Source organism: Rossellomorea orangium (genome assembly GCF_019334305.1).
GTDB lineage: Bacteria > Bacillota > Bacilli > Bacillales > Bacillaceae_B > Rossellomorea.
Map to the genome: position 1 here is coordinate 564360 of NZ_JAHWGH010000014.1, position 57671 is coordinate 622030.

Here is a 57671-nt window from a genome sequence, read left to right on the forward strand (position 1 = left end):
ATATATGTCCGCCAATAAATCCGCCTACGATTCCACTGATGACAATCAGGACCAGGATGATCCCGGTTTGGGTGGCGCCGATCTTCTGGGCGAAATAGATGGCCATGAACGGAATGACGGCCATGGAGACAAGTCCACCAAGGAACTGCATGGCAAGCCTCAACTTCAGGTTCGGATGAATGTCACGTATTCTCATTGGGATCCCCACCCTTCCGTCACAGGACCGAATAACCGCAGTGCCTGTATTTTCATATTGTTCCAGATCAGATTCGTATGGTCATCAACGAAGGTCAATCGTAACCCATTTATAAGGGATATGTAGGATTGGGCAATCAACACCGGCGACCCTTCATAGAAGTCCCCCTCCTTCTGTCCTCTTTCAATGACAGGATAAATGCGTTCTGCAAAGACATCGACAAAGGCACTCAACTCTGCAAACAGTACAGGATATCGGTCCGGCCTCGCCAGTACCTGCTGGGAGAGGCGCAGGAAATCCTTATTTCTTGCAAACACATCCAGCTGGCAGTCGATCATGCTCTTGACCATCTCCTTCGGGCTCCCGCTGTACCGTTCCTCGATCTCACTAAAGTACGGCTTGATTTCCTCCAGGGGCTCTAGGATCGCTGCTTCAAAGAGCACTTCCTTTGTGGCAAAATACGTAAACACGGATCCGAAGCTGACACCTGCTTCCTTGGCAATGGCCGAGATGGTCGTTTCGGCAAATCCGTTTTCGCTGTATGTTTTAACAGCCGCTCCTAAGATTGCCGCTCTCTTTTTCATCATTTTTTCCTCTCGTGACATGATGCTCCCCTCCTTTTCCAAAAATGATTGATTAATCAATCTTTATTTTACTGTTAGATATTTCCAAGGTCAACGATTATTTTTCGACAAAAAAGGCTGCCTCCTGATTTGTGCATAAACCAGAAAGCAACCCTTTTTCATTCATCAAACGCCCCGTTCATCCGGACCAGAAGTTCACCGAACACTTTCTTCTCCTCATCGGACCAGCCTTCGAGCAGTCCCTCATACCACTCGAGCCTCATGCGGCTGTCGACGGCAAGCTTTTCCTTCCCAAGCTCCGTCAGATCGAATAAGCTTACCCGCCCGTCACTTGGATCGGAGAACCTCTGAATGAGCTCCTTCGATTCAAGGGCGGCCGCTTGTCTTGACAACGTCGAAATATCGAGTTTGAACGCTTCTGCCAGCTCCTTCAATCGTGATGGCCCATATTCATCGAGCTGCCTCATCAACAGATAGGCAGACCGCTCTAATATCCCGATTTTCCGCTCGGACTGATCGCGGAAGACCGCCTTTCTGATGAGACTGGTCAATTCATACTCGATCCGTTTAATCTCCTTGGACATAGAGATCCCTCCTTTTCATTGACAACGTTCTAAGTACTTGTATAATACAAGTATATAGTTGTATCATACAAGTACTGTCGGAAAATGTAAAGCGTTTTCATTGAAAGGTGGGGAAAATAGGTCCTCTTCTTACGAAAGACCTGTACTATGAAATTCATTCGAATACTCATTCAAATCGGCATTCTATATGCCTTTTCTTTTATAGGCAGTGTCATTGAGAAGCTCTTTCATCTCCCAATACCCGGAAGCATCATTGGACTGATTCTGCTTTTAACTCTCTTATCGCTAAAAATCGTCCCTGTGATCATCGTGGAGGATGGAGCAAGCTTTCTCCTTGCCATCCTACCGTTATTATTCATCCCGGCCATGACGGGGGTTATGAACTACCCGTCTCTTCTATCCGGGAGCGGGGCCGTGCTCTTTCTCATTGTAGTAATAAGCACCGTTGTGACTATGGTTGTATCCGGTTTTGCCAGTCAGCACTTAGAGAAACGATCTGAAAGAAGGGAACATTCATGCAACAAACACTTGTCGCAATCATGATTATCGCCCTCACCGCACTCCTTTATTTTGCCATGGTGAAGGTCTATCAGCGATTCTCCTATCCGTTGCTGATCCCTGTCCTGACCACAACGATCGTGATTGTCGGACTTTTGGTCAGCATGCATATTCCATATCATGATTATATGATAGGCGGTCAGTGGATCCATTCCCTGCTCGGCCCGGCAGTCGTCGCCCTTGCTTACCCTTTGTATAAGCAGCGGACGATCCTGATGAAGTATCGCTTCCCGATCATCGGCGGCGTATTCGCAGGTCTCTTGACGGGAATGGTAAGCGGACTCCTGTTTGCCCGTGTACTTGGGATAGACCATGACCTAATCCTGTCCATTGTACCAAAGTCCATCACCACGCCCGTCGCCATTCAGATTGCAGCGGGTCTGGGAGGCATCCCTTCCATGACCGTGATCTTCGTCATGATTGCCGGCTTCTCCGGCGTCATTCTGGGGCCGCTGGTCTTGAAGATTGGCCGCATTCACAGCTCACTCGGGCGTGGCATTGCCCTCGGCAGCGCATCACACGCCCTTGGCACCTCGAAAGCGATGGAGTACGGGGAACTGACGGTCTCAATGAGTTCAGTGTCCATGACGTTGAGCGCCCTTCTGGGTTCGGTGGTAGGTCCGGTTGTGGTGTGGGTATTTCATGTTTGAGGATGATGTCGACCCGCAAAGATTTTCCGACAGGCTCGATCAATTATCCGAAATGAGGATTAATAATTGAATATCAAATATGTAGGGAAATAACGATCCGATCACACAAAAAGACCCATTCACACCGGGTCTTTTTGTCTTTTTAGCGTTTACGGTATAACCGTAACGAACAGAATGATACCAAGTAACTAACATCGAAAGGAACAACGATATGTCCAAAAACAAAATTGGCTATTCCCTTTTAATCATCATGATCTTAGTATTCATTCTGTCGTATTTCGCCATCAACCCGATCGGGGGAAAAAACCGGGATAATGACGTCCATTCCCTGATTTCCAATATGACCCTCGATGAAAAAATTGGACAGATGCTCGTAGCAGGAGTCAATGGCACCCAAATGGATGAGCCGACGAAGAATCTGATCCAGAAGCACAAAGTCGGGGGCTTCATCTTCTTCTCGGATCATTTGACGAGCCCGGAGCAAACGGTCCGATTTTTGAACCAGCTGAAAGAAGCAAACACCGATAACCCTCTTCCCCTGCTCTTGAGCGTCGACCAGGAAGGAGGAAATGTGACAAGATTGCCCGGAAGGATTTCCAACTTCCCTACCAATCAAAAGATTGGAAACGCGAACGATCCCGACGTCTCCTATGAAGTCGGTACCCTTCTCGGTCAAGAGCTGAAAGAGTTTGGATTCAACCTGGACTTCGCGCCTGTACTCGACGTAAACAGTAACCCGAACAATCCGATCATCGGCGACCGGTCTTTCAGTGCTGATCCGGATATCGTCAGCGAATTAGGGATCCAGACAATGAAAGGAATTCAGTCTCAGGGAGTTATTTCAACAGTTAAGCACTTTCCTGGTCACGGGGACACTTCCGTCGATTCCCATCTTGCACTCCCGGTTGTCAACAAGAGTCTCCAAGAACTAGAGGACATGGAGTTAATTCCATTCAAGCGTGCCATTGATGATGGTGCAGACCTCATCATGGTGGCTCATATCCTGCTCCCAAGACTAGATGACACCTATCCGTCGTCATTATCGGAGACCATCGTGACAGATCTTCTACGCAACAAACTGAAGTACAAAGGCGTTGTCATCACCGATGATATGACTATGAAAGCCGTAGCGGACAACTATGGTATGGGTGAATCGGCGGTACAAGCCGTCAAAGCCGGCAGCGACCTTGTCCTCATCGCCCATGATGCTCAAAAGGCAGTGACGGCCATGGAAGCTCTGAAATCCGCCGTCCAAAATGGTGATATTTCAGAGGAGCGAATTAATGAAAGTGTAAAAAGAGTTATTCAATTAAAACAATCATACAACCTGGAAGATACCCATACAGGCGAGGTCGAACTGAGGGATATAAACCACTCTATCGACGCAGTCAACTCAAGAATCCAAAGATAAATCAAAAAGGCCGACCCATCACATCGATAATCGATGTGATGGTCAGCCCCCTATCTACTTCAAACAAGAAAAGGATTCACCGATCACTTTCTAAAGGCTTATTACATCTAATAATTTTTTACACACTCTTTATTTCTACTCACTCTCACAACTACTACTTCTCTATCCAACGTTTCATTATTATTACTATCTTTTAGCTCTACATAAAAATAATATAATCCTCGACGATTAAACGTGGCGACAATATTTGCACAAGAGTTTAACGTTACAGGCTCAAATACATGAATACCGACACTATTAAATTCAATCGGAAACCCATTACCGAATGAAAATTCAATATCATCCCTTTGATCCTTGTCCCCTAAAGTCACTTGAACATATGTTGGCACTTCGACTTCTTCCGTTGACAAAGCACAAACCTGAAGAGGCTGCTGCTGCCCAACAGTCGTGAAAGACGGTGCTCCTACTAACTTTACAGCATAAGGCATACTATTCACCTCCTTTGCTAGAGGATGCTTTAGTATATGACCGTAGTGACTTCATTGCTTAGATGCATAACCATTATGATAAAAAAAGATAGAGGTACCCACTATCATTCTGGGTTCCTCTATCTTTTTTAATTGGCAGAAGTAGTCTAACTTCCTACCAATTCAGGTCTCTTCCTTACTAATCACAACATCGCTCTTTCAAAAATGATCTCATAATCCGTCGGTTTTCCGTGGCCGTTGTACTTAAGGGGCAACCGCCATCCGTCAGCGGCATACTCCTCGATGATCTCCCTGTGCTTCGGCTCGGTGAAAAATCCTCCCAGACTGGTTTGGACGTATGCGTATTCGTACATGACAGCACCTCCGTGGGTTTTTCTTACTTTACGGATTTATGGTACTGAAGGTTTCAACTTCTTCATTGGAACAGACAAGCTCCAACACCTTTTCTACTGCCCTTACAACCACCAGTGGCTCATCTCTTTGAATATAATGGGTACTATTCTTCGCAAGCACAAATTCTCCCTTGGAAGAAATCAGGGCCAACTCCCTCTGCATGTCATTCCACAATTGCTGAGATGCCTTCGAATAGTGATCTTTATTACCTGCTGAAAGCACCGTGACCGGCATGCTTAAAGTCTTCTTATATTCTTTTAGCTGCCCCAGGCTTTCCATAAATTCTTCGTAATTGCCTTCACGGACAAATTGCTTGCGATAGGCTTCTTGGAAATCTTTCGGCATCGCAGGAAGGAAGTGTTCCCTATAATCCACCGGTGTCGAGTCCACCAGCACCAAGCCCGCGACCTCTTCAGGATATTCATGGGCATATACACTCACATTCACTCCCCCGAAAGAGTGCCCGACAAATAAATAAGGTGGCTTGATGTCCAGGCATCTCAGCAGTTCCTTCAGCTCTTTTACCATCTCGCGGCTCGTTCTCCGATTCGGACTCTTCTCGCTCTTCCCAAGTCCTGCACGGTCGTATACTAGTACTTCTGTTATTTCTGATAAATCCTCGACAACTGAATCCCATGCTTTTGAATAATCCCCGTAGCCGGCATCCATAACCACCGTGGGTTTACTGTTTTTCTCTCCTATTAATTTAGAGAATAGTTTAAAGCCGCTAACCTGCACATACCATTCTTTAGTCATTACCTTAAGCCCTCTCTTTACTCTTCAAACTTTTTATATTCTGAAAGTATACATCTGGAGATGACCAATCTTTATAAAGAAGAGGGATTTCAGTGCTCTCTTCGTGTTGAATGGACAGAAGGTGCGCTAGATAATGAATCATTGCATCAATGTCCTCCCTTGTCCCAATGGGGCCGTGTCCCGGAATGACCGTTTCAATATCCAGCTCCTTTATTGCTTGTAAAATATCTATCCAACTAATTGGGTCGGTTTCATCAAAGAATGTCGGATGACACTGAACAAATACCAAATCCCCCGTGAAAATCACTTTCTCTTCCGGAAGGTAAAGCATGCTATCGCAGAAGGAGTGCCCCCCTCCCAACGTAAAAAGTTTCGCCCTTCGATCTGTTCCCTGTAATATCTTCTTTTCCTTAAATGTTTCATTGGGCAGAGTCAACTCCAGAGCCGGCAACGACTGTTTCATTTCATATAAAAAGCTCAATTGATCTAGAAGGGTTGATTCCCCGGATTCATTAAGCTGTTTTTCAAGAGATGCTATATATTGAGTCAGTCCTTCGATGTCCGCTTTCTGTTTCTCAATTCTGGGAGGATGAATTTCTTTCATTTTCTCTAAGGTCTTCTCGCTTGAGAGGATGGAAATATCTTTAAAGGTTTGATTGCCCCGGATGTGGTCTCCGTGATAATGGCTATTTACGACGCACATGACACTCTGATTCGTGATTCTTTCAGCAGCTTCCCTCAAATCTTTCGATGCTTGTTGCGTGTTAAACGTATCAAACACGATTACTCCATCACCTAAATCTACAAATCCTGCATTGGCAACTGCCCCGCCTCCAGGTTTTGATATGGCAGCATAGATACCTTCTTTGACTTTATTAAGTGTAAAGTGATTATTATGAAGCACAGTTTTCATCCTCTTCCCCCTTATGAAAAGATGTTACTACTCGTTTTTTCTATCCATTACTTCAGTTTGCACCCGCTCAATCTCCCCGATCTTCCATTCTATGATTTCACGAATCCCCTTTTCTGACAGATATCCTTCAAAATACTTCTCCACTTCCCATGCAAGCATCATCGTCAAATGGTCTATATATAGATAGCCCAGATCACTCGAAAAATCGTCATCATCCAGAATGATTCCACACTCCCTCATGCATTGCAGATAGAATTCAGGGACGGACGTAATCAACTCATCTTCGTATACATCCTGCATCAGGATCGTCACGTCTCTTAAAGGAGAGCCGATCGCTGCCCATTCCCAGTCAATGAACCAGATCTCGTCATCCTTATAGAACACATTTTCCAGATGAGGGTCTCCGTGAGTGATGACGGGGGGACATTTTGTTTGATAATGAGGGATATCCAATCGCTCATAGGCTTCCAAAATGGTTCTCTCCCATTCTGGTCTGGTCCACGATTTTCTTGAGCATAGTTTACCTAATTGATCTAAGCACCAATCCCGCCATTCCGAACTTAATTGATGAACAGGAAGCTTGGTTTGTACGGGATCCATGCAATGAAGAGAAGTTAATCTCGTTAAAACATCACCTATCGATCTCCTTTTTTCATCTGAAGACTGTGTATGAAATCCTGTTTTTATGGGAGACCCCAAATCCCACATCAACATCGCTTGTGGTGGATCATCCCATATACGGACGACTCTACTGAATGGATTCACTATGTCAGCTATTTTTCTATGAATCTCTACTTCCTGATTTCGTTCATCCGCAAATTCTTTGTAGATGTATTGGACTCTTTTCTTTTCACTTAAAGCATCGATTCTAGAAATATTCCCCGCGTGAGCACCACCGATTGTTTCCTTGCTCAGAAGCTCTACGTCCATATCCCTCAACCTGCGGACCATATGATTCACCTGCCCACCTCCTTTCCACACCCTTATAATGTCATTATTTCAAATTAATGGTACGAAAACAAATAAAGACGGCCCCCACTCGAGCCGCCTACTGTCCTTCACTGTTCTGTTTATCTAACTTACTATTAATCTCATGCAAAAGGTATAACCCTCTCACCAGACAACCCGTGATGATCCCAAAACCGATAACAAGGCCGAATACGTGTAATGGGGTCAATAAGAATCCGATGATGGAGGCTGTGATAATTAGAAATATTAAAAACAAACCTTTCCCTCCAACTACTTCATTGCTTCCTTCATTTTTTCATAATAAGCTTTCCAGTCTTTTTCTCCATTCTCAATAAGCATGTGCTTAACCGGCAAGTCCTCAAGAATCCCTATCTCCAGATCCCTTCGCATCTCAAGAAACTCCACTAGCCCTTGGTAACCCTCGAGCCCATTCGCTTTTCCGTAACCTTGCTTCACATGATAATCCGTGAAGAACTGACGCCACTCCTGACTGCGATCCTCATATACATGATGGAACGATCGATCTACGTCCTCCTGGTAAAGATAGATCAGCAGGGGATTTAGAGGTGCGATCAACTCGCTGATTTTCTTTAATTGGTCTGCAAGTCTCTTTGGCTCTGCATTATGCATAGCGATGTACTTAGTAAATTGATTTTGCACGAAACAACACTCAAATATGTACACTTCCTCTTCGAATTCCGTCTGCTCCACGAATTCCTTCCAATAGTGATACGAAACGTCTTCAAACGTGTCGAGATCCATTTCGTAGACATCATAAGAAGCCAATTCATCGACAAGCGCAGAATCCACATTTGTAAGCTGACGATATGGAATAAAATAGTGGTTGCCTTTCTTTTCAGCAACCTCCCCGATTGTCCTCCGATGTTCAGAGAATGCCTCCAGTATGTCGTTGAACTGATTTTCATCTAAACAAGCGGTCGATTCATAATCAGCAGGATGACGACTGTCTCCTTCTTGAAAGAGCTTAGCCGTGATGCCTTCACTCTCTAAATATTCTTTAATGAAATGAGCCGTGGTCGACTTACCTGATCCCGGTATCCCCTCGACGATAATTAGATTCGTTTTCAATAATGTCACCCCTTTTCCTTCATTTCCTGAAGCATTTCCATAATGCGTTCATTTGTCTTATTTATTTTCCTCAATTGAACTTCAATGGAGAAAACGGTGATGACCTGGGCCATTCCAATCAAAATCATGTTGCAAATCTCCTTAATACTTGATTATTTATATAAATGATACCCATTCTTTTATAAGTCCTATTAACATAACAAGGGCTACTGCCAGATAAGCATACCCCGGCTTCCGGTCCCCCTCATTTTCTATCCTCTTTTCTATCCCGAATAGCAGAAACATCAAGGCTAAGCATGTTAAAATGCTACTACTTGAAAAGTCCAGATTCCCAATAAAAAAGTGATAGACTCCAGCACCACATGCTAAAAAAGCAATGAGAACATTCACCCTTTTCAATACGTACAATCTAACCCCTCCCGTCACTCCCTTATTTTACCACTAACAGATCATTTCTTGGCACGGCTCATGAAATTTCATCCATAAAAAATACCCTGCGAACCTCCACAGGGCATTTCAATTGATTCACTTAGCTATACGCAACTTCTTTATCCCTCAAACCCAACGCCTTCGCAGTCGACGTATGGATTTCCTTGAAGAGCTCAGGATTTTCTCCCAAAGCCACTCCATAGGAAGGAATCATTTCCTTGATCTTCGGCTCCCACTCTTTCATGTGCTGAGGGAAGCATTTATCCAATACTTCAAGCATGACGTGAACGGCAGTGGAGGCACCCGGAGATGCGCCTAATAGGGCAGCGACGGATCCATCAGCGGCACTTACCACTTCTGTACCGAACTGAAGGGTTCCTTTACCTGCATCTGTGTCTTTGATGACCTGAACACGCTGACCGGCTACGACGATATCCCAGTCCTCGCTCTTCGCGTTCGGAATGAATTCGCGTAATTCTTCCATGCGTTTTTCATTGGACAGAAGAACCTGCTGAATCAGATACTTGGTTAATCCCATTTCCTTCACACCCGCTGCAAGCATCGTGAAAAGATTATTCGGTTTCACGGATGTGATCAGATCCATATTCGAACCGGTTTTCAGGAACTTCGGTGAGAAGCCGGCAAATGGTCCGAACAGAAGGGATTTTTTGTTATCAATGTAACGGGTGTCAAGATGCGGAACCGACATCGGAGGAGCTCCGACCTTTGCTTTTCCGTACACTTTCCCGTGATGCTTTTCGATGACTTCAGGATTGTTGCATACCATGAAGAGTCCGGAAACCGGGAATCCACCGATTTGCTTGGACTCAGGGATGCCGGTCTTCTGAAGCAATGGAAGGCTTCCGCCACCGCCTCCGATGAAGACGAACTTCGCCGTATGATATTCCATCTTAATGCCGTCGATATCATGGACCTTCACTTCCCATGAACCGTCAGATTTGCGTTTGATATCTTCCACACTGTGATTGTAGTTAATTTCCACGCCTTGATCACTCAGGTGGTCGAACAACTTGCGGGTCAATGCCCCGAAGTTGACGTCGGTCCCTGAATCGATCTTCGTCGCTGCGATCGGTTCATCCGATTCACGGCCATCCATGATCAGAGGAATCCATTCCTTCAATTTCTCCGGATTATCGGAGAATTCCATGCCTTCGAAGAGAGGGCTCGCTGACAGCGCTTCCAAACGTTTTTTCAGAAATTCCACATTTTCTTCACCTTGAACCATGCTCATATGCGGGATCGGCATGATGAAGTCCTGTGGTTTACCAATGAGATTGCGGTTGACGAGATAAGACCAGAATTGTCTTGACAGTTGGAACTGTTCATTGACCTTGATTGCTTTCGAAATGTCTATAGATCCATCAGGCTTTTCGGACGTATAGTTGAGCTCGCATAGTGCAGAATGTCCGGTTCCGGCATTATTCCATTCGTTTGAGCTTTCTTCCCCTGGCTTCGCGAGCTTTTCAAACACTGTGATTTCCCATTCCGGCGCCAACTCTTTCAGGATCACCCCTAAAGTCGCACTCATGACACCAGCACCAATTAAGATAACATCTGTTTTCTTCTGTAAGCTGCTCATTATAACCTTCCTCATCCACTATATTTGCAGGCGCTTCCAATCCAGCACCTTCATGTGTCAAAAAAAATCATACCATCTTCTATTATAATGATTCATAGGGTAAAATATCTAGTATTATCTGATTATTATAAACTATTTTACGAAAAAACAAAAGCGCAAATAGTGTCAAGAACACTTGGTGATAAAGGTTTATCAGAACCTTTTCCCCTCTGAACCCAAGCGCCCCAATGGTAAATCCGACTAAATCAGTAGAGATCCATTATTAGTTTTCCAGAAAAATATTTTTCGTGAATAGGTCCGACGTTAATTTCGATAATTCTGTCTATTCATTATTCGTCCATGAGCTAAATAGGGTGAAAATCTTCCACTACAAATTTCTCGGCTACTAGACTAACAAAACATCCCTTTTTTAAAGGAAGCCCGCTCTATCCATCAGAGCGGGCTTCTATTAATCTACTTCTCTCTCTTCGCTCGGAACGGCCACCAGACCCCGTTGCCGAATGATACCGTCATAGCCGGGATCAGTAACGGCAGGACGATCAGCCCGTACAGGAGCAGCCCTGTGATGACAATCGTCGCAATCTGTACAAGACTCAGAACCCCCGATGGCACCATGGCCCCGAATGTTCCTGCAAGGATGATGGCCGCGGTGATGATGACCGTCCCCATCTTCGCCATGGAAGCTTTGATGGCGTCTGTCACCGTCATGCCTTCTGCGGATTGTTCACGGAAACGGTCCATGAGGAAGATTGAGTAGTCTACCCCAAGAGCCACCAGCATGACGAATCCGAAGAACGGAACGGCCCAGCTGATGCCGTCATATCCTAGTCCCTCCACGAAGATCCACTCGGCCACGGCTACAGATGTGAAGTACGTCAGTAGCAGAGATCCGATCATATAGATCGGCATGATGAAGGAACGGAAAAGAATCGCCAGGACTACAAACAGACTGATAAGCATGATTGTCACGGTCTGGGTGAAGTCACTCGTTGAGATATCACTCAGGTCGCGGTTGATGCTTGACACCCCACCGATGGCAACTTCGGTATCTTCAAGTGGTGTATCCTTGATGACGCGTTCTGTCGTTTCATTGATGCGATCAACCGTATCAATGGCTTCTGGTGAGTAAGGATTATCTTTCAGGATGACTTCAATCTTCATACCTTTTTGATCCCCGAAAGAATACCGGTCGATCACCTGGGCAAAGTCTTTATTATCCAGGGTACCCGGTGGGAGATACAAGCCCGTATCCCGGATCGTCTGACTGTCACTCATCCCCTGAAGCTGATCACCGGCCTGTTTCAATCCGCCTGTGATCTGATTCAGACCGTCCAGTGGATTCGGCGCACCTGGTTGCGGAGCTTGACCTTGCCCGGCCATGGCAGCCTGCTGGCTCAATCCTTTTACTGCCTGATCAAGACCATCTGCTGCTCCATTCACACCTTCTGCAATCTTTCCAAGCTGGTAGTCCGCATTGAACTCTTCAATTGCATCTCCGGCAGGCCGCGTAATGGAACGTACACTCTTGACCCCGTCGACTTTCGCAAGCTCACGGCTCAGCTTTTCCACATAAGGGATCGTGTCCTCTGTCACTAGCTTCTCTTCACTTGAAAGCAGGACCTGCACAGGAAGGGAATCCCCCTGCCCGAAACCTTCTTCAATCGCGTGAAGACCTTTGACTGAATCATAGCTGTCCCCGATTTCATCCACCGTGTTGAAGGAAAGTGCATCGTCATACGTGAACAACAATGGAACGGTGATCATCGCCACTACTGCCATGGACAGCAGGGGACGGTTGACGGAAAGCTTGCCCATCCATGCCCAAAGCTTACTGTCATTGTGGGAAACGGATTTCTTTGATGGCCAGAATAGCTTTTCCTTTAATGTGGCCATGAAGAACGGCATGACCGTGCTCAACACAAGAAGCAGCACCGCAATCCCGACTGCCACGGCCACGGCTGATTTAAAGATCGGGAAATCGGCAAAGCCGATGGCGAAGAATCCGATGAACACGGCGAGCCCGCTTATGTAAAGCGTACGTCCCGCGGTTTTATACGTGCGGAGGATCGCCTCATTGATGGGCTGACCCGCTCCGAGTTCCTCCTTGAAACGGCTCAACAGCAGGATGCAATAATCCGTCCCGATCCCGAACAGGATGGCGACAAGAAAGATTTGCGTGTAGTTCGATACAGGGAAACCGAACCAATCGATGAAAAACGCGACGATTGATTGACTTAGCAGATACGTGATCCCTACCGCTACAAGGGGGATAAGGGGTGTCACGATGGAACGGAACACGGCAAACAAGAGGGCAAATATCAGTACTACGGTAATGATTTCTGTCCGTTTCAATCCTTCCTGTGCGCTCAGGTTTACATCGTTATTGATGATGGCTTCCCCCGTCAAGTAAACAGATGACTGTCCTTTAAGAATGTCTGATTTGATGGAGTCAGCCAGATCTACGACTTCTTCTTGTGATCCATCGACTGTGATGGGAACGAGGACAGTCTTTTGATCTTTTGAGACGAGCTGGTTTTCCATTTCCTCGCTTTCAAACGGATCGAGGACGGAACTGACGGGATCTCCGAGCTTTTTCAATTCCTCTACATTCGACGCGATGTCCTTCTTCGCCGATTCCGTCAACGTTTCATCCAGTGAGTACACCACGGAGATCGTTTCATCCCCGGCACCGGCATTATTCAGCATTTCCATGGCTTTCTTTGATGCGGCATCATCCGGAAGCTGGAATGTACCCGCTTCCTCTGCCTGCTTTGTAAGGTTCGGTGAGATGATTAATAATAAGGCCGTTATGACGAGCAAGCCAATCGTAATCGGCCACTTGAATTTGATCATGGATTTCATCCTTTTTCACCCTCCAATTTTAAAATGGTTTTGATTTTCCGGAACATGGTCAGGAATTGATCCAGCTCTTCATCCTTCACCTGATCGGCGAATAAGGCTTCTATATAGGCATAGACCGCTTGATCCGACTCCTTAACGACCCTGTGGCCTTCATCGGTCAGACAAACGAGCTTGGAGCGCTGATCCCCTTCAGCCTTTACGATTTCAATCAGACCCTTCTCCTCGAGCTTCTTTAGCCGGTTGGAAACCGCACTCTTATGAACACATTGAAGCTCTGCAATCACCCCGGCAGGAATCGGTCCGTTCTTACTGACAAGCTTCAGCATCTGGATCTGCTCCGGTGAATACTCCTGCCACACCTCTGCCTTCACATTCTTGAGCACCCGCTCTGTCCCGAATACCATGACATCCTCGAACAGCTCGACTGCTTCGATTAACCGCTTATCCAACTAGTTGACCCCCTAAACTAAATATCGTTATTTTATAGTTTAGGGGGTCAACTATACGGAGTCAAGTAATAAGATGAAAATGAATAAATAAAAAAAAACTTGGGCTGCTGTTTACTTCACCGCAGCCCAAGGTCTTTTAATCCCGGTACCCTTTCCCGATCACTTTCTGTTGGTCCTTTGAAACGTACACATCAATATCCCCTAGTGAATGGTTGCTTCCCGTATAGAAAACAATGATATACACTTCTTCCCCATCATACTGATGATCTGTTAAGACCCCCATTTTCTTATTCACAGTCCCCTCTTTCAGGGTGGCGTTTTTCCAGTCCCCTTTTATTTCATTCTGTTCTGACCGTGAAAGGGAGTCATAAGCTGTTTTGATTACGGGATTTGCGTCTTGATCCTTCCCCAGACCACAACCACTTATGATTATGCTTAGGATCGCTATAGCCATTAAGACCTTCCCCATCGGCATCCCCCACGCTTTTTCCTCATTATCTCTAATGATAGATAAGATAACAATATTTTTCAGAATTTATTGACAAATGTATCTCCAGAAATCATATAATGGTATTACCATAATTAAAATTGGTCTTACCAATCAGGAGGTGCTTTCATGAAAGACCGTTCTTCGGATATAGTCGCCAGAGACATTTCCCGCTCCATTTTGGCGGGCATCCTGAAGATTCAGGAACCTCTTCAATCTGAGAGGGAATTGGCTGCTCAATACAAAGTCGGCCGCCCCACCATCCGCGAAGCCCTGCAGCGACTGGAACGGGACGGTTGGATCACCGGCCGCAAGGGGATGCCTGCTGTCGTGAATGATTACTGGAAGCAGGGGAACTTGATGACGATCGTCACCATCCTGCAGCACGAGGAGGAGATTCCGGATGAATTCATCGTCCATATGCTACAGCTTCGGGTCTCGATAACACCGGCTTATTTCAAGGATGCCTTAGAGAACAGCAGGCTGAAAGTTGTTTCCCTCTTCGCCCCGTTCGAGGATATCCCGGACGAAGCCAATGCCTATGCGGAATTCGACTGGCAGATCCAGCACGGGGTCGCCATGCTGTCGCCGAATCCTATTTACCTCTTGATCCTGAACAGCTTTAAGGATATTTATATCAGGATGGCAGAGAAATACTTCTCGGAATCCGAACACAGGACCGCTTCACGTGACTATTACAACAGACTTCTGGAATGGATATTGGCCGGAGACATTCAACAAGCCGGGCAAACCATCCGGGACATGATGGAAACAAGCATTACGCTTTGGAAACAAAAAATGAATGGAGGAACGGAGAAATGAAGGAGAATCGATTGTATCGGGATTTCTTTTTACATTTTGATATTTTAGTGATGGCGTGCATTTTTTTAGTGGTGCTGGGATTTTTGGTCACGATGGAGCTTTCGTTATTCAGTCTCTTATTTTTCACTGTGGGGATCGTCACCTACATGTTCAGCGAATACCTCACCCACCGCTTCCTCTTTCATATCAAGGCACCGAAGAACCCTTTATTACTGAATTTAATCAAGCGCCTGCATTACGATCATCATAAGAAGCCGAACGACCTAAAGCTCCTATTTCTACCGATCTGGTACAGCGCACCCAACCTCTTTGTCCTATGCCTGTTGTTTTACTTCATAACCGGATCCATGTCATTTACTCTTGCATTCACCACCGGGATACTCTTCATGTTCTTTGTATACGAATGGAAGCACTACGTCGCTCACCGGCCGATGAAACCGAAGACGCGCTTTGGCCGCTGGCTTAAAAAGACGCATGTCCTTCATCATTATAAGAATGAGAACTATTGGTACGGGGTGTCGACCCCATTTGTCGATGTGCTGTTCGGCACCTACAAAGAAGGAAGCGACGTAGAAATGAGTGAGACCGCGAAGGATTTGGAGAAGAGGGCATGAAAAAAGTCCGATCGGATTTGAACCGATCGGACTTTTTTCTTCTATTCCCACTTAAACACATAACTCGCAAGGGCAAATCCGACAACAAGCCACGCCCCCAATATCAGTGTCTCTGTCCCAAGCTCCAAAAACGGGGTCCCGAGATTCATCGTCTCACGCAGTGCAGAACTCAAGTGAGCAATCGGCAGCACCTTCACAATCGGCTGAATGATGTCCGGCATATCGTTGATCGGGAAGAACACCCCGCCGAGAAACAGCATTGGGAACGTCACGAAACCTGCAATCGGTCCCGCACTTTCCGGGTTCTTCGCCATCCCGGCAATGATGAAGCCGAGTGACATGAACGCCAGGGTCCCAAGGATGATAAAGAAAATCATCGCAAGCCACGAACCCGCTACGTTGATGTCAAAAATAAGATCGGCAATCAGTACGACAAGGAGCGCCTGCGTTCCGTTCAGCATCAGGCGCGCCGTGATCTGGGCCGCGATGAAGGTGGATGCCTTCAGTCTCGTCCCCTGCATGCGGCGGAGGATCCCGCGTTCCCGCCACGCGGATATCTGACCCGCCACCCCGTTCATATTGTTGCTCATGATCATCATGGCGACGATCCCGGGAACAAGGAAATCGACATAGCGAATGTTCAGCGCTTCGATCCCGACTTTTTCCACCGTCACGACAGGCTTGTAATCGACAAGGTCCTTACTGTATTGATCGATAACCCCATTCACGACCGTAAGTCCAAGCTCAGCTGTCGCCAGGTTTTTTTCGTTATAGTAGACCGGGATTGAGAACGCCTCATCTCTTTCCTTCACGTTTTCCCCGTATCCTTTCGGGATTTCAATCAGAAGTTGGATATCGCCATTTTTCACGGCTTTTCTTCCGGCTTTAACGCTGTCAAATGAAGATGTTTTGAACCCTTCATTTTCATTAAATAAGTTCTTTAAATCCTTTGAGGCATCCGTTTGATCGCTATCGATCATTCCGACAGTCAGTGAAACGGAATCCCCCCCTCCAGCGAATGAACCCAGTGCAACCATCAGGATCACCGGGAAAAGCAGGGTAAAGAACAATACCTGTTTGTTTCGTGCAAAAATTCGTAACTGTGCCAGTGTCAGCTGCCAATACGCTCTCATGATTCCCGCAGCCTCCTTCCTGTCATATGGATGAAGACATCTTCAAGTGTTGCCTGACGCGTCTGAAGGTCCTCGATTTTCAAGTCATGCTCTGTTGAAAGTGAAATCAATGAAGTCAAGGCACGCTGAAGTTCGTCAGTATAGAGCTGGACGAAGGTATCCTTGATGGCCACTTCCTCCACCCCATCCATCTTCATGAACCACTCCTGTTCAGGAGGATTGTCCAGATGGAACTCGATCGTACTCGTTGACTGCAACGTTTTCACAAGATTCGTCGGCGTATCGAGGGCGATCAGCTCCCCCTGATCCATGATGCCGATCCGGTCGCAAAGCACGTGGGCTTCATCCATATAATGAGTCGACAGGATGACCGTCTTTCCCCGCTCCTTCAGTCTGAGAACAATATCCCACAGCGTCCTCCGCGCCTGGGGGTCCAGTCCCGTCGTGGGTTCATCGAGAAATACGATATTCGGATCATGGATCAGTGCCAGGGCAATCGCCAATCGCTGCTTCTGCCCGCCGGACAACCCTTTGATCCGGTCCTTCCTTTTTTCCGTCAGCAGCATATCTTCTATCAGTTGATTGATGTCCACATTTTTCGGATAAAAACTTGCATACAAATGAAGGATCTCCTCCACCTTGAGGAGTTCAAACAACGAGGTAGACTGAAGCTGAACCCCGATTACTTCCTTCACTTGATTCACTTCTTTACGCACGTCAAAGCCTGCCAAGCTTGCCGTCCCCGCGTCAGGCTTCCTGAGTCCCACGAGCATCTCGATCGTCGTCGTCTTCCCGGCCCCATTGGGTCCAAGCAATCCGAAGATCTCCCCCTTCTCCACCTGAAAACGGACGCCCTTCACCGCCGTAAAGGAACCGTATCTTTTCACTAAATCTTTTACATCTACCATGACTTCATTTGGCATAACGAGCCTCCTATAAAAAAACGTAACCGCCCACGAATGAGCGGTCCAAATTCCTGTTGTTTATACGCGATGATGATCTGCACGCCAATTCTGTACAGCTTTCTTAATGTCATTCGGTGATAAGTTTTCCGTAAGCGTCCGTTCGACCAACGCCGGGAACTCTTCATTTGGTGCAAACCGGAGAGCGATGATCTGCTTCAGTGATAGATTGCTATCCAGCTCATTACCCGTTAAACGGTAATAGCGGAAATTCTCTTCTGCACGGATGACGCGGTCCTGAACCTGAAGGGCATATGTACGGAGCCTCACCCCGACCAGGATGATGGTGATCACCGCCACGAGCACTAAAAAGCTAAGCAGCGTTTCATCCCCCACATTCTTCACGAAAAACGTGATCGTCAAAATGAGTGTAATCAGTGCTGACAAGGCAATCCCTACATGGAATACCGGATCCACCTTGCTGTGATTTTCATAGTTTTGTTGTTTCATATGTACCTCCTGAGGGTTATAGATTCATTATATACCAGATGGGTGATGGATTGTGTAAAGGGTTCACTTAGACATCATATTCGGAGGTTGGGCGGGGTATGCTGAGTGGATTTTCGTTGTGGAGCATTGTTAGCCTCTTTAGATTGGTATTATATGTAAAAATACGCAAATAATGAAAAAATGACGCAATTACCTTCATCTGACGCCTTTCTCTTCCCCAAACCATCCGTAGATCCAGCTCCCTCAACTCTCTTTTCCTAGCAAATACACGATAATGGACTTCAATCATGACATATATCATTCCAAAATGGCAAAATACTAGTCTTTCCGAACATTCAAAGCCTCCGCATACTTAAAGCACCTACCCTGCTGATTAAAGGGGACACTTTTCCAAACCCTTACGAAGCTTACATGCTCAATAATCCATCACAGCACTGCCACCATCTATATATATACGTACTACCCACACCCCTCATCAAAATAAAAAAGCACCCGCATCCGGATGCCCGTCAATCTTTCATCGAAGCCCTGCTCTTGTTAATATTGTACTCAGAAACCTGAACGATCCCTATGGCATCCTCTTCCCCGTCACATCCCTGCAACGAGATGAACCCGCTTTTTTCTTCAATTCCTTCACATACCGCCTGACTCTTTTCTTCCCCTGTTCCGGTCTTTAACACATAGTTGACTTTATTTCCATCGAACGATAGTTCATTGATACTGACCTGGTTGTTGAAGAAGTTCGATACCGTTACATCGGATTCTTTCTTTTCCTGCACCCCGTCTACAAAACGCAGCAGTTGATCGAGGTTCGATACCTCACCCTCTTCATCCACCAGCGTGTCTCCGTTGTCGGTCGCTTCTTCCATGGTGTATGTATCTACCTGTTCGCTATTGGAACAACCGGTAAAGAGTAAAAAACCGGCTATTAGCATAAAACTCATTTTCCTCACTATTTCCCCATCCCCCTTCGTATTTATATACTTTTAAGTATACAGGAATTGGAAAATTTAAGTAAATACTTTTTACCCCGTTCTCCTATTTCTATATTAAAAAACACCCGATACCGGGTGCTTTCCTCACATTACCTATACACATCTTCCCTTGAATGAAAACCATCTGCAATGATTGTACTATCCAGGTTGTCCCGATCCACTGCAATGGGCTCCAGAAGGACGGAAGGCACCTCGATTTTACCGTTGTTGATTTTTTTATCGGTATCGATGTATTCGTCTTTGGCGAGAGCAATGGCAAGGGATGCCGCTTCACGGGCAAGGGTGTCAATCGGTTTGTAGACGGTCATGGTTTGGGTGCCCTGAACGATCCGTTGAGCAGCAGCCAGCTCTGCGTCCTGTCCTGCGATGGGGATTTTCCCTTTCAGCCCCTCTTCTTCCATTGCTTTCAATGCCATTCCTGCGGTTGCGTCGTTAGCCGCAATGACGGCGTCGATGTCATTATGATTGGCTTTCAGGGCTTCTTTCATATTCGAATAGGCATTTGCCGGAAGCCAGTTATCCGTCCACTGATCATATGCGACCGTGATGTCACCTAGGTCAATAGGGGAATTCAGGACGCTAAAGACGCCTTTCTTCATCAGATGGGCATTGTAGTCTGTATCGGCCCCGCCGATGTAGACGTATTTCCCCTCCGGAACCAGTTCTTTGATGGCCCTCGCCTGAAGTTCTCCGACTCGTTCGTTATCGAAAGAAACGTACAAGTCGATGTCGGCATTCTTGACGAGTCTGTCATATGAAACCACTTTGATGCCTGCGCGATGGGCTTTCTGCACGATGGCTGCTGCGGCTTCCGCGTTATACGGAACGATCACCAGCACATCGATCCCCTGACTGATCAAGGTCTCTGCCTGAAGCACCTGAAGGGCATCATTTCCCCTTGCCTCCATGATCTCCACTTCCGCTCCCAGGTCCTCAACAGCCTTTTTAAACAGGTCACGGTCCCTCACCCATCGTTCCTCCTCAAGTGTATCCATTGAGAATCCGATCTTCACGACATCGGGAAGGGATTCCTCCTCTTCTTTATGCACCTGAACAACGGGATCCTTCTCTTCGCAGGCAGCTAACATCAGCACGGTGATCAATAACCAGCTTATGCTTAACCTTTTCTTCCAATGGACCATGGCGTCTCTTCCCCTTTATGCATGTTGTCCAAGCAACGTCTTTCGGTACTCTTTCGGAGAGTAACGGGTCACTTTCTTAAACACCTTGCTGAAATAATTCGGATCATGGTACCCGACTTCGAATGTGATTTCCTTTATGCTCTTCTCCATATCACCCATCAGCACTTTCGCCTTCTCCATCCGGCACTCTGTCAGAAAATCGATGTAGTTCATCCCCTGTTTTTCCTTGAACATCTTACTGATGTAAATGGGACTCAAGTTCACTTTTTGTGCGAGGGTATCCAATGAAATGTCTTCATGGGAATGGTCTTGAATGAATTGTTTGATCTGCTGGAACGTATCGCTCTCCATTTGGTTAAACCGTTTTACATAGGAGTCCTTCATCCCGTCTATGAGTCGCTCAGTTTCTTCCCTCAGCTGGCGGTAATCCATGGGCTGAATCGGGAAAAGGGGCGTGTCCGTTTCGACGCCGCATTCACTCAAGGTCCTCGAGATCATCCACAATACCTCAAGGGTCCGCTGCTGGGTGTACACGAGTGGTGTCCGTTCTTTCTCCAACAGAGCAAAAGCAGTATGGAACTGCGTAAGCACCTGATCCCACTTTCCAAGCCTGATATTCTCCATTAAATGCTTCTGATCCATCATGGCCTGCTTCCGCTTCTCCGGTTCCAATGGGATGTCTTCAAAAAACCGGTATTTCTGGCGCAGCCCTGTATCGACGGATGAGAGCATGGCCTCCTGATAAGAGTGACGGACCTGGTCCAGGGAATCGTACGCTTTCCCGATTCCGATGAACCATTCGCTTCCCTTTGCAAGGGAGAGCAGTTCCCTCGCCAGGGTGGTTGCCTGGGATCTATAGGTGAACCCGGGCTTCCTGAATACGATCATGGGAAGCTGCCTTCCGTACAAAGCCCCGGTCCATCCACACTTCAGGACCCTCTTCCTGATGGCGGAATACTGGTTTTCCACTCCCTCAGGAAGGATGAGGACCATCACGAACATTTCCTGCGATGAAGGCACATCAAGCATTTCCATGAGCATATCGACATGAACATCATGTACATGATCAAATAATAACTGGGTAACCACATCGATTTCGACCAGCATCTGTGCCTTTTGCCATTTTTCCTTCTCCTGCCGGCTTTCCACAATCTGCTCACGTTCTTGTTCAATCTCCTCAAGCACTTTCCCGATGGTGTGGACAATCTCAGACGCTTTGCTCGGCTTTAACACATAGTCCTTGGCACCGAGTTTGATGGCAGCCTTCATGTACGTGAATGTATCATAGGCCGTCACCATGATGAATTTGATTTCCGGCCGTTCTGCTTTGATGGCTTCCATGGCTTCGAGTCCATTCATCCCCGGCATTTTGATATCCATCAAGATCAGATCAGGGGAATACTCTTTCGCCAACTCTACTGCCATATTTCCATTCTTGGCCTGCCGGATGCCTATGTGAGGGAAATGCCTCTCTAAGATCGCCTGCATTCCTTCCCTTTCCAACTGTTCATCATCGACTATAAGTAGCTTGATCATAGGTACCTGCTCCTTCCCTTGTAATTCTCAGCATAATAGTGGTCCCCTCACCCTCGATACTTTCGATCCTGAGGACATCCTCAAATCCATAATATAATTGAAGGCGTTTCACAACGTTACTAAATCCAATCCCTGTTGAGTGACCTTCGGGAAGCACTTCTTCATGGAGCACCTGTTGGATCTTTTTCTGTGACATCCCCACGCCATCATCCTCGATCTCAATCAGGATAAAATCATTCTCTTCACGAACACGGAACCAGATCGTACCCCCATCCTCTTTCGGTTCCACCGCATGGATCACGGCATTTTCCACGATCGGCTGCAGGGTCAATGAAGGGATTCTCGCGTCCAGACAGCTTTCATCGACCTCCATATACAGCTGCAGGCGGTCTGTGAAACGGGCTTTTTGAATGTGCATATATTGCTCAAGGACCTGTATTTCGTCCCTTAAGGTAACCGACCGGTTTTGCCGCTTCAGATTATAGCGGAGGATCCCCGCCACGCTGACGAGTAAGTCGCTCGTTTCCTCGGACCCTTCCAGATAAGCTTTCTTTGAAAGAGTATTTAACGTATTAAATAAGAAATGCGGGTTAATTTGACTCTGAAGGCTTCTGAATTGGCTTTCCTGCAGGAGGAGCTTGCTTTCCTGGAGTTCCCGTTCCAATGTCGCTTTCTGTTTGATTTCTGAAATAAGATTATTGATATTGATCCGCATCCGGTCGAACGTCTTGGCCAAAAAGGCGATCTCACCGCTTCCCTCCACCTTCACCTGCCGGCTGAAATTACCCTTGGACAATTCATTGGCGGCTCTGGTCAGCTGGAAGACCGGTCGTGTGATCCCGAGTGAGAACCAGTATGATGCAATCAGGAGAAGGCACGTTATGAGCAGGAGCCCCCAGATTCCAAGCTTGATGACTTCTGCGGACTGTTCCATGATGCCCCTGTACATCACGTTATACGTCGTCAATTCTTTATCGATCAGGGTGAGGGTCATCTCAGAGATATAGCCTGATATCCGGTTTGCCTCTGCAAACTCCTGTGCAGAAGCTTCCGCATCCCTTTCTTTCTGGAACAGGATGAATCGGTCTGTTGTTTCGACCAGGCTGTCAATCAAGTTAAGGTAGTTGGTCAGTGTAAAGTCGTTATCCCGGTTTCTGAGGGAATAGACCCCGGTCTTGGCTCTTTGGACCCCCTCCTTGCTTTCTTCCAATTGCTGCAGGGTTTCGGCATTGGCGTCGACCATATAGTTGTTCAAGTCAGTGACGACCTGCTGACTTGCCCTTGATACTTCATTCATATCCAGATAGCGCTTGAGGATCTCATTGTATTGCTCATGCGTGCGATAGTTATAATATGTAAGCGCAAGCCAGATGGCGGACATGATGACCATGACCACCGTCGTGAGTGTCAGGATCTTTTTCTGGATGTTTGTCATTGGTCCTTCTCCACTTTCAAGATCTTGATTCCCGTCAGATACCCGTCCTCATCAAGGGGGACGGTTTCTCCGTTCAGCCATTCTTCCATGAGGCGTACGCTCCATTGGCCCATTTTCTCCGGTTCCTGCTCGACTACCCCATCGATCAGCCCCTGTGATAACAACGTCATTGATTCCGGTCCATCATCAAAAGAATAGATGAAATAAGACTCCTCTTGAGAGCGCTTACTTATTTCATCGATCATGGCCCCGAGATTACTTGCATTGACAGAGATGAACGCATCGATATCAGGATAGCGATTCATGACATCCCGTGTGGCTGTTATGATTTGATCCCTGGCCCTTCCCGTTTCCCCTTCCACAACCTTAATGCCCGGGTATCCCTTCATCACATCCCCGATGCCCTCTACCCGTTCTTTCTGATAATATTCCTGATCACGGTCCACCATGAGGACAATCCTTCCTGAATCCCCCATCTTGCGGACAAGCTCTTCTGCAACAAGCTTTCCAGCTTCATACTGATCAGATCCAACATATGTCCGCCTGAGACTATCCTCCATCGGCACATCATTGGCGACGGTAATCACCGGAATTCCATTGAAGGAAGCCTTCACCTTCGTGAGCTCCTTGAATTCTGGTGTATCCGTCCCCTGGATCAGGATGCCATCGACCTTCGATTGAATGGCGATTTCGATGTTTTTCAAGAACTCTTCCTGATTCTTCCCGAAGCTTCCCCATACTTCAAGGTTCACACCTTCTTCTTCCGCCTGGCGTTTTGCACCTTTCGCTACCTTGTCCCAAAACGGGGTCTGAGTGTCCTGAGTGATGAGCACAAGCCTGTGCCGGTCCTCACCTGACATCCCGATTCCCTGCGGGAGATGCGCCTCGGCTTCGAACACTTTTTTCGCTGATAAAAACGTTAAATGACATAACAAAAGTACGACTACTAACAGTCCGAGAAACCGAATTTTCCGCACCTGACACATCCCCCCTCAACAGTTAGAACTATTACTTTTATCATAGCACAGGAATCTTTGGGAAGGTTCGAGTACTTTTTGGATATTCACCTGTACATCCGTACTTTTTTAAAAAAATAACGAGGCCGGACCCCATAGGAATCCAGCCGTTTCATTATCGTTTCTTACGGGTCATCACATCAAAGATGACGGCACCGGCAAGCACTCCGCCGCGAATCATATATTGATAGGAAATCCCGACACCGAGAAGGTTCATTCCACTTGTCAATGAAGCCATGACGATGGCCCCGATGATGGCACCCGTTACTTTCCCGACACCCCCGGCAGATGACACTCCCCCTACGTAGGCGGCTGCGATGGCATCCAGCTCGAATAACGTCCCGGCAGTGGTCGTGGCCGATTGAAGACGTGAAGTGAACAGAATCCCGGAAAGCGCAGCAAGCATTCCCATCGAACCGAAGACGATATACGTGATTTTCTTAACATTGATCCCGCTCAGATGAGCCGCTTCCGGGTTGCTTCCCACCGCATAGATATGGCGGCCGAGAACCGTCCTGGATGTCAGGAAGTGATACACGATGACGACGATCAGGATGATGATGACCGTCCATGAAAAGCCGTGGTATCCTGCAAGGATCCAAGTCACATATCCGATGATGGCCGAAACGAAGACGAGCTTCACGGCAAAAATCGGTGCAGAGATGACTTCGAAATCATATTTGATCTTGTTTCGTCTCGTTGAAAATTCACTGTAAATATAAAGGGCGATCCCGACTAGCCCCACGAGCAGGGATAGAAGATGAAGTCCGTTCACTTCCATAAGGGAAGGGATGAACCCGTTTCCGATAGCATTGAAATGATCATCCTGGATGATGATGGTCCCCGTCTTCTCCGTCACCTGCAAAAGCGCTCCGCGGAAAATCAGCATCCCGGCTAAGGTCGCCACGAAAGATGGGATCCCGATCTGGGCCACAAGCAAACCGTTGAACAAGCCGACAATGGCTCCTATGACGAGGATGATCGGTATCGTAAGCCATGTTGAAAGGCCTGCCTGAGTAAGCAGAATCGCTGCAATGGCACCGAGGAATCCCGCCGCATATCCAACGGACAGATCAATATGCCGGATGACGATGACCAGGGTCATCCCGACAGCAAGCACGGCGATATAGCCTGCTGAGTCCAATAGATTACTAATGTTCCTGGACGTAATGAATAAGCCGTCCGTCATGAATGTAAATGTCAGTATGATAGCAAATAGTGCAATATACATGCCGTAGTCGCGGATGTTGTCGCGAATCAGCATTCTTGCTTCTTGAAAGATATTCATATGTCTTTACCCCCTTATTGCGTTGCAAGCTCCATGATTTTTTCCTGATTGGCGTCTTCCACCTGTAGTTCCCCTTTGATTTCACCCTGGGCCATGACGTACACACGGTCACTCATCCCAAGTACCTCCCCGAGCTCGGAGGAGATCATGATGATGCTCAGTCCTTGTTCGATCAGCTCGTTCATCACTGTATAGATTTCAAACTTCGCCCCGACATCGATTCCACGTGTCGGCTCGTCAAGGATGAGAAGCTTTGGTCCGACAAAGAGCCATTTTCCGATGGATACCTTCTGCTGATTTCCCCCGCTCAGATTCCCGACGAGCTGTTCAAGGGAAGATGCCTTGATATGAAGGGACGAATGATAGCGTTCAGCCACTTTGATCTCTTCATTGTCATTGATGATCCCTTTCGTAGAGATCCCCCCTAAGTTGGCAGCGGAAATATTGCTTTTAATATCTTGCAGTAGGAATAGCCCGTCATCTTTCCTGTCCTCTGTGACATACGCGATTCCCGCTTTGATGGCATCCTTCGTATGCTTCAGCGCGGTAAGGCTGTTATCCCAAACAAGATTGCCTTCAAGCTTATAGGATTTCGCATTGCCGAAAATACTCAATGCAAGCTCTGTTCTGCCTGAACCCATAAGCCCGGCAATTCCGACAATTTCTCCTCTCTTCACGTGAAGATTTACGTCTTTGACCACCTCTCTGCCAAGCTGAGGATCATAAGCAGACCAGTTTTGAAGCTCTAATATGCTTTCGCCGTGGGATTTATTTAGTCGCTTCGGATAGATATCTTCAATGGCCCGGCCCACCATGTTTTTGATAATGATTCCTTCTGACACTTCCCCTTTTGATGCATCCAGGGTGCAAATCGTCTTTCCATCCCGGAGTACGGTCGCCTTGTCGGCGATGTGGATGACTTCCTTCAGCTTGTGTGAAATCATGATACATGTGATGCCTTGTTTTTTCAGGTCCTTCAATAGCTCAAGCAGGTTCTCACTATCATCTTCATTCAGTGCCGCTGTCGGTTCATCCAAAATCAATAGTTTCACGTCTTTACTCAGCGCTTTTGCAATCTCGACGAGCTGTCGTTTTCCTACGCTGAGGTCCCTCACAAGGGTATCCGGATTTACATTCAGCTTCACTTTCTTCAGGAGCTTTTGTGCTTCCACGATGGTTCGGTTCCAATCGATGAAGCCGCCAAGCTTCACTTCATTGCCTGCGAAAATGTTTTCATAGACGGTCAGATCCGGAAAGAGAGCCAGCTCCTGATAGATGATGGCAATCCCTGTATTGACACTGTCACTGATTTTGTTAAATTGCTGAACGGCTCCATCGAACACGATGTCCCCCGTGTACGTCCCATAGGGATACACCCCGCTCAGCACCTTCATTAACGTGGACTTCCCAGCCCCGTTTTCACCTATCAAACAATGAATCTCTCCTTCTTCCACTTTGAAATTCACATCACTCAGTGCTTTCACACCCGTAAATTCCTTGGAGATATCATTCATTTCCAACAAATACTTATTCATTACAGTTAACCCCCTTTAACAAAAGCAATGACAATACGGAATGGCGGCGGACATCCCGGCCACCATTCCGTTTACTGTTATTCTTTCAACCCTGTGAATTCTTTCGCTTCATAATATCCTGAGTCGATCAGTTCTTCTTTCACATTTTCTTGATCTACTACGATGACTTCCGTTTGCTTTGCTTCTACATCTTTCTTACCGTTGTCATAAGAACCTGTTGTTTCAGGCGTCTTTCCATCCAGGACGTCAACGGCAATTCCCATTGCATCGGTTACGAGCGTACGCACATCCTTGAAGACCGTCATGGACTGCTTGCCATCGATCACATATTGAACAGACGCTTTCTCCGCATCCTGACCTGTCACGACGAAGCTTGTTACAGCCTTGTCTGAAGAGAATACATCGGCGATGGAACGGGCTGTACCATCATTCGGTGCAAGAACGGCCACATCACCCTTCATATCCGCCCCTGCAGCCGTCAGATGTGTTTGTGCTTTGTTCTTCGCTTCGTTTGGATCCCAGTTCGTTGTCACCTGACCAAGGATTTTACTCATTTCATCACGGCTTAACTCCGCTGTGTCTTTAAGTGATTCCGCTTCGCTTGAATTGGCGATTTTGAATGTACCATCGGCAATTTTCGGTTGAAGCACTTTCCAGGCTCCTTCAAAGAACAAGAACGCATTGTTATCAGAAGCTGCACCGGCATACAGATAAAGTGGCACATCTTTGCCCTCGGCGTGATCGATCAGATATTGTCCCTGTGCTTCCCCAACGGCGACGCTGTCGAATGTTACGTAATAATCAACCGCATCTGTATTCGTAATCAGACGATCATATGAAATGACCGTAATTCCTTCTTTTTTCGCTGACTCCACAGCAGCTGCTGCCGCATCCCCATCCTGTGGTGTAATGATCAGCACATCGATCCCTTTATTGATCAATGTTTCTACATTTTCCTTTTCCTTGGCAGAAGAACCTTGGCTGAACAGGATTTCCGTCGTATACTCGGAATCCTTCAACGCATCTTTAAAGCGCTTTTCATCCTGAACCCATCTCGGCTCGTCCTTTGTCGGTAATACGATCCCGACACTGACGCCTTTCTTACCACCTGTACTACTGCTACATGCTGCAAGCATACCCATAAATAGAATGAGAACCATGAACATTAACGTCTTCTTCACTTCTTACTCCCCCTTTGTTTTCAAGCTCAAGGTTAATTATATTGAGAATTCAGAATGTTTGTAATCGCTTTCACTAGCACTCTTTTGGTATTGTCTGGACTTTTTTGGTGTATATCATAAAAAGAGGGACGATCCGATTTCGAATCGGATCGTCCCTTTTATCACTTCAGTTCATTGATTTGTTTTGTTAATTCGATAAACTTCTTGTCGAGTTCTGCATACCCCGCATCTCCTGGCAGCATAAAACTCAGATGCCCCAACACTTCCTGCCTTTCCGTCTCGAGCTTCATGCGCCGTTCTTCCTTGTCATCCCGTTCAACTGGCGGTTCATCCAGCTGTTTCATGATGGCCCCGTTCTTTATCACAAGCTTGATTCCCGTCGTTTTCTCAAGAAAATATCGGTCATGGGAGACGACGATCAGGGTACCATTGTACTCAGACAGGGTTTCCTCCAGCTGCTCCCGGGAAGCGAGATCCAGGTGGTTCGTCGGTTCATCGAGGATCAAGACGTCTTTTTCCTCGAGAATGTATTTCATTAACTTGATCTTCACCCGTTCACCCATGCTCATGTTTCGAATCGGGGAATGCCAATGAGATGTCTGAAATCCAAGATGCTTCATCAGCGTCTGGACTTTACCTCGTTCAGTAAAGGTTTCTTTATGGAAGAGCTCTCCCGGCGTCTCGTCAAGAGGGAGGTCGAATACTTCCTGTGTCAGGTAGCCGATATTTGCGGACGGCGACATCCATATGCCACCGTCTGTCGATTCCATTCCCATGAAGATCTTCAGCAGTGTCGTTTTCCCGCTCCCGTTCGGTCCTGTGATCGCAACCTTTTCTCCGTGCTGGATCGTAAAATTGGCGTTTTCGAATAAGGTCCGTCCCTCAAATGATTTCTTCAGTCCCTTTACTTCTATTAATCGCTTCCCCGTTCTGTGAGTCGATTGGATGGAGAAACGGACGCTATGCTCTTTTTCGACTTCTTCTATTTTTGTTTTTTCCAGTTCTCTTTCCAGACGCTTTTGCTTGGATTTGACCTGGCTGTCCGTACGTTTTGCTTTGACGCGGTAGTATTCTTTATAGCCTTCCTGTTTCGTCGACTGTGCATGGGCTTTTTCGGACCAGGAAGTGAGCTCCTTCATCTGATTCTCGATCCGCTCCACCATTTTCTGCTGTTTCTCATACTCACGCTGTTGAGTCAACCTTTTCTGCTTCCGTACCTCCATGTAGCTCGAATAATTTCCTTTATGCTCCATGAGCGTCTTTCCTTCGATGGACCAGATCTTTGTCACGGCTTCATCCAAGAAATAACGGTCATGTGACACAAGAATGATGGTTCCTTTACACTCTTTTATTTGCTTCGTCAAAAACGCCAGGCTGGGCTGATCCAGATGATTGGTCGGTTCATCCAGTAATAGCAGATCAGACTTTTGCGAGAACCCTTTTGCGAGCCTCGCCTTCAGCTTTTCTCCACCGCTCAGCTGCTGAAATTCATGGTTTGGAACGTGCCATTTATCCAGTAAGGCGGAATGTGTTGGGGTCATTCCTTCAGTGGAATGGGTTTCGGTTTCCTGCTCCACCATGGTGATCGTCACATCGGGGTGAAGCCATTGGATCTGTCCCTCCGTTGGTGTCCGTTCACCAGCGATTAATTGCAGCAAGGTCGACTTTCCGGCACCGTTATTCCCGATGACCCCGATGACGTCTCCCTCCTGCACGCTGCCATTCACCTTTTCAAATATATTTTGATCCATTAATTCATACCGTATATTCAATAATTTCAACATTTCTCTCATAGTATCTTCCCCTCTCTTCAAAAAAGGGAGAACAAAAAAATCCTCCCAATGGTTCTGGAAGGATTAGCCGTACCGGTCACGTACACAAAGAAAGCTATTCATCGTTCAATAGCAAAAAACGCATATAAAAATGGGCAGACTAATCCTATTTAGGTTGATTTGAAATATGGAATTTCAAACGTCTCGAAAATAAGATTAGTGCTTCATCGTCCACCCATCACTCCTGTCATATTTAGTAAATTCACTATACCATGAAAGTCATATAAGTGGAAAGCCCTTTTTGATTCGTATGAGATGGAAAATAAGTGGTAAGATAAGCTAAGGACTACTTTTTAGCTTGCATTTTTGATGGGAGCGATATACTTGGAATCAATTTGGTTAGAATATGGATGGACTTTATTAATCTTGATCGGCCTCGAGGGCTTATTGTCAGCAGATAACGCCCTCGTTCTCGCAGTTATTGCGAAGCATTTACCAGATGATGAAAAGAAACGAGCGATAAAATACGGGATTTTCTTGGCATTCGCCTTCCGATTTGTGGCCCTATTTGCCATTTCGTTCATCGCAAATGTCTGGCAGATCCAGGCGATCGGAGCAGCTTACCTGCTTTATCTGGGTCTAAAACATGTCATCAAAGCGAAGTTTGGGAAGGATAATGAAAAGAATCAGGAAGAAACGGAAGAAGACGCGGCCGGCAAAGGGTTCTGGCCGACGGTTGGGAAGATTGCCCTGGCAGACCTTGCGTTTGCCATCGATTCGATCCTCGCAGCAGTCGCCCTTGCCCTCGGCCTCCCTGACTCTCCACTGGGGGACTTCGGAGGCATGGATGGCGGACAATTCATCGTGGTGGTCCTTGGCGGTATTGCAGGATTGATCCTGATCAAATACGCGGCAACCTGGTTTGTTCAACTATTGGAAAAACGGCCGGCACTGGAAACAACAGCTTATGCCATTGTTGCCTGGGTCGGAGTGAAGCTTGCCGTCATTACCCTTGCACATGAGGATATCGGGGTGCTAGATCATGATTTTCCGCATAGTACCGTATGGACCCTGATTTTCTACGGAGTACTGGTGGGGATTGCCTTGTTGGGCTGGTTTGCTCCCGGTAATAAGGGTTCTGAGCAAAATGTGGAATAAAAAAGCAATGAAAGAGAAAATGGCGTGGTCATATGACCATGCCATTTTTTTGAAGATCTATTTCTTTTTTCTTCTTATAATAATGACTGTTGTTAATACAATAATGAGTAAAAACATTCCATTGGCCATTTTTACCTCCACCTCTCTTCATGTCATTACTTCCACATGACTATAAGGAATAACATCTGATTCACTTACATTTCTTTCGTGATACGTCGAAACATCAATGGAGCGAACAGGGATAAAAGCAGTGTCCCCAACGATATCCACCACCCGGTCGATTTGAAGATATCCTCTGGAATGATAAATGTGTATCCCAAATACGATAAAAACAAAACACCTTGAAGTAATTTCAGGGCTTTCGAATCGGCTTCATTTTTCTCTGCTACCAATCGTTCATCCGTCTCGGACACCATCACATTAGGATCCTTTTTTATTTTCAATAGTTTTAGGAAAGAAGCCAGTGCTGTGCTAGAAGAAATAAGGGATAGGGCTAAGAGGGATTTGGTGGCGAATGGAATATGGGATATTTCAAAAATGAACCACGTAACTAGAAGGGCCATGCTGACAAGCAGCGATACGAGAATGGTCAATTTTATTTCTTTTACAATTTTTTCAGCAATCATTCTTCATTCCTCCCAGAATAAATCATTTAACGTCTTATTCAGTGCTTTGCTAATGTCAATACATAGCTTGAGACTAGGGTTGTATTTACCTGCTTCGATTAAATTAATGGTTTGCCTGGTGACTCCGACAATCCTTGCCAATTGTTCTTGAGATACATCAGATTCAACGCGGGCTATCTTCATCCGTTTGTTTTTCAAGGAAATTCATCTCCTTCCATATATATACTATTAAATAGATTACAAAATGTCAATTATAAATGACATTTTGTAATCTGTTTTGTGCGGATTTTGTTAAGTTACCACCAATTAATTCAATAAAAAAAAGAAAATGACGTGTCAGATGGCACGCCATTTTCTTTCTAAGGATATTCTTAATCGAAATCTTATACTCCAGGGAACCAGCCTGGTGCATTCATAATCGCATTCCATAACGGATCTGGAACGACCAATTCTTCCTGCTTTCCTTTATCAAGCTTCGTCACGATCTCATCTTCTCTTCCTTCTTTGATCTTCTTCAGCCAATCAGGATCGATGATGAGTTCGCGGCCGAGAGCGAGCAGTGGTACACCTGAACCAAATGCTTTCACGGCATCACCGGCAGAATAGATGGACCCTACCCCGATCAGAGGTGTACGGTCACCGATGGTTTCGAGTAGATAGTCGATTCTCGCTTTCTCTAAATCCTCCACGCCTTTTCTTGGCTTCGAAAAGAATTCGAACAGAGATACGTGAAGATAATCAAGGTCCTTGTCTGCCAGGGCATCCACGAGAGTAAGGGTATCTCCCATCGTGAATCCATTCTCTTCAGGCTCCTCCGGTGAGAAACGGTATCCAACGAGGAAAGATGGATCGGCATGCTCCGCGACTACGCTCTTCACCTTATCCACGATGGCAAGTGGGAACGTCATACGGTTCTCAAGACTGCCACCAAAGCGGTCTTCTCTCTGATTGGTCATCGGGGAGAAGAACTGATGAATCAGATACCCATTCGCCCCATGGATTTCGACTCCGTCATAGCCTGCTTCAATCGCGCGGCGGGTCGTCTCACCGAACGCTTCGATGATTTTCTCGATCTCTGCTTCTGTTAAGGCACGGGCTTTCTTCTCGCCGTTTTCACCCATTACGTCACTGGCGCTCACAACGTCTCCGTCAGGAACAAGATCAGGCGGGCATTGTACACCCCCGTGGAAAATCTGGAGGACTGCTTTTGCACCCTGGTCTTTGATTCCCTTGGCCAAACGTTCAAGGCTTGGGATCATTTCGTCCGTATCTCCGCCGAATTCACCAGGGAATCCCTTTCCATCTGGCGTAACATATGTGCAGGCCGTGATGACCATGCTGACATCTTTTGAACGTCTTTCATAGTAGGCAACCTCTGCATCCGTAACATTGCCTTTCTCATCCGATGAGAAATTCGTCATCGGTGCCATGATGATGCGGTTTTTTAATTCAACGCCGTTTTCGAATGTATAGGGAGTTAATAACTCTTTGTATTTGCTGTTCATGATCTTTGCCTCCTTGTGGTTGTTCAAGGGACATCTTAATAGATGATATGGTATTTGAACAGACATCTGCTTGGAGGATGTGCCCGCGGGATTCAAAAAGGGCATCCCCAGAAGAATGAGGGATGCCCTTGTTTGCTTTAACATTGAGCTTTAAGCAAGTAGTTGAAAAAAATTTTTTACTGCTTCTTATTTCAGCACCAGCTTCGCCACAACCTCAACATGTGCGGTTTGCGGAAACATATCTACCGGCTGCAAGTACTCGACACGATACTGCTTCTTCAAATAATCGATATCCTTCGCGAGTGTCGATGGATTACACGATACATACACGAACGTCTTCGGCTTCACTTCTTTCAACGTATCGAGAAGCTTGTTGTCGCAGCCTGTCCTCGGAGGATCCACCACGACGACATCGGGACGCCAGCCTTCATTTTTCCATTTCGGCATGAGGGTTTCAGCACCGCCTACGAAGTATTCAGCATGCTCGACTCCGAATTTCTCTGCATTCTTCTTCGCGTCATCGATCCCTTCTTTGATGACGTCCATGCCGCGGATTTCTTTCGCTCCGTCAGCAAGCCACAGACCGATGGTACCGACACCGCAGTAGGCATCAACGACTTTTTCTTCACCAGTGAGGGGCGCTGCTTTTTTCGCTTCGTTATACAGCTTGCTCGTCTGGATCGGATTCAGCTGGAAGAAAGCGCGGGCTGATAGCTCGTACGTGAATTCTTCCAGACGCTCCTCAATGCTTTCCTTGCCCGAAAGGTGGATCGTTTCGTCCCCGAATACGAGAGCCGTTTTTTTCGGATTAATGTTTTGAGCAATGGAAACGACTTCCGGAAGTCGTTTCTGAATTTCATTGATCAGCAATTCCTTGCGGGGGATTTTTTTCTCAGATGTGACGAGTACAACCTGTACTTCCCCTGTTTCAAACCCGACACGTGTGACGATCGTTTTAAGGAGCGGCTTTTTCTTTTTATCATCGTAGACCGGGATATTGAAATCGTTGATGATCCGCTTGATCTCTGTTGTCACTTTGTTTGTGAGCGGGTGTTGAACGATACATTCGTCGATGTCGATGAGCTTATTGGAATTCATGCTGTACAAGCCTGCGATGGCTTTACCATTTTGAGTACCCACCTGGAATTGGCTTTTGTTCCGGTAATGCCACGGGTTGTCCATGCCGATCGTTTGGCGGATGTCCATGTCTTCAAGCTTGAGCTTCGTGTGGCGCTCAAGGGATTGAAGAAGGATGTCGCGCTTTGCGTCAAGCTGTCCTTCATAGGATAGGTGCTGGAGCTGGCAGCCTCCACACTGTTCGTACACAGGACATGGGGCTTTCACGCGCTCTGGTGACTTCTTCCGGATCTTTTTGATGCGGGCTTCGGTGAATTTCGGGTGAACCTTGGTCACTTCGACGACCACTTCTTCCCCTGTGAGGGCTCCCGGTACGAAGACAATCTTCCGCTTGAAGAAACCGACTCCTTCCCCGTTGATGCCGATTTTCTTTATGGTCAGAGGAAACTGCTGTTTGAGCTCAATTTTGACTTCATTGTGTTGTGGCTTTTTTGCGTATTGCTTTTTCATTGGTTCACGTCCGTTCTATTCGATACTTCTCCATAAATACAGTGATGCATAGCTTAAATAAGGATGCCAGGACGTGCTGAATTCGTCCAGCTCATCCATGGTCGGTTTCTGTTCCATTTGAAACAGTTTCTTGATGGCGTTTTGGATGCCGATATCCGCTTTCGGGAAAAGGTTTGGCCTGCCGAGTCCAAATAGCAGGAAGCTTTGGGCCGTCCATGGTCCGATTCCTCGAATTTTCGTGAGCTCTTTGATGACCTCTTCGTCCGTTTGCGTGGAGAGCTTGGCTAAATCGAGTTCTCCACTCGACACCTTTTGTCCGACTCCGATCACATACTCCGCTTTCCGCTGACTGAACTGCAGTTCCCGCAATTCCTCCACTGTGAGTGCTGATACTTTTTCCGGAGATGGGTAGAACCATACTCCGTTCTTTTCCCAGCCATATGTCGTGACAAAACGATGGGTCAGGGTGAAGGCGAATTTCAGGTTCAGCTGCTGATGGATGATGCTTTTGATGATGGTGGCGAAGGGATCGAACTCAAGGATGATCGGCGTGCCGATATGCTCTTCAAAAATTGGCTTCAAGTCTGTTTGCATGAAATGCTCATGCATCTCATGAAGTCCAGTCTGCCATTGGAAAATATCAGAAATGCGGTTTTGCTTCTCATCCAGATTCTCTTCGTTTTCAAAGGTGATGCTGAATTCAGGCTCATCTGTCGAACCTGTCGCCTGCACGTGGATGACTTCACCATTCCCGCTTGGACAATAATAAGGAACCTTCACACTGCGGGCATCCTGATCCACAGCATTCAACGGATCCAGTGCCAACCGCTCCAAAACCCGGTCAAAATCATACGGACCCTCAATCGTAACATTCCTAACTGCCATACTCCTCAACCTCCCGCACAAAACTTGTATGTGTATTATAGCACATAGCAGCTTGAACAGAAGAGGGACGGACCTTTAAATGATCCATCCCTCAATCGAAAAGAATATATTTTAGGGACGGACCTCAATTCCTAGGACCAAGTCCTAGGAATGCAGGTCCGTCCCTCTTATTTCATCATTGGATGCTCATCGAGGCTTTTGAATGTGTAGCCCCGTTTTTTGAGGTCCTGTATCGCTTTTTCGAGTGCGTCTGCATTGTCTTTGGAGACGGAGTGCAGGAGGATGATGGCACCTGGATGGGCCTGGGCCATAATGTTGTCATAAGAGTATTTCCATCCTCTTTGCTGGTCGGTCTTCCAGTCGATGAAGGCCAGTGACCAAAATACGTGGGTGTAGCCTTCCTCCTTCGCAATTTGAAGCGTGCGTTCAGAGAAGACGCCCCTTGGCGGACGCAGATACTTCATTTCCTTCTGCCCGGTCAATTCTTTCGTTTTCACTTTCACTTTTTCAAGCTCTTCCCTGATCTTTTGATCTGAGCTTGCCGTGAAGTCCGGGTGATGCCAGGAGTGGTTTCCGACGATATGTCCCTCTTTCACCATCCGCTTGACGAGATCCTCGGCGCTTAGTAGATAATGACCGGTCACGAAGAACGTGGCTGGTACTTTTTCCTGCTTTAATACATTGAGGATCTTTTCTGTGTAGCCATTTTCATACCCGTTATCAAATGTAACGTAGAGTACTTTTTTATCTGGTGAACCTTTATAGAAGGCATCGTACTTCTCAAGAAGCTGATCATAGGCAGCTCCCGCTTCCGGCTGCTCTTCATTTTGACTCTTTTTGAATCCCCAGCCGATTGGATTATTGGATACTGCATAAGCCTCGGCCGGTATGAGCAATACTAAGATTGCCGCTATTATCAACACTTTTAGTGATTTTCGCATGGTTGAACCCTTCTTTCACTTCCGTTTCCCTTAGTTTTTGAGAAGTGGAAGGATTCATGTGTACTAATAGTATCCATAAATGGGTTCATGCGCTGATTATGCTTGTAATCGGGACAGAGGAATATTATGCATTTTTGTTGCAGCACTTCTAACAATCGTTGCAGCCACTTCCCCAAACCAAAGGTCCGTCCCTCTATTCAAAAAACGTCTGATATTTCGTCGCCATTTCGGTCAGTTTGCCTTCATGTTCGTCAATGAAGGTGGCGACGGCTTTTTTGTCCCAGATGTTTTCCCCTTTTGGGAAGTCGTTGAATTGTTTGGATAGGCCGGCGACCATTTTGTCCCTGGAAACCGATACCATGGATTCATCGACGGTGAAGTGATATTCTTTCGCATTGGGAACGAGTAGTGTCAGATAAATGGCGTTGTAGTAGAAATTTTTCCGGTTGACGTTGGTGCCGTCGAACCAGTACTCATTCACATCGCTTTCTGATAGCTTACTTTCTTTCTCATAGCCGTATGTCACCTTCACCATTTCACCGGAAAGATCGATTTCCTTGATTGTTTCGCCTCCGGGCAGCTCTTGCAGGATTGCCTGAACTTTAGAGTTATCTCCCACATAGGTTCCGCTATTTTCTTTTAAAGTATCCAGATTTACATCTTCAATGGAGGTGATATCCGCATCTTTTTCAGGATTCGCGGCACACCCGGTCAACAGAATCATCAAGGTAAGAATCAACATGCCGAATAGTTTATTAAATATCATACTAATCCTCCAGCTCTTCTATTTGTATGTTATACGTATGAACGTTCTTTCAAGTTTCATTTCTTCACTTATATTAACATAATTACCCATAAGAAAAACCACCCCGCAGCCTGTACGAGGTGGTACTTTCAACTTAGTTAAAAACTTTCTCCTTAAACTGAGCCAGTTTTTCCAACGAAGATTTATCAACTTCTTCATGAAGGCTGTTACCATGTGAATCCATCGTCACAACCGCTGTGAAACCTTCCACAGTCAGATGCCACATTGCTTCAGGAATACCGAATTGCATCAGATCCACTCCGTCTACTCCTTTGATACAATCAGCATAATACTGAGCCGCTCCACCGATGGCATTTAAGTACACTCCGCCATGATCTTTCAAGGCAGCAAGGGTTTTCGGTCCCATTCCGCCTTTTCCGATGACGGCACGGATACCGAAACGCTTCATGATATCCCCTTGATAAGGCTCCTCACGAATCGATGTTGTCGGGCCAGCCGCTTTCACGTGCCAATTGCCCTCATCGTCCTTCAGCATGACCGGTCCGCAATGGTAGATGATTTGTCCGTCCAGATCAACCGGTGCATCGTTTTCGCTAAGATGTTTGTGGATTGCGTCACGCCCTGTGTACATGCGGCCGTTGATGTGAACGACGTCCCCCACTTTCAGTTCACGGATTTTTTCTTCCGTAATCGGCGCTTCAAGGACCACCACATTCGGCTGTTCATCTGAAGATGCCGCCGCCGTTTCAAGCTCCGCTTCCGACCCTTGAGTAAGGTCGATTTTTTCGCCTTCCTGATAGAACCACTCTTCAACTCCACCTGTTGCCGCATCAAGCTTCACACCTAAACGGCGGAATGCCCAGCAGTTATACGCAACGGAAACGAAGAAGCTTGCAGGGATACGATTCATGACTCCCACTTTACAACCAAGAAGCGTCGTTTCCCCGCCGAATCCCATCGTGCCGATTCCAAGCTCGTTGGCATTGTCCATCACATACTCTTCCAGTTTACGAAGATCTTCATTCGGATTCACATCATCCACGGAACGGAATAATTGTTCTTTGGCAAGATCATAACCGGAAGAACGATCCCCACCGATTCCGACACCGATGAATCCTGCGCTGCAGCCTTGACCCTGAGCCTGATACACCGAATGCATCACGCATTTACGGATTCCATCGAGGTCACGTCCGGCGCGGCCAAGTCCTTCAAGCTCACATGGAAGGCTGTACTGGATGTTTTTATTTTCACAACCGCCTCCTTTTAAAATCAGGCGAGCGTCGATATAATCCTTTTCCCACTGCTCGAACTTGATGACAGGCGTCCCAAGGCCAAGATTGTCCCCTGAGTTAGCACCCGTCAAAGAATCTACAGAGTTTGGACGAAGCTTTCCATCCTTCGTTGCCTGTACCATGGCCGCGTAGATCGCTTCTTTGATCTCAAGCTGATTCACGCCGACCGGTGTTTTTATTTTAAATGTAGGAAGACCTGTATCCTGACAGATCGGGGATACATTGTCATCCGCCATCTTTACGTTGTTTGAAATGGTGTCCAGACTCATCGCTGCACGGGTTCCTGCGTTTTCACGGGCTTTCGCCGATCGGATCGCACGTCGTACATCCTTTGGCAGGTTCGTGGATGTTTCCACAATTAAGTCATACATACTTTGCTGAAAAGTCTCTTTATTCATCGTTCTCCCCCTCTAAAGATCTCAATAACAGTCGTAATTTTCATACATCATTATACTCCTATAAGAATGAGATTGAAAGGGATTTCACAATGGAATTTCCTTCTCGAAATAACATGAAACCTCGTCTTCTTCCATATAAGTAAACCCGTTATTTTGATAAAAACGGATCGCGTCCGCCCACCGCTTGTTCGTTTCAAGGATGAGCCTGCGTGCGCCGAGGGAGTATGCTTTTTCTTCTAGATGTTGAAGCATGATGCGGCCGAGTCCGCATTTCCTGTAGGGAGAAAGCACGGACATCCGGACGATTTGATAGGTGTGTTCGGACTCTCTTCTGATCGCGCCGGTACAAATAATTTCGTCCTTCTCTCTTCCTACAAAAAAATGATGCTCATTGCCGTCATACTCAAGTGAAATATCATGAATATCGGGATTCAGGCTATGATCGATGAATCCGAACCGTTCGAGGAATCCGGATAGTATCACATTTTTCGCCTGCTCGCTTTGGTGTTTTTCGATGGGTGTGATGATCATGGGGTGTCGCTCCTTTAATAGATAGTGTTGTATTAAAGTTAGACATATTGGGGGAGAAATCCTGCTTGTGCATTCTTGTCTTAGGGGGTGCATAGGATGGAAGATGGGAGTATCGACCTTTGTGAGGACTTTATCACCACCAAGGTCCGTCCCTCAAAAAAATAAGAGCCCCACGAAGGACTCTTACTCACTCTTCTTAAATTGCTCGCATTTTACTTCTATATCATCGATCATGGCGATCAGGCGATCGATATCGTCAATGTCCGCTTGTTCAGGGTCGATCGAGTCCAGAACGTCGACGAACAGGTTCAGGCGCTGTTTTAAATAACTTACTTGTGAGTCTTTATCATTGATAGCTTTACCCAAGAGTTCTCTCTCCTTTCAATACGTTTACTATGGTAACCAATAACTTTCCGATTGACAAGGGCTGACCCTTTCTCAATAATGGATAGATGACCTAATCATAAAGGAGCTTTTACGAATGAAAACTGATACTCTCTCCAAGAAAATGTCCATCGACCATGATCCTTGGGAGGCTTATTTAGATGTGGATGAGCACGGTGATATCACGCTTTCCAATATCGAATTCACCACCACGACGCTCTGTAACATGAGATGTGAGCACTGTGCCGTCGGTTACACCCTTTCACCGAAGGACCCGAGCGCACTGCCCATCGAACAGATTCTCGGAAAACTTGATGATATCAAGACTCTACGTTCCCTTAGTATTACCGGTGGGGAGCCGATGATGTCCAAGAAATCCGTAGAAAATTATGTGTTACCTCTACTCAAGTATGCACATTCCAGAGGCGTACATACCCAAATTAACTCGAATCTGACACTGGATCTTGATCGCTATTTAATGATAGCACCGTACCTCGATGTCCTGCACATCTCACATAACTGGGGAACGATCGATGAATTCATCGATGTCGGATTTGCCAATATGGAGCGGAAACCAACCAGGGAGCAGCGCCGGAAATTGTTTGACCGCATGATTGAAAACAGCCGTGCACTATCTGAACATGGAGTACTCGTTTCGGCGGAAACCATGTTAAATAAAAACACTCTGCCTTACCTAGAAAAAATCCACCGGCAGGTAGTCGATGAGATGAAATGTGGTCGTCACGAAATTCATCCGATGTATCCATCCGACTTTGCTTCGAGCCTTGAGACTCTTTCATTAGAAGAAACTCGGGACGCCATCCGGGATATTCTTGCGTTCCGTGATGAGAATGTGTGGATGCTGTTCGGAACTCTGCCTTTCTACCCTTGCAGTTCTTCACAAGAAGATTTGGACCTTCTGAAGGAACTTTACTCGGCAAAAAAGGTGAGCGTCCGAAATGACCCGGACGGCCGTTCCCGTCTGAACGTGAACATCTTTACAGGAGACGTCATCGTCACGGACTTCGGTGACACCCCTCCTCTCGGAAATATCACGAACGATACACTTCCGGACATTTTTGAAAAGTGGAAAGAGCAGCCACTCGCGAAAGAACTGAACTGCCATTGTCCAATGGCCCGCTGCCTTGGACCGAACGTGCTTGTTAAGTCGATGTATTATCAGGATGTGGACTTTTCGAAGCGTGAAGCGAAGATTTCCCGTTCATAATGAAGATCGAAGCCCAAATCTGTTGTGGATTTGGGTTTTTCCTTTGGTACCACACTAAAGGTAAACTCGTACCACTAATAACCAAACACGTGCCACATTGGAATATCTCAATTCCTCCACTTAAGGTCCGTCCCTCAAAACCAACCCCAAAACCCTTATATAACAACGTTTCCCCACCAAAAAGCAAGGTCCGTCCCTCAACTTCTTCTTCTCAAAAAAAAACACTACGGATCTTCATCCGAAGTGTTTTTTATCCAATGGGTTCGCGGTCGTTGTTGGTGGTGATTTTATCAAGTGCCGGATCCATGACGTTGTATTTTTGTTTTTTGATTTCTGCATAGATCTTAGCTCTTCTTGCACCGAACCATACGCGTAATGTGATGAAAGCAATTAATAGACCTCCAAAAATAAGTAAATAATCCATTGTACCTCTCCTCCAATTCAGAATATTCTAATTATTATAACATATTAAAGTGAATAATAAAAGAGTGAAATAAGGATTTACCCGATTTCACTCTTCTTTAAACATTTATCTTGGTGTTTCGCTTGCCATGAAGCCGAAATGGACGTGATCCTGAACCGGAATCCACGCTCCAACTCCTTGTGACGTAACGTTTTTTACGACGATGGAGCGTTTGGTTCCTTTCATGACGAGGTACACTTCCCCATATGTCACTTTTCCTTTTTCGTTGATGGCAGGTGCGTATGCATATAAGTAACCAAGTCGTTTAGGTGAGATATTGTACACCTGGTCCTTCTTCGTCCCTGCCCCTACGATGGTTTGAAAGGCAAGGGGCAACTTGGATTTATCCATGGCTTTGATGAGCATCATTTTTTCCACATCATCAGCATGGGGTACTTTCGCTGTCAATCCACCCTTCACGACTTTCTGTGCTTCTTGGACGTAGTGTATCTGGTAATTGTTTTTTCCTCCGCGGTTATCGAAGTAATTGGTATTGACCTTCTGGTATTCCCAGTTCGGGGAGGTTTCCGTTGATGCATAGTTCAGGGGCCATTCCCCGAGATAAATAGTGGCACGAAGTCCAATTGTCGGTGCTTTATTGACCGTGGACTCATTCAGCATGCGGATCAGGTTCGGATTTTCGATTCTCACATTGGAGGTTTCGATCAGTTCCTGACTCCATTCGCTTGGTTGAAGATACGGCTGATCCTGAGTGGAGTTCGGGTACGTATTTTCCTTGGCGATATTTAAAACTGAATTAGGGATTTTTACGCTGGTATCTTCCTTTGCCTTGGGAGCTTTCTCCGCTTCTTTTGGTTTTTCATTTGACTTTTTAGGACTGCTTTCAGCATGTATGCCTGTTGTTGCAACAAAAAATGCGAGAATGACCATAAGAACAGTGCGCATTATTTTCATTAATTTGACTCCTTTCAATCTTAGCTTAAGGGTTTGCCGTTAGTTTTTCCTAGAAGCCTCGCCTTATCCAAAAAACTTTATTTGAAAGAATATTTACAAAATTCTAATTTTATTTTATACTAATTTATGAAGAGAAAACGTTAGGCTTCTCCTACAAAGCATACTGACGTTTTCAATCATTCCTACATTCCCTAAAAAAAGCAGTGAAATCCTTTGACGGATTTCACTGCTTTTTTAGTCGTCACATGAACAATGAAGATCGATGCAATATGGCTTGGAAACGATCTTCTTTCCTTCCCATAAGATGAATGCTCTGACGGTGATACTTTCATTCATTCCGTGCTTAGGGTTTATGTCTGTTGAATATCCCCCATCTTCTTTTGTCATAGTTGGATTTGGCTTGATGATACGCTTCAACTGTTCTTCCAACACTTCAAAGAATACCTCTACATTTTCAAGGGGAGACTCATCGCATATTACTTTCCCCGTTATACATGCTCCATCGCAGTCCACCATATCAGGAGCACATAGGGTCAATTCCGGTTTCCTGCATATTTCGCATCCGGCCCATGCAAAAGCTCTATCTGTAATCATCCTGCCTTCCACTGAAGCACTCGCGAAAAGTGGGATGTCTTGAAAAGTGGTATTTGGAGGGACTGAAGCTTCACTGGAAAACCTACCGTTGCCATCTGTTGTGACAATCCTATCCGAAAATTGAAGAATGGGGCTGTTTAAGATGACTTCTACATCGGCAAGGGGTATACCGTCACACAACACTTCCCCCTTCACTTTTCCGCAGCAATCAATACTGTCTATTTTATCGAGTTTGATCTTCGGGTGCTGACATGTGCAACGAATTCTGACCTTTTTCGTTTCAGCTGCCATTTCCATCCCTTTGATTTCAGCCGTTGCCTGAACCTCGGCTTCTTTCGATACATGTGAATCAGGGATCAGCCTTGCTTCATACTCTCCATTATCATTTGTTTTCAAGCTATTAGGGGTTATAGTACCCACATCTGGTGTAATCTTCAGCTTGATATCAACACCGGCAACCGGCTTTCCTTCACAAGTGAATTTCCCCGTAATAGGCGCACCACAGCATTCGATGCAGTCCGGTACGCAGAGGGTCAGCTTCGGTTTTTCACAAGTGAGACAACCGGCACGAACGAACACCATTTCAGAAACCGCTATTCCATCTACCGTGGCTGTTGCTGTAAATGGCACCTCCCTAAATGGTGTATTCGGTGGAACGAAAGCAATGGTTGAGAATTCGCCGGTTTCATCTGTGACCACGACCGCAGGCTTGAACGTTATCACTGGGCTTGAAAGAGTGACTTGCTGATTCGCCAGTGGAAATCCTTCACATGAGAGATAACCTGCAATGATTCCTTTACAGTTAAGTTTTTTTATTTTCTGGATATGAATCTTCGGATGTTTACAGCGACAATCAATGGTGACCTCTCCAGACGCTACAACCTGCTCCCCTTCAACCGTTGCTTTTGCTTTGATTAAAATGGTTTCCTGGAATCCGAGTCGTGGCCTGATCATGGTGACATATCTTCCATCTTCATCGGTGAATGCCGGATTAGGATCCACCTCCACTCCATCAGGTGTCGAGGAGATGACGGTAAATAATATTCTGGCACGCTGAATGGGTTTGCCATCGCATGTCAGCCTTCCGAACAGTTTCGCTCCTTCACAGGTGACAGTATCACACGGAACTTCAAGCGTTAACTTTGGCTTTCGGCACTTTTTACAACCTGCTATTACGGTATCACTGTCACTGATGGTTTTGCCATCAATTTCTGCTGTTGCTGTATAGGACGCCGTTTGAAACGGTGTTCCTTTTTTCACAGTGACAACAGAAGAAAATCTTCCGTCTTCATCCGTTATTGGTTCCGGAGTCTGGAACATCAGAACGGATGAACCCGTCAATGTGACCGGAATATTGGCCTGAGGAACACCATCACAGGTGACTTTGCCTGATACGGTTGCCTGGCAGTCGATTTTTTTCAGCTTCTTTAGCTTGATTGATGGATTCTTACATTTCACACAGCGTACTACCACCTCCCTCGTTTCCGAGCACACCTTTTTCCCTCCAATTTTTGTCACAGCCGTAATGCGAATGGTTTCATTTACATCAGGAAACGGGACCAGAGTCGCCGTGTATCTTCCATCACTCTGTGTAATGGCAGGATTGGGAGTGATGACGACCCGGTTGGATTCGGATTCGATGATGAAGGTGATGGCTGCATTTCCGATTGCAAGCCCATCGCACAATAGCCTTCCCTTGATCTTTGTTCCCTTACAGCCGACAGGACAAGGAATGGGATCTAGCGAGAGGTCAGGATCTTTACATTTGATACAGTCCACTCTTACAGAAATGGAATCACTGATAGTCTTTCCGATGACGACAGCCGTTGCCGTAACGATGACATTCGGTGTAATCGGCGTCCCTGGTGCCACGGTCACCTTCGTCGAAAAACGCCCCGTGCTGTCGGTGACCGGTGTCGGATCATCAAAGTCCAGAAGATCCATACGCGAAGATGTCAAAGTGACCGTCACACCTTGAAGGGGCTGAAAATCACACAATACTCTTCCGCTGATGATGCCTTTACAGCTGATGATACCGATATCGTCTAATTGTATGGTTGGATTTTTACACCCTTTAAAGGGAAAGATCCCTTGACATCCTCTAGGCGGTAAATCCATTTTGCAATCGATGACTTTACCGTTCGTCGGTTTTTTCTTTTTTTTCATGCTACTCATTCCTTTGCACAGAAACTCTCTTGGTATCTTATTCAGAAATGAGTAGGCGGTTCTCACAAAATGATTTCCTTGTTCTTTTCAATAGAAAAAGCCCCTGCAGGGAAACTGCCGAGGCTTTATTAGATTACAGTAAATAAAAACCGATCCCCATGATGAAGTAAGCTGCAAGCAGGGTCAACCCTTCAAACCAGTTGGTTTCCCCATCATTGGAAATGATCACCGTCAGTAAGACTGCGGATACCATGGCCACGAGTTCCGGTAAAGTAAATACGAGTGACATGCTTTTTTCGAAAAATAACGAAACCAGGACCAGTACAGGTGCTACAAACATCGCGACCTGCAAGGTGGAGCCGACAGCAATTTCCACTGCGACATCCATCTTATTTTTATACGCCATAATGACCGCTGAAGCATGCTCAGCCGCATTTCCTACAATAGCGACGATGATGACCCCGATGAAGAGTTCGCTCCAACCGAAAGCTTCCCCTACTTCTTCGAAGGTATGGACAAGTCGTTCAGAAACATATGCCACTGCAAGAGTAGATACAGCGAGGATGAGTAACGCCTTCCCCTTGCTCCACTCCGGTTCTTCGTCGTTATCGTGAGCACCTTCTCCCCCCTCGCTCTGATACACTCCGCGGTGAGTGACAAGTTTGAAGAAAAGAGCGAATAGGTAAAGGAGGATCAAAATGACCGAGATCCCGATGGAAAGGCTCATCGTCCTTCCTTCATTCATATCCATGGAGAACACTTCAGGAATGACGAATGCCACAATGATGGCGAACATGAGAAGCCCTGAATTATGACGGGCGTCAAACACGTTAAATTTCTGACGCTTGAACTTGACGCCTCCGACAAAGAAGGAAAGACCCGCAACAAGCAAGAGATTCCCAAGGACGGACCCTGTCAGGGAAGCCAATACGACCCCGATCAAACCTGCTTTCAGGGCGAAAATAGAAATGATCAACTCAACTGCATTACCGAAAGTGGCATTTAAGAGTCCACCGATGCGGGGACCGGATACAACGGCTAAACTTTCCGTCGCCCTTCCCATGAAAGCTGCCAGTGCAATGATGGTGACGCAGTAGACGACAAACATGATGACACTTGGCCAATGAAGCAAGGAACCGATCACCGAAACCGGGACACCTGCGAATACGAGCAGAGTAAATACTTTATTCACGTTAACGATCCATCCTTTTTCAGAAATTTGGTTAAAACAGTCCTGATTAGACACATTAAAGATAGAACCCATTTAGGAGGAATATTCATGGCACAATCCTTGAAAGATAAAATAGTAGAACTGTTTTCCCATCATAAAATCGGCACCCTTGCCACCATCCGTGACAACAAACCGTACTCTCGGTTTATGATGTTCGATCATGACGATCTTACTCTCTACACGGCAACTAACGAACATGCCCATAAGGCCGAAGACATCGCACAGAATCCTCATGTGCATATCCTTCTCGGGTATGACCGTGACTCTAATCATGAACATTATGTAGAAATCGAGGCAGAGGCGTCGGTCGAAGAATCCACGGACCTGAAAGCAAAATTCTGGAACGAAAAACTCAAACACTGGATCGCAAGCCCCGACGATCCCGAATACCTGCTCCTCAAACTCACCCCCAAAACCATCCTCTACTACGAAAAACCTGGCAGCGAACCTCAGGAACTGTAGAGGAGTTCCTTCTGAAGAGGGACGGACCTCTACCAAGATTAGATTGGATAGGGTCGTTGTCATTTCGAGGGACGGACCTTCGCATCGGTAGAGACCTACTAAGGTTTCTATCTATTCCGAGGTCCGTCCCTCGTCTATTGACTCACTTCACACGAATCCCTCATTCATTAGGGACGGACCTCCACACAATGATCATCCTCACGTAACCATCAGCGGATGGAGGTCCGTCCCTCCAAACTTTTTATTCCACCAATTCAAACGTTTCCTCAATCTTAATGCTGTCCTGTACCGATTGCACCATGGAGCAGTTCTTCCTTGTAAGCTTCATGGCCTTTTCGATCTTTGCTTCGTCAAGGTCCTCCCCTCTGATGGTGAAGTGGAGGGAGATGGCTTCGACGCGGTTGGCTTCGTCTTCGTTGCGGGTGACGTCGGCTTTGATGTGGATGTCGTCGAATTGAATGCGCATCTTTTCCAGTACTTTACGCAATACGCCCCCACTGCAAACGGCTACAGATGATACGAGCAGCTGGAACGGGCGGAATCCATATTCTTCGTTACCCGATACCTCCAGTTTTCCAAACCCTAAATCTGTGTAAAATCCGCCTTCTTGCATTTTATACTCCATTTCTTCTTCATTCCTTCCTATATATGTTAGTAGATGTTTTGATTTTACTCTATTCATCCCGTATTGCCAAACATTGCAATTGAGGGTACCATCAAAGAAGACATTTACTACGATTGGGAGTTCTGACAAATGAATCAAACATTATCCTTCCGTTTCAAGGTCCTTGTCGGGATCGTTGCCATTTCCGGTTTTTCACAAGGAATGCTCCTTCCCCTCATCGCCATCATATTTGAGCAGGACGGCCTGTCCTCCTCCCTGAACGGATTAAACGCAACAGCCCTTTACATCGGAATTCTGTTGGCTTCTCCTTTAATGGAACGACCCCTGCAGAAAATTGGCTATAAACCGATGATCATCATCGGCGGGATTGTCGTCGCAGTATCACTCTTATTGTTCCCGGTTTGGAAGTCCTTCTGGTTCTGGTTCATCCTCCGCCTTCTGATCGGAATCGGTGATCACATGCTCCATTTCTCTACCCAGACGTGGATCACGTCGTTTTCACCGAAAGAGCATCGCGGACGGAACATATCCATTTACGGAGTTTCCTTTGGAATCGGATTCGCCGTCGGACCGATGATGACCCAGCTCATCACGATCCATCAGGCATTGCCGTTCATCATTTCTTCCTTATTAAGCTTAACAGTTTGGATGTTTGTCTTTAAATTACAGAATGAACACCCGGAGCAGCAGAACATCGGGAGTGCCTCGTTCCTCGGATCATTCCAGCGTTTCGGGAAGGTTCTCAAATATGCATGGGTCGCCTTGTTGCCACCTCTCGGATATGGATTCCTGGAAGCCTCCCTGAACGGGAACTTTCCTGTTTTCGCCCTTCGAAACGGTCTTTCCATTGAAGCCGTGGCGATCCTCCTTCCTGCATTTGCAGTGGGAAGCATCATCTCACAGGTCCCCCTTGGGATCTTGAGCGACAAATATGGTAGACAAAATGTCCTCCTCATCGTCATGATGATCGGATTCCTGTGTTTCTCGGCTGCCGGCATCGTATCCCAATCCACACTCGGCCTATTCATTTGCTTTACTCTTGCCGGGATGGCCGTGGGTTCAACGTTTTCCCTCGGCATCAGCTATATGACAGATCTCCTTCCCAAGGAATTACTGCCAGCGGGAAACATCATGTGCGGAATCTTCTTCAGCTTTGGCAGCATGATCGGCCCATTCATCGGCGGAATCACCATTGATTGGCTAAAGGGATCAAGCTTCTTCTATTTGATCGCCGGCATGATGCTGGTGATTTTTGTGAGCCTTCTAGTCTTTTCTTTTCAAAATCGACATGGAGAAATAACCCAGAATAACTAGCACAAAATCCTTTCCATCCTCATATACTTGTGGTAGGATTAGATTATAATAATTACAAATTACTAAGTTTATATATTTTCAGCTAAGAGCACGTGTTGTTTTGCTGTCACCTTTCACTGGTGGCAGCTTTCGTCGTTTTATAGGGGTAATGACGTTGATTATTATTCTCAATGAGAATCTCCCATTTTCAATTAATCAAAGGAGGAACATACTATGAGCTCACAATCCAAAGCACTAACCATGGGGACACCGAATGATAAAATCCACTTCCTTGAAAAAATAAAGCCCCATGCAGAATTGATCGCAGCCCTCATCAGCGGTGTGTTTATACTACTCGGATGGCTGACATCAAATGATGACTCAAGCATGAGCATCATCTTCTACCTCCTTGCTTTTGCCATCGGAGGTTTCGCCAAAGCGAAAGAAGGAATCGAAGAAACCATCGAAAACAAGGAACTGAATGTGGAAATGCTCATGATTTTTGCCGCCGTCGGTTCTGCCATCATTGGATACTGGACGGAAGGTGCCATCCTGATTTTCATCTTCGCCGTCAGCGGAGCACTTGAAACGTATACAATGAATAAAAGCCAAAAAGAAATTTCTGCCCTTATGCAGCTACAGCCGGAAGAAGCATGGCTCGTCACCGATTCCGGGGAAAAGAAAGTCAGTGTCTCAAGCCTTGAAATCGGCGACCATATCCTGATCAAACCAGGTGAACGGGTACCAACGGATGGTGTCGTCGTAAAAGGCACGACTTCCATCGATGAAGCGGCGATTTCCGGTGAAGCCGTCCCTGTTTCAAAAGGTCAGCGGGATGAAGTGTTCGCCGGTACGGTCAACATTAACGGTGCCATCACGGTAGAAATGACCAAACCGAGCAGCGAAACCCTTTTCCAAAAAATCATCGATCTTGTTCAATCGGCACAAAGTGAAAAATCCCCTTCCCAGCAGTTTATTGAACGCTTCGAAGGGACGTATGTCAAAATCGTGCTCGCCGTCGTGTTCCTGATGATGTTCCTCCCTCACTTCATCCTCGGATGGAGCTGGACGGAAACATTTTACCGAGCCATGGTCCTGCTCGTAGTCGCATCACCGTGCGCCCTGGTCGCTGCCATCATGCCGGCCAGTCTTTCGGCAATCTCAAACGGTGCCCGCCACGGAATCCTTTTCAAAGGCGGTGCCCATCTTGAGAATCTGAGTAATATCAAGGCGATCGCCTTTGATAAAACAGGGACCTTAACGAAAGGGAAACCCGTTGTAACAGACATTCTGATTGCTGAAAATGAGGATGAACAAGAAATAATGGGTGTCGTGGCTTCCATTGAAAACCAATCCAATCACCCACTCGCACAAGCCATCGTCGGTCACTCAACCCGGGAGCTTAACGTGGAGCTCACCCAACCCGACTCCCTTGAAGATGTATCCGGCTGGGGAGTCAAAGCCCTTATGAAAGGCTCTGAATGGAAAATCGGGAAAGCCGACTTTGTGGATAAAATGTTAGCAGAACGGTTTATGGACGGAGCATATGAAAGAATTGCCTCCGAAGGAAAAACAACCGTATTTGTCGCAAAGGAAAAGAAAATTGTTGCCCTGATCGCTTTAAAAGACGTCGTACGAAAGGAAACCGTCGAAGCCTTGAAGCTCCTTGAGAAGGAAGGCGTCCAAACGATCATGCTGACGGGTGACAATGAGAAAACAGCCCGTGCCATTGCAGAAGAAGCAAAGGTCGCAAGCTACATTGCTGAATGCCTTCCTGAAACGAAAGTAGATGAACTGAAGAAATTGAAGCAGCAATTCGGGACCGTCGGGATGGTCGGCGACGGAATTAACGACGCCCCTGCCCTTGCAACGGCCAACGTAGGGATTGCCATGGGGGAAGGAACCGACGTCGCCCTGGAAACCGCCGATGTCGTGCTGATGAAAAACGACCTTACCCGAATTTCCGAAGCCATCAAACTATCAAAAAAAATGAAAAGCATTGTCCAGCAAAACGTCATCTTCTCCATCGCCGTCATCATGTTGTTGATTGCTTCAAACTTCCTGCAAATCCTTGACCTTCCATATGGGGTCATCGGTCATGAAGGAAGTACGATTCTGGTCATCCTGAACGGTCTGCGCTTGTTGAAGTGACGTGTCGGAGCATCCAATCTCTATGATTGGGTGCTTTTTCATTTAACGTTATCGTAAAATAAATAATCATACCCTACAGTTCAATCTTATCCACATGTGAATATCTCTTCTACCAAACAAATTTCATCCACAACCTATCACCCACGACTTATCCACTATGAAGATTCCGAAACTCACTCGTTTCCCACCTTCTCCAACCAAGGTCCGTCCCTCCACGCACTAATATTTTACTAAAATAATAATTTGTTATTGCTTTCTTGAAGGGGATATCATAAAATGTGTTTATGTTAGTGCAAACGGTTGCATCTATTTTGCATACTATCTTGTTACATAGCGCGTTAAGATGAATACATAATAAAAAACGTTTCTTTTTATCCTAAAATGTAAACGCACTCATGTTATCCAATGTAAGAAAAATAGTCCAATAGATTGATATTAAAGGAGGAAACGGGTTTATGAAGAATTTATTGTCATTTGATTTTTGGCAGAAGTTCGGGAAAGCACTGCTTGTGGTCGTGGCTGTCATGCCAGCTGCAGGGATTATGATTTCCCTCGGTAAGTTGATTGCCATGATGGGTGGAGACATCACATTAGTGCAAACGATTGCAAGAGTAATGGAAGATATCGGATGGGGAGTCATCACGAATCTTCACATCCTGTTCGCCGTTGCCATCGGTGGCTCATGGGCGAAAGAACGTGCAGGTGGAGCATTCGCTGCCCTGATTGCATTTATTCTGATTAACCGTATTACAGGAGCCATCTTCGGAGTGAGCGGGGATATGCTTTCAAATCCGGAAGCAACGGTCTCTTCACTATTTGGCCAAACGCTGGTCGTTTCAGATTATTTCACATCTGTCCTTGGAGCACCGGCTTTGAACATGGGTGTGTTCGTCGGAATCATTTCCGGTTTCCTTGGAGCGAATCTTTTCAACAAGTATTACAACTACAGTAAGTTACCTGATGCCCTTTCCTTCTTTAATGGAAAACGCTTCGTACCCTTCGTCGTGATTGTAGGCTCCATCATCATTGCCGTCATCATGTCGATTGTATGGCCTTTCATCCAAGGGCTTCTGAATGACTTCGGTCAATGGATCGCCACATCACGTAACACGGCACCAATCATCGCGCCATTCGTATTTGGTGCATTAGAACGTCTGTTATTGCCATTCGGTCTGCATCATATGTTAACTGTACCAATCAACTACACAGAACTTGGCGGGACTTACACGATCCTCACAGGATCAAGTGCTGGATCGACGGTTGCCGGTCAAGATCCATTATGGCTTGCCTGGATCGCAGACTTGAATAACTTCCTGGCAGCGGGAGACACAGCAAGCTACAAACAGCTGTTGAATGACGTCACACCTGCCCGCTTCAAAGTAGGTCAAATGATTTTATCCACAGCTGCCCTGATCGGTATCGCGTACGCTATGTACCGCAATGTGGATAAAGATAAAAAGAAAAAATACAAATCTATGTTCTTCTCAGCAGGTTTAGCTGTATTCTTAACCGGTGTTACTGAGCCGATCGAATTCATGTTCATGTTCGCTGCCCCACTTCTATATGTTGTGTATGCAATCATGACGGGACTTGCCTTCGCGATTGTGGATATCGTTCACATCCGCGTACACTCATTCGGATCCATCGAGCTTCTGACCCGCGTGCCGATGATCATCAAAGCAGGTCTGTGGGTCGACCTTGTGAACTTTGTCATTGCATGTATCGTATTCTTTGGCCTGAACTTCACGGTTGCCAACTTCCTGATCAAGAAGTTCAACTTCCCGACACCTGGTCGTAACGGAAACTACATTGAAGATGAAGCTTCAACAGGCGGCGGTACCGTAAGTGCCGATTCCATCGCCCCAAAAGTCGTTGCCATGCTTGGCGGGAAAGAAAACATCATAGACGTGGATGCCTGCATGACACGCCTTCGCGTGACGGTTAAAGACACTGCCCTTGTCGGTACAGAGCAAGAATGGAAGAAGAACGGAGCCCTTGGACTCATCCTGAAAGACAAAGGCGTCCAGGCCATCTATGGTCCAAAAGCAGACGTCATCAAATCGGATATTCAAGATTTGTTAGGAGCGTAATCCATGAAATTACTCACGTTGAATTGTCACTCTTGGCAGGAAGACAGCCAACACGAAAAAATTTCGACCTTAGCCGATGACATCGCGGAGAAATCCTACGATGTCATCGCCCTACAGGAAGTAAGTCAGCTGATCGAAAGCGAAACCGTCCAAGGGTTGGTCAAAAAAGACAATTTTGCACTGGTCCTACTTGGGGAACTGGAGAAGCGTGGTGTATCAGATTATACACTCGTCTGGGACTTCGCTCATATCGGATACGACATGTATGAAGAAGGAGTCGCCATTTTAACCAAACACCCGGTCGTGGAAGAACACCGCTTCTTCATTTCAAAAAGCCACGATCAATCCTATTGGAAAACCCGTAAAATCGCTGGGGCGACGATTTCATATAAAGGAAAGACCTTCACTTTCTATTCCTGTCACCTTGGCTGGTGGACGGATGATGAAGAACCATTCCAATTCCAGGTCGATAGCTTGATGGAACAGGTCACCCCTCAATCCCCATTCTTCTTAATGGGCGACTTCAATAACAACGCCCTGATCCGTGGGGAAGGCTACGATTACCTTCTTTCCAAAGGGCTTGTGGACACGTTCAATGAGGGTGTAGAACGGGACAGTGGAGTCACTGTTCAAGGAAACATTGCCGGATGGGACGAGAACAAAGTCGATTTGCGGATCGATCTTATTCTTTCCAGTGAAAAAATGCCGGTGAAATCATCCCGGGTTATCTTTAATGATGATAATAAACCTGTCGTCTCGGACCATTTTGGAGTGGAAGTGTTACTTGGAGAAAGCAACTGATCTTGGATCGGTTGCTTTTTTTTGTGCTGAGTAGTTGTCGACCGATATGTTCATTTATCAACCGAAACCGATGGGATATCGACCGTTCTACATCCACCGGCAAAATCTGCAACTCCCTGGCACTCCACTCCCCCAACGTTTAATAATCTCCGAGTAGTGGTAAAAATCACTATACAAGATTAGGAGGTTTGACTATGGGAAACAAACTCGCAGGGCAACTAGCAGCAGATATTATGGAACAATGGAAAATCAAGCATGTATTCGGTCTTCCCGGTGATTCGATCAATCACTTCGTCGATGTACTCCGAAGTGAGAAAGAGGAAATCGAGTTCATCCAGGTCCGACATGAAGAAGTCGGGGCGCTCGCCGCATCATCCTATGCAAAGCTGACAGGAAACATCGGTGTCTGTTTATCCATCGGGGGGCCCGGCGCCATCCATCTATTAAACGGCCTGTATGATGCAAAAGCCGACGGAGCACCCGTATTGGTCCTGGCAGGTCAGGTGGCAACAGAAGAACTCGGGATGGATTCATTCCAGGAGGTACATCTGGACCGCGTATTTGCAGATGTCTCCGTTTACTGTGAAAGGGTGTCATCACCAGAGTCCCTTCCAGACTTGATGAATCAGGCGATCCGGACCGCTTACGCCAAAAAAGGGGTATCCGTATTGATCATCCCCGACGATATACCAGGACAAAAAATCAAGGACGGTGTGAAGGCCACATCAAGTATCCCGGCCAGATCCATCCCCGCACCAATGGATCAAGACGTGAAGACCGGTTTGGATTACTTACATAAATCGAAACGTCCGGTCATCCTTGCAGGAACGGGCTCCAAACATGCAGCACGTGAACTCGAGAGATTCGCAGATAAAATCGCAGCTCCCGTCATTTTCACTCTCCCTGCAAAGGGCATATTCCCTGATAAGCATCCCCATAATCTCGGACAGCTCGGTCAAATCGGGACGAAACCCGCCTATGAAGCCATGGAAGAAGCCGATCTTCTCATCATGATCGGGACCTCGTTCCCTTATCGAGATTTCCTTCCTGATGATACACCTGCCATCCAGATTGATGCGGATCCAACCCAAATCGGGAAAAGATATCCGGTCTCTGTCGGCATCGTCGGCGACTCGAACCTGGTCCTGAAACAATGGAACCAGCAATTCCCCTACAAAGAGGACCGCTCCTTTTTAGAAGAATGCCAGACCAATATGAAGAACTGGTGGACGCACGTTGAAAAAGATGAAGTCGAAGTGACGACACCCATGAAGCCCCCTCAAGTCATCGCTGCCCTCCAGAAGATCGCAGACGATGATGCGACACTGTCCGTCGATGTCGGGAATGTGACGGTATGGACCGCGCGACACTTCAAAGTGACCAATCAGAAGATGATCATCTCGAGCTGGATGGCGACGATGGGCTGCGGACTCCCGGGCGCAATCGCAAGCGGAATTGCCGAACCTGACCGCCAGGCAATTGCCGTGTGCGGAGACGGAGGCTTTACCATGGTGATGCATGATTTCGTCACTGCCGTCAAATACAAGCTCCCGATCATCGTCGTGATCATGAACAACCGGAAGATCGGCATGATCAAGTATGAGCAGGAATCAATCGGACACCTGGAATATGAAACCGACCTACAGGACATCGATTTTGCCCAATTTGCCAAAGCATGCGGAGGAGAAGGCTATCGCGTCATCAAGCATGAGGACTTGCAGCCTGCCTTTGAGATGGCGGCCAAATCCAATAAGCCGGTCATCATCGACTGTGTGATCGAAGACCAGCCTCCTCTTCCAGGTAAGATCAACTTTGAGCAGGCAGCAGGCTACTCCAAGCACGTCATGAAGAAATTCTTCAAGAAGCACGAGGCCGAAATGCCACCGCTGCGTAAAGCATTGAAACGACTATTTTAACAACCTGAGCCTGTAAAAGGGCTCACTTTACTATTGGAGGAATGAGTATGAACAGCATATCCATCATTCAGTGGATTCTCCTTACGGTCATCGTTCTCGCACTCCTGATCCCCATCGGACTTATCGTTTATCTATGGCTGACCGACGAAAAACAAAAGGAGCATGCGGTGCTAAGGAATTTCCCCGTTCTCGGAAAAATGAGATACATCCTGGAGAAAATCGGGCCGGAACTGAGACAGTATCTCTTTCATAATGACAACGAAGGGAAACCCTTCTCAAGACTGGAGTACACCAATACCGTCATGGCGGGAAAGTATAAATCCCGGATGCTCGGGTTCGGATCTGAACGTGACTTTGAAAAGGAGGGTTACTATATTCGAAACACCCTGTTCCCTATACAGCGGGACGAACTCAGGATCGATCAGACCCCAAAAGTGAAAACCAAAGTATATAAACTGGATAAAGACAATTTACTGAGCCGACGGGAACACCGGGAAGAAACAGAAGCAGATCCCTTTCTCCTGAAAGACGAGGATGCCCCCGTCATTGGCGAGCATACTTGCAGGCACCCTTTTAAGGTAAAAGGACTTGTCGGCCAGTCCGCCATGAGTTATGGGTCACTCGGTGAGCAGGCTATCACGGCGCTGTCGACCGGCTTGAACCTCGCTTCCGGATCATGGATGAACACTGGAGAAGGTGGATTATCCAAGCATCATCTGAAAGGAGGCGTCGATATCATCTGCCAGATCGGTCCCGGCCTATTCGGTGTCCGGACAAAGGATGGGGAATTTTCCTGGGAAGAATTCAAGAAGAAGAGCGAACTGAAAGAAGTGAGGGCCTTCGAATTGAAACTCGCACAAGGGGCCAAAACCCGGGGCGGTCACGTTGACGGAAAAAAAGTGACCGAGGAGATTGCCAGCATCCGCAACGTGGAACCGTGGACATCCATCGACAGCCCGAACCGGTTCAAGGAGTTTAACTCCAACGAACAGATGCTGAACTTCATCGAACAGCTGCGGGAAGTTGGCGGCAAGCCCGTCGGCATTAAATTGGTCGTAGGGAATACCAACGATATCGAAAGCCTGGCCTCCTATATGGCCACTTCAGGTAAGCATCCCGATTTCATCACCGTGGACGGTGGAGAAGGCGGAACAGGCGCATCTTATCAAGAACTGGCGGCATCTGCCGGAGTTCCGATCAAATCGGCCCTTCCCTTCCTCCACGATACACTGGTGAAATACGGTGTCCGGGACAAAGTTAAAATCTTCGCTTCAGGGAAACTGTTGACACCGGATAAGATTGCCTTCGCACTCGCACTCGGAGCCGACTTCGTCAACATCGCCCGGGGCTTGATGTTCTCTGTA

Annotated in this window: 57 protein-coding genes (2 of these 57 cut by a window edge); 14 read left to right on the forward strand and 43 right to left on the reverse strand. The window is 46.6% G+C overall.

Going from position 1 to position 57671, the window contains the following annotated elements:
• The 3 genes from KYJ26_RS12605 to KYJ26_RS12615 form a co-directional block, all read right to left on the reverse strand.
• Positions 1 to 196, reverse strand: the start of a protein-coding gene (locus tag KYJ26_RS12605; RefSeq protein ID WP_219167612.1) for an MDR family MFS transporter. It extends 1085 nt beyond the left edge of the window; 196 of the gene's 1281 nt are visible here — the first part of the coding sequence; it begins with the start codon at positions 194 to 196; its stop codon lies off the left edge, out of view.
• Positions 193 to 801: a TetR/AcrR family transcriptional regulator gene (locus tag KYJ26_RS12610; protein ID WP_219167613.1), complete on the reverse strand. Its 609-nt coding sequence runs from the start codon at positions 799 to 801 to the stop codon at positions 193 to 195. The genes KYJ26_RS12605 and KYJ26_RS12610 overlap by 4 nt, the downstream gene beginning before the upstream one ends.
• Before the next feature lie 137 nt (positions 802 to 938).
• The gene (locus KYJ26_RS12615; RefSeq protein WP_219167614.1) at positions 939 to 1364 is read right to left on the reverse strand and encodes a MarR family winged helix-turn-helix transcriptional regulator; all 426 of its coding nucleotides are present in this window, start codon (positions 1362 to 1364) and stop codon (positions 939 to 941) included.
• 147 nt (positions 1365 to 1511) lie between these two features.
• On the opposite strand from KYJ26_RS12615, the gene KYJ26_RS12620 reads away from it, so the two are divergent.
• The 3 genes from KYJ26_RS12620 (at position 1512) to nagZ (ending at position 3983) form a co-directional block, all read left to right on the forward strand.
• Positions 1512 to 1907 (forward strand): CidA/LrgA family holin-like protein, encoded by a 396-nt coding sequence (locus KYJ26_RS12620; protein WP_219167615.1) that lies wholly within the window; start codon positions 1512 to 1514, stop codon positions 1905 to 1907.
• A complete protein-coding gene (locus KYJ26_RS12625) occupies positions 1880 to 2572 on the forward strand; it encodes an LrgB family protein (protein ID WP_219167616.1) in 693 nt (230 codons plus the stop codon). The genes KYJ26_RS12620 and KYJ26_RS12625 overlap by 28 nt, the downstream gene beginning before the upstream one ends.
• A 211-nt stretch (positions 2573 to 2783) precedes the next feature.
• The gene (gene nagZ / locus KYJ26_RS12630; protein ID WP_219167617.1) at positions 2784 to 3983 is read left to right on the forward strand and encodes a beta-N-acetylhexosaminidase; all 1200 of its coding nucleotides are present in this window, start codon (positions 2784 to 2786) and stop codon (positions 3981 to 3983) included.
• A 107-nt stretch (positions 3984 to 4090) separates the two neighbouring features.
• Here nagZ and KYJ26_RS12635 read toward each other — a convergent pair whose 3' ends face one another.
• The 13 genes from KYJ26_RS12635 to KYJ26_RS12690 all read right to left on the reverse strand — a co-directional run bounded on the left by KYJ26_RS12635 (position 4091) and on the right by KYJ26_RS12690 (position 14400).
• Positions 4091 to 4471 (reverse strand): hypothetical protein, encoded by a 381-nt coding sequence (locus KYJ26_RS12635; protein WP_219167618.1) that lies wholly within the window; start codon positions 4469 to 4471, stop codon positions 4091 to 4093.
• A gap of 182 nt (positions 4472 to 4653) precedes the next feature.
• The gene (locus KYJ26_RS12640; protein ID WP_219167619.1) at positions 4654 to 4824 is read right to left on the reverse strand and encodes a DUF4177 domain-containing protein; all 171 of its coding nucleotides are present in this window, start codon (positions 4822 to 4824) and stop codon (positions 4654 to 4656) included.
• Positions 4825 to 4852: 28 nt separating this feature from the next.
• On the reverse strand, positions 4853 to 5620 hold the full coding sequence (locus tag KYJ26_RS12645; RefSeq protein WP_219167620.1) for an alpha/beta fold hydrolase: 768 nt from the start codon (positions 5618 to 5620) through the stop codon (positions 4853 to 4855).
• 4 nt (positions 5621 to 5624) lie between these two features.
• Entirely contained in the window at positions 5625 to 6533 is a 909-nt protein-coding gene (locus tag KYJ26_RS12650) for an MBL fold metallo-hydrolase (protein ID WP_219167621.1), read from the reverse strand.
• Positions 6534 to 6560: 27 nt separating this feature from the next.
• Positions 6561 to 7484: an aminoglycoside phosphotransferase family protein gene (locus KYJ26_RS12655; protein ID WP_257475028.1), complete on the reverse strand. Its 924-nt coding sequence runs from the start codon at positions 7482 to 7484 to the stop codon at positions 6561 to 6563.
• Between the two features lie 97 nt (positions 7485 to 7581).
• Complete coding sequence (locus KYJ26_RS12660) at positions 7582 to 7758, reverse strand: hypothetical protein (protein ID WP_219167623.1); 177 nt, start codon at positions 7756 to 7758, stop codon at positions 7582 to 7584.
• 14 nt (positions 7759 to 7772) lie between these two features.
• Positions 7773 to 8591, reverse strand: coding sequence for a P-loop NTPase family protein (locus KYJ26_RS12665; RefSeq protein WP_219167624.1), 819 nt, complete (start codon positions 8589 to 8591; stop codon positions 7773 to 7775).
• 5 nt (positions 8592 to 8596) lie between these two features.
• The gene (locus KYJ26_RS23970) at positions 8597 to 8719 is read right to left on the reverse strand and encodes a hypothetical protein (protein ID WP_257474989.1); all 123 of its coding nucleotides are present in this window, start codon (positions 8717 to 8719) and stop codon (positions 8597 to 8599) included.
• Between the two features lie 28 nt (positions 8720 to 8747).
• Positions 8748 to 8999 (reverse strand): hypothetical protein, encoded by a 252-nt coding sequence (locus tag KYJ26_RS12670; protein ID WP_219167625.1) that lies wholly within the window; start codon positions 8997 to 8999, stop codon positions 8748 to 8750.
• A gap of 121 nt (positions 9000 to 9120) precedes the next feature.
• Positions 9121 to 10620 carry a malate:quinone oxidoreductase gene (locus tag KYJ26_RS12675; RefSeq protein WP_219167626.1) on the reverse strand — a complete coding sequence of 500 codons (1500 nt, stop codon included), beginning with the start codon at positions 10618 to 10620 and terminating at the stop codon, positions 9121 to 9123.
• A 453-nt stretch (positions 10621 to 11073) separates the two neighbouring features.
• Positions 11074 to 13482 carry an MMPL family transporter gene (locus KYJ26_RS12680; protein ID WP_219167627.1) on the reverse strand — a complete coding sequence of 803 codons (2409 nt, stop codon included), beginning with the start codon at positions 13480 to 13482 and terminating at the stop codon, positions 11074 to 11076.
• Positions 13479 to 13931 (reverse strand): MarR family winged helix-turn-helix transcriptional regulator, encoded by a 453-nt coding sequence (locus KYJ26_RS12685; protein ID WP_219167628.1) that lies wholly within the window; start codon positions 13929 to 13931, stop codon positions 13479 to 13481. Before KYJ26_RS12685 ends, KYJ26_RS12680 begins: the two co-directional genes overlap by 4 nt.
• 136 nt (positions 13932 to 14067) lie before the next feature.
• Positions 14068 to 14400, reverse strand: a complete 333-nt coding sequence (locus KYJ26_RS12690) for a hypothetical protein (protein ID WP_219167629.1) — start codon at positions 14398 to 14400, stop codon at positions 14068 to 14070.
• 147 nt (positions 14401 to 14547) lie between these two features.
• Here KYJ26_RS12690 and KYJ26_RS12695 point away from each other — a divergent pair, with 147 nt between their 5' ends.
• Both KYJ26_RS12695 and KYJ26_RS12700 read left to right on the forward strand, forming a co-directional pair.
• Positions 14548 to 15240, forward strand: a complete 693-nt coding sequence (locus KYJ26_RS12695; RefSeq protein ID WP_219167630.1) for a GntR family transcriptional regulator — start codon at positions 14548 to 14550, stop codon at positions 15238 to 15240.
• Positions 15237 to 15854, forward strand: a complete 618-nt coding sequence (locus tag KYJ26_RS12700; RefSeq protein ID WP_219167631.1) for a sterol desaturase family protein — start codon at positions 15237 to 15239, stop codon at positions 15852 to 15854. Before KYJ26_RS12695 ends, KYJ26_RS12700 begins: the two co-directional genes overlap by 4 nt.
• A gap of 41 nt (positions 15855 to 15895) precedes the next feature.
• Here the strand turns inward: KYJ26_RS12700 and KYJ26_RS12705 are convergent, their stop codons facing one another.
• The 12 genes from KYJ26_RS12705 to abc-f all read right to left on the reverse strand — a co-directional run bounded on the left by KYJ26_RS12705 (position 15896) and on the right by abc-f (position 30320).
• A complete protein-coding gene (locus KYJ26_RS12705) occupies positions 15896 to 16987 on the reverse strand; it encodes an ABC transporter permease (RefSeq protein ID WP_219167632.1) in 1092 nt (363 codons plus the stop codon).
• On the reverse strand, positions 16984 to 17910 hold the full coding sequence (locus KYJ26_RS12710) for an ABC transporter ATP-binding protein (RefSeq protein WP_219167633.1): 927 nt from the start codon (positions 17908 to 17910) through the stop codon (positions 16984 to 16986). The genes KYJ26_RS12705 and KYJ26_RS12710 overlap by 4 nt, the downstream gene beginning before the upstream one ends.
• A gap of 60 nt (positions 17911 to 17970) precedes the next feature.
• On the reverse strand, positions 17971 to 18399 hold the full coding sequence (locus tag KYJ26_RS12715) for a DUF6526 family protein (protein ID WP_219167634.1): 429 nt from the start codon (positions 18397 to 18399) through the stop codon (positions 17971 to 17973).
• 509 nt (positions 18400 to 18908) lie between these two features.
• Complete coding sequence (locus KYJ26_RS12720) at positions 18909 to 19352, reverse strand: hypothetical protein (RefSeq protein ID WP_219167635.1); 444 nt, start codon at positions 19350 to 19352, stop codon at positions 18909 to 18911.
• Between the two features lie 131 nt (positions 19353 to 19483).
• Positions 19484 to 20536 (reverse strand): sugar ABC transporter substrate-binding protein, encoded by a 1053-nt coding sequence (locus KYJ26_RS12725; protein ID WP_219167636.1) that lies wholly within the window; start codon positions 20534 to 20536, stop codon positions 19484 to 19486.
• Between the two features lie 15 nt (positions 20537 to 20551).
• Positions 20552 to 22072, reverse strand: a complete 1521-nt coding sequence (locus tag KYJ26_RS12730; RefSeq protein WP_219167637.1) for a response regulator — start codon at positions 22070 to 22072, stop codon at positions 20552 to 20554.
• The gene (locus tag KYJ26_RS12735; protein WP_219167638.1) at positions 22047 to 23507 is read right to left on the reverse strand and encodes a sensor histidine kinase; all 1461 of its coding nucleotides are present in this window, start codon (positions 23505 to 23507) and stop codon (positions 22047 to 22049) included. Before KYJ26_RS12735 ends, KYJ26_RS12730 begins: the two co-directional genes overlap by 26 nt.
• The gene (locus KYJ26_RS12740) at positions 23504 to 24484 is read right to left on the reverse strand and encodes a sugar ABC transporter substrate-binding protein (protein ID WP_308807560.1); all 981 of its coding nucleotides are present in this window, start codon (positions 24482 to 24484) and stop codon (positions 23504 to 23506) included. Before KYJ26_RS12740 ends, KYJ26_RS12735 begins: the two co-directional genes overlap by 4 nt.
• Positions 24485 to 24638: 154 nt before the next feature.
• Complete coding sequence (locus KYJ26_RS12745) at positions 24639 to 25811, reverse strand: sugar ABC transporter permease (RefSeq protein ID WP_219167640.1); 1173 nt, start codon at positions 25809 to 25811, stop codon at positions 24639 to 24641.
• Positions 25812 to 25825: 14 nt separating this feature from the next.
• On the reverse strand, positions 25826 to 27346 hold the full coding sequence (locus tag KYJ26_RS12750; protein ID WP_219167641.1) for a sugar ABC transporter ATP-binding protein: 1521 nt from the start codon (positions 27344 to 27346) through the stop codon (positions 25826 to 25828).
• Positions 27347 to 27423: 77 nt separating this feature from the next.
• Complete coding sequence (locus tag KYJ26_RS12755) at positions 27424 to 28488, reverse strand: sugar ABC transporter substrate-binding protein (protein WP_257475030.1); 1065 nt, start codon at positions 28486 to 28488, stop codon at positions 27424 to 27426.
• Between the two features lie 200 nt (positions 28489 to 28688).
• Positions 28689 to 30320: a ribosomal protection-like ABC-F family protein gene (gene abc-f / locus KYJ26_RS12760; RefSeq protein WP_219167642.1), complete on the reverse strand. Its 1632-nt coding sequence runs from the start codon at positions 30318 to 30320 to the stop codon at positions 28689 to 28691.
• Between the two features lie 363 nt (positions 30321 to 30683).
• Between abc-f and KYJ26_RS12765 the strand changes: the two genes are divergently transcribed.
• Positions 30684 to 31457, forward strand: coding sequence for a TerC family protein (locus KYJ26_RS12765; RefSeq protein ID WP_219167643.1), 774 nt, complete (start codon positions 30684 to 30686; stop codon positions 31455 to 31457).
• A gap of 194 nt (positions 31458 to 31651) precedes the next feature.
• On the opposite strand, the gene KYJ26_RS12770 is transcribed toward KYJ26_RS12765, so the two are convergent.
• From KYJ26_RS12770 to KYJ26_RS12815, 10 genes are all read right to left on the reverse strand, one after another.
• Positions 31652 to 32083, reverse strand: a complete 432-nt coding sequence (locus KYJ26_RS12770) for a hypothetical protein (RefSeq protein ID WP_219167644.1) — start codon at positions 32081 to 32083, stop codon at positions 31652 to 31654.
• 3 nt (positions 32084 to 32086) lie between these two features.
• The gene (locus KYJ26_RS12775; protein WP_219167645.1) at positions 32087 to 32281 is read right to left on the reverse strand and encodes a helix-turn-helix transcriptional regulator; all 195 of its coding nucleotides are present in this window, start codon (positions 32279 to 32281) and stop codon (positions 32087 to 32089) included.
• 185 nt (positions 32282 to 32466) lie between these two features.
• On the reverse strand, positions 32467 to 33588 hold the full coding sequence (locus KYJ26_RS12780; RefSeq protein WP_219167646.1) for an NADH-dependent flavin oxidoreductase: 1122 nt from the start codon (positions 33586 to 33588) through the stop codon (positions 32467 to 32469).
• Between the two features lie 186 nt (positions 33589 to 33774).
• Positions 33775 to 35175, reverse strand: a complete 1401-nt coding sequence (gene rlmD / locus KYJ26_RS12785; protein WP_219167647.1) for a 23S rRNA (uracil(1939)-C(5))-methyltransferase RlmD — start codon at positions 35173 to 35175, stop codon at positions 33775 to 33777.
• 15 nt (positions 35176 to 35190) lie between these two features.
• On the reverse strand, positions 35191 to 36060 hold the full coding sequence (locus KYJ26_RS12790) for a DNA-3-methyladenine glycosylase family protein (RefSeq protein WP_219167648.1): 870 nt from the start codon (positions 36058 to 36060) through the stop codon (positions 35191 to 35193).
• A gap of 167 nt (positions 36061 to 36227) precedes the next feature.
• On the reverse strand, positions 36228 to 37001 hold the full coding sequence (gene pdaA / locus KYJ26_RS12795) for a delta-lactam-biosynthetic de-N-acetylase (protein ID WP_219167649.1): 774 nt from the start codon (positions 36999 to 37001) through the stop codon (positions 36228 to 36230).
• A 193-nt stretch (positions 37002 to 37194) separates the two neighbouring features.
• A complete protein-coding gene (locus tag KYJ26_RS12800) occupies positions 37195 to 37767 on the reverse strand; it encodes a DUF4825 domain-containing protein (protein WP_219167650.1) in 573 nt (190 codons plus the stop codon).
• 133 nt (positions 37768 to 37900) lie between these two features.
• On the reverse strand, positions 37901 to 39457 hold the full coding sequence (locus tag KYJ26_RS12805) for a fumarate hydratase (RefSeq protein WP_219167651.1): 1557 nt from the start codon (positions 39455 to 39457) through the stop codon (positions 37901 to 37903).
• An 84-nt stretch (positions 39458 to 39541) separates the two neighbouring features.
• Positions 39542 to 39988, reverse strand: coding sequence for a GNAT family N-acetyltransferase (locus tag KYJ26_RS12810; protein WP_219167652.1), 447 nt, complete (start codon positions 39986 to 39988; stop codon positions 39542 to 39544).
• Between the two features lie 183 nt (positions 39989 to 40171).
• Positions 40172 to 40354, reverse strand: coding sequence for an SE1561 family protein (locus KYJ26_RS12815; protein WP_034761313.1), 183 nt, complete (start codon positions 40352 to 40354; stop codon positions 40172 to 40174).
• A gap of 115 nt (positions 40355 to 40469) precedes the next feature.
• Here KYJ26_RS12815 and yfkAB point away from each other — a divergent pair, with 115 nt between their 5' ends.
• Complete coding sequence (gene yfkAB, locus KYJ26_RS12820) at positions 40470 to 41600, forward strand: radical SAM/CxCxxxxC motif protein YfkAB (RefSeq protein ID WP_219167653.1); 1131 nt, start codon at positions 40470 to 40472, stop codon at positions 41598 to 41600.
• A 250-nt stretch (positions 41601 to 41850) separates the two neighbouring features.
• Here yfkAB and KYJ26_RS12825 read toward each other — a convergent pair whose 3' ends face one another.
• The 4 genes from KYJ26_RS12825 to cax form a co-directional block, all read right to left on the reverse strand.
• On the reverse strand, positions 41851 to 42024 hold the full coding sequence (locus KYJ26_RS12825) for a hypothetical protein (RefSeq protein WP_219167654.1): 174 nt from the start codon (positions 42022 to 42024) through the stop codon (positions 41851 to 41853).
• 105 nt (positions 42025 to 42129) lie between these two features.
• Positions 42130 to 42978 carry a YfkD famly protein gene (locus tag KYJ26_RS12830; protein WP_219167655.1) on the reverse strand — a complete coding sequence of 283 codons (849 nt, stop codon included), beginning with the start codon at positions 42976 to 42978 and terminating at the stop codon, positions 42130 to 42132.
• Between the two features lie 234 nt (positions 42979 to 43212).
• Positions 43213 to 45738 carry a transthyretin-like family protein gene (locus KYJ26_RS12835; RefSeq protein WP_219167656.1) on the reverse strand — a complete coding sequence of 842 codons (2526 nt, stop codon included), beginning with the start codon at positions 45736 to 45738 and terminating at the stop codon, positions 43213 to 43215.
• Positions 45739 to 45871: 133 nt separating this feature from the next.
• Positions 45872 to 46930, reverse strand: a complete 1059-nt coding sequence (gene cax, locus KYJ26_RS12840; protein WP_308807561.1) for a calcium/proton exchanger — start codon at positions 46928 to 46930, stop codon at positions 45872 to 45874.
• Between the two features lie 87 nt (positions 46931 to 47017).
• On the opposite strand from cax, the gene KYJ26_RS12845 reads away from it, so the two are divergent.
• Positions 47018 to 47431, forward strand: coding sequence for a pyridoxamine 5'-phosphate oxidase family protein (locus tag KYJ26_RS12845; RefSeq protein ID WP_219167658.1), 414 nt, complete (start codon positions 47018 to 47020; stop codon positions 47429 to 47431).
• Positions 47432 to 47672: 241 nt separating this feature from the next.
• Here KYJ26_RS12845 and KYJ26_RS12850 read toward each other — a convergent pair whose 3' ends face one another.
• A complete protein-coding gene (locus KYJ26_RS12850) occupies positions 47673 to 48056 on the reverse strand; it encodes an OsmC family protein (protein WP_219167873.1) in 384 nt (127 codons plus the stop codon).
• A 129-nt stretch (positions 48057 to 48185) separates the two neighbouring features.
• Between KYJ26_RS12850 and KYJ26_RS12855 the strand changes: the two genes are divergently transcribed.
• The 6 genes from KYJ26_RS12855 to KYJ26_RS12880 form a co-directional block, all read left to right on the forward strand.
• The gene (locus KYJ26_RS12855) at positions 48186 to 49370 is read left to right on the forward strand and encodes an MFS transporter (RefSeq protein WP_219167659.1); all 1185 of its coding nucleotides are present in this window, start codon (positions 48186 to 48188) and stop codon (positions 49368 to 49370) included.
• Between the two features lie 213 nt (positions 49371 to 49583).
• Positions 49584 to 51500 (forward strand): heavy metal translocating P-type ATPase, encoded by a 1917-nt coding sequence (locus KYJ26_RS12860; protein WP_219167660.1) that lies wholly within the window; start codon positions 49584 to 49586, stop codon positions 51498 to 51500.
• 455 nt (positions 51501 to 51955) lie between these two features.
• Complete coding sequence (locus tag KYJ26_RS12865; protein WP_219167661.1) at positions 51956 to 53590, forward strand: PTS transporter subunit IIBC; 1635 nt, start codon at positions 51956 to 51958, stop codon at positions 53588 to 53590.
• Positions 53591 to 53593: 3 nt separating this feature from the next.
• Positions 53594 to 54391: an endonuclease/exonuclease/phosphatase family protein gene (locus KYJ26_RS12870; RefSeq protein WP_219167662.1), complete on the forward strand. Its 798-nt coding sequence runs from the start codon at positions 53594 to 53596 to the stop codon at positions 54389 to 54391.
• 194 nt (positions 54392 to 54585) lie between these two features.
• On the forward strand, positions 54586 to 56307 hold the full coding sequence (locus KYJ26_RS12875) for a pyruvate oxidase (protein WP_219167663.1): 1722 nt from the start codon (positions 54586 to 54588) through the stop codon (positions 56305 to 56307).
• A 47-nt stretch (positions 56308 to 56354) separates the two neighbouring features.
• Positions 56355 to 57671, forward strand: partial view of an FMN-binding glutamate synthase family protein gene (locus KYJ26_RS12880; RefSeq protein ID WP_219167664.1) — the 5' portion only. 264 nt of this gene lie beyond the right edge of the window; only the first 1317 of its 1581 coding nucleotides appear in the window; the start codon lies at positions 56355 to 56357; its stop codon lies beyond the right edge, outside the window.

Bases quoted from the DNA above. Each gene is read 5' to 3' on its own strand.
- KYJ26_RS12745 (WP_219167640.1), bottom strand. From the start codon at position 25,811: ATGAATATCTTTCAAGAAGCAAGAATGCTGATTCGCGACAACATCCGC.
- KYJ26_RS12725 (WP_219167636.1), bottom strand. From the start codon at position 20,536: ATGGTCCATTGGAAGAAAAGGTTAAGCATAAGCTGGTTATTGATCACC.
- KYJ26_RS12850 (WP_219167873.1), bottom strand. From the start codon at position 48,056: ATGGAGTATAAAATGCAAGAAGGCGGATTTTACACAGATTTAGGGTTT.
- KYJ26_RS12635 (WP_219167618.1), bottom strand. From the start codon at position 4,471: ATGCCTTATGCTGTAAAGTTAGTAGGAGCACCGTCTTTCACGACTGTT.
- nagZ (WP_219167617.1), top strand. From the start codon at position 2,784: ATGTCCAAAAACAAAATTGGCTATTCCCTTTTAATCATCATGATCTTA.
- pdaA (WP_219167649.1), bottom strand. From the start codon at position 37,001: ATGCGAAAATCACTAAAAGTGTTGATAATAGCGGCAATCTTAGTATTG.
- KYJ26_RS12695 (WP_219167630.1), top strand. From the start codon at position 14,548: ATGAAAGACCGTTCTTCGGATATAGTCGCCAGAGACATTTCCCGCTCC.
- KYJ26_RS12625 (WP_219167616.1), top strand. From the start codon at position 1,880: ATGCAACAAACACTTGTCGCAATCATGATTATCGCCCTCACCGCACTC.
- KYJ26_RS12790 (WP_219167648.1), bottom strand. From the start codon at position 36,060: ATGGCAGTTAGGAATGTTACGATTGAGGGTCCGTATGATTTTGACCGG.
- KYJ26_RS12825 (WP_219167654.1), bottom strand. From the start codon at position 42,024: ATGGATTATTTACTTATTTTTGGAGGTCTATTAATTGCTTTCATCACA.
- KYJ26_RS12650 (WP_219167621.1), bottom strand. From the start codon at position 6,533: ATGAAAACTGTGCTTCATAATAATCACTTTACACTTAATAAAGTCAAA.
- KYJ26_RS12730 (WP_219167637.1), bottom strand. From the start codon at position 22,072: ATGATCAAGCTACTTATAGTCGATGATGAACAGTTGGAAAGGGAAGGA.
- KYJ26_RS12715 (WP_219167634.1), bottom strand. From the start codon at position 18,399: ATGAAACAACAAAACTATGAAAATCACAGCAAGGTGGATCCGGTATTC.
- KYJ26_RS12755 (WP_257475030.1), bottom strand. From the start codon at position 28,488: ATGGGTATGCTTGCAGCATGTAGCAGTAGTACAGGTGGTAAGAAAGGC.
- KYJ26_RS12675 (WP_219167626.1), bottom strand. From the start codon at position 10,620: ATGAGCAGCTTACAGAAGAAAACAGATGTTATCTTAATTGGTGCTGGT.
- KYJ26_RS12805 (WP_219167651.1), bottom strand. From the start codon at position 39,457: ATGAATAAAGAGACTTTTCAGCAAAGTATGTATGACTTAATTGTGGAA.
- KYJ26_RS23970 (WP_257474989.1), bottom strand. From the start codon at position 8,719: ATGATTTTGATTGGAATGGCCCAGGTCATCACCGTTTTCTCCATTGAA.
- KYJ26_RS12875 (WP_219167663.1), top strand. From the start codon at position 54,586: ATGGGAAACAAACTCGCAGGGCAACTAGCAGCAGATATTATGGAACAA.
- KYJ26_RS12780 (WP_219167646.1), bottom strand. From the start codon at position 33,588: ATGAACAGCAAATACAAAGAGTTATTAACTCCCTATACATTCGAAAAC.
- KYJ26_RS12870 (WP_219167662.1), top strand. From the start codon at position 53,594: ATGAAATTACTCACGTTGAATTGTCACTCTTGGCAGGAAGACAGCCAA.
- KYJ26_RS12865 (WP_219167661.1), top strand. From the start codon at position 51,956: ATGAAGAATTTATTGTCATTTGATTTTTGGCAGAAGTTCGGGAAAGCA.
- KYJ26_RS12615 (WP_219167614.1), bottom strand. From the start codon at position 1,364: ATGTCCAAGGAGATTAAACGGATCGAGTATGAATTGACCAGTCTCATC.
- KYJ26_RS12800 (WP_219167650.1), bottom strand. From the start codon at position 37,767: ATGATATTTAATAAACTATTCGGCATGTTGATTCTTACCTTGATGATT.
- KYJ26_RS12855 (WP_219167659.1), top strand. From the start codon at position 48,186: ATGAATCAAACATTATCCTTCCGTTTCAAGGTCCTTGTCGGGATCGTT.
- KYJ26_RS12655 (WP_257475028.1), bottom strand. From the start codon at position 7,484: ATGGTCCGCAGGTTGAGGGATATGGACGTAGAGCTTCTGAGCAAGGAA.
- KYJ26_RS12705 (WP_219167632.1), bottom strand. From the start codon at position 16,987: ATGAGAGCGTATTGGCAGCTGACACTGGCACAGTTACGAATTTTTGCA.
- KYJ26_RS12830 (WP_219167655.1), bottom strand. From the start codon at position 42,978: ATGAAAATAATGCGCACTGTTCTTATGGTCATTCTCGCATTTTTTGTT.
- KYJ26_RS12690 (WP_219167629.1), bottom strand. From the start codon at position 14,400: ATGGGGAAGGTCTTAATGGCTATAGCGATCCTAAGCATAATCATAAGT.
- KYJ26_RS12810 (WP_219167652.1), bottom strand. From the start codon at position 39,988: ATGATCATCACACCCATCGAAAAACACCAAAGCGAGCAGGCGAAAAAT.
- KYJ26_RS12610 (WP_219167613.1), bottom strand. From the start codon at position 801: ATGTCACGAGAGGAAAAAATGATGAAAAAGAGAGCGGCAATCTTAGGA.
- KYJ26_RS12680 (WP_219167627.1), bottom strand. From the start codon at position 13,482: ATGAAATCCATGATCAAATTCAAGTGGCCGATTACGATTGGCTTGCTC.
- KYJ26_RS12710 (WP_219167633.1), bottom strand. From the start codon at position 17,910: ATGCCAAATGAAGTCATGGTAGATGTAAAAGATTTAGTGAAAAGATAC.
- KYJ26_RS12735 (WP_219167638.1), bottom strand. From the start codon at position 23,507: ATGACAAACATCCAGAAAAAGATCCTGACACTCACGACGGTGGTCATG.
- KYJ26_RS12860 (WP_219167660.1), top strand. From the start codon at position 49,584: ATGAGCTCACAATCCAAAGCACTAACCATGGGGACACCGAATGATAAA.
- KYJ26_RS12645 (WP_219167620.1), bottom strand. From the start codon at position 5,620: ATGACTAAAGAATGGTATGTGCAGGTTAGCGGCTTTAAACTATTCTCT.
- KYJ26_RS12835 (WP_219167656.1), bottom strand. From the start codon at position 45,738: ATGAAAAAAAAGAAAAAACCGACGAACGGTAAAGTCATCGATTGCAAA.
- KYJ26_RS12640 (WP_219167619.1), bottom strand. From the start codon at position 4,824: ATGTACGAATACGCATACGTCCAAACCAGTCTGGGAGGATTTTTCACC.
- KYJ26_RS12700 (WP_219167631.1), top strand. From the start codon at position 15,237: ATGAAGGAGAATCGATTGTATCGGGATTTCTTTTTACATTTTGATATT.
- rlmD (WP_219167647.1), bottom strand. From the start codon at position 35,175: ATGAAAAAGCAATACGCAAAAAAGCCACAACACAATGAAGTCAAAATT.
- KYJ26_RS12620 (WP_219167615.1), top strand. From the start codon at position 1,512: ATGAAATTCATTCGAATACTCATTCAAATCGGCATTCTATATGCCTTT.
- KYJ26_RS12750 (WP_219167641.1), bottom strand. From the start codon at position 27,346: ATGAATAAGTATTTGTTGGAAATGAATGATATCTCCAAGGAATTTACG.
- yfkAB (WP_219167653.1), top strand. From the start codon at position 40,470: ATGAAAACTGATACTCTCTCCAAGAAAATGTCCATCGACCATGATCCT.
- abc-f (WP_219167642.1), bottom strand. From the start codon at position 30,320: ATGAGAGAAATGTTGAAATTATTGAATATACGGTATGAATTAATGGAT.
- KYJ26_RS12770 (WP_219167644.1), bottom strand. From the start codon at position 32,083: ATGATTGCTGAAAAAATTGTAAAAGAAATAAAATTGACCATTCTCGTA.
- KYJ26_RS12845 (WP_219167658.1), top strand. From the start codon at position 47,018: ATGGCACAATCCTTGAAAGATAAAATAGTAGAACTGTTTTCCCATCAT.